Raw genomic sequence first — 55,248 nt, forward strand, 5'->3', positions numbered from 1 at the left:
TCGGGCGCCTTCGGCCCGTTCACCTTCGCGTTGAGGAATTCCGCGAGCGTCGCCGCGTATTCCGGTACGACGTCGATCTCGCCCTTCTCCAGGGAAGGTTCGTACAGCTCGCGATTCTTCACGGTGGTGACGCTCGCGGAGTATCCGGCGTCGTCCAGCACCTGGGCGTAGAGCTCGGCGAGCACCTTCGACTCGGTGAACGCGGCGGCGCCGACGACGAGCTGTCCCTTGCCGCTCCCGGCGTCCCCGCCGCCCGGCTTGGACTTCTCCAGGCTGTCTCCGCCACCGCACGCGGCGAGCGAGACGGCCAGCACCGCCGCGCCCACCACCGCTCCCGTGACACGCAACGCCCTGGTCACAAAGATCATCCCTTCAGTCGTCCGGCGCGGCCGAGGAGCCGGTCCGCGGCCACGAGCAGCGCCTCCACGAGGAGGGCGAGCAGGGCCACGAGCACGGCGCCCGCGACCACCTGCGGTGTGTTGTACGTGTTGAACCCTGCGGTGATGATCCGGCCGAGGCCGCCCTGGCCGACCATGGCGGCGATGGTCGCGGTCGCGACCACCTGCACGGCCGCCGAGCGCAGGCCGGTCATCAGCATCGGCCGGGCCAGGGGCAGTTCGACGCCGCGGAAGAGCTGGCCGCCGGACATGCCCATGCCCCGGGCGGCCTCGACGACCGCGCGGTCCACCTCCCGTACGCCCACGTAGGCGTGGGTGAGCAGCGGAGGTATCGCGAAGAGGACGAGCGCGACGACCGTCGGCACGTAACCGGCGTTGCGCAGCGGCGAGACCATGAACAGCGCGAGCACCGCGAAGACGGGCACGGCCCGGCCCGCGTTGGAGACGTTGACCGCGACCGTGCCGCCCTTGCCGAGATGGCCGAGCCACAGGCCGAGCGGCAGGGCGAGGGCACAGGCGAGGAGCAGGGCGGTCCCGCTCACGTACAGGTGCTCGGCGAGCCGGTGCCGGATGCCGCTCTCGCCGGACCAGTTGGCGCCGGTGGTGAGCCAGCTCCAGGCGTCCGCGACCACGCTCATCTCAGCCGCCTCCCGTCCGGGCCGAGCCGGCGCGCATCCGCGTCCAGGGCGTGAGGAGCCGCTGGAGCGCGAGGAGCAGCAGGTCGGCGGCGACCGCGAGCAGCACGCACAGCACGGAGGCGGCGAGCACCTGGGCCTTGAAGAAGGTGGGCAGGGCGTCCTCGATGAGATTGCCGAGGCCGCCGCGGCCGACGATGGAGCCGACCGTGGTGAGCGCGATCGTGGAGACGGTCGCCATCCGTATGCCGGCCATCAGCGCGGGCAGCGCGAGCGGGAGTTCGACCTCCCAGAGCAGCCGTCCCGCCCCGTATCCCATGCCCCTGGCGGCCTCCCGGGTCTCGGCGGGGACGGCCGCGAGGCCGGCCAGCACGCCGCGGACCAGGATCGTCAGCGAGTACAGCACGAGGCCGGTCACGACGAGCGCCGAGGACAGCCCGAGGAAGGGCAGAAGCAGCGAGAACATCGCGAGCGAGGGAATCGTGTAGAGCAGGGTGGTGAGCCCGAGGACCGGGCCCGCGAACTTCGGCCGGGCCCGTACGAGAAGGGCGAGCGGGAAGGCGACGACCAGGCCGAGCAGCACCGACACCACGGTGATTCCCACATGCTGGAGGGTGGCGTCGGTCAGCTCCTGGGAGCGGGTGCGCAGGTACTCGCCGCAGATCCAGTCGTTCGCCACCAGACAGTCGGCCGCGGCCATGTGCGTACACCCCCCGTCGCCACGCGCTCGCCGGTCCACCGGCCTTCCGGACGTCGGTCGACCGTCCGTGTGGCGACCCTAACCCCGCCCCATGACAATCACCGGCGAACGCCACAGTGTGGAAATACTTCCTTCACACAATGCGGGCCGCGAAGGGTCAGAATGGGGAACCATGATCCGGTTCGAGCAGGTCACCAAGCGGTACGCGGACGGCACGACCGCCGTCGACGAGCTGTCCTTCGAGGTCGCCGAGGGCGAACTGGTCACGCTCGTCGGCCCGTCCGGCTGCGGCAAGACCACCACCATGAAGATGGTGAACCGGCTCGTCGAGCCGACCTCGGGCCGGATCCTGCTCGGCGGCGAGGACATCGCGACCGTCGACCCGGTCCGGCTCCGCCGCACCATCGGCTACGTGATCCAGCAGGTCGGCCTCTTCCCGCACCGCACCGTCCTCGACAACACGGCCACCGTCCCGGCCCTGCTGGGCTGGAAGAAGGCGAGGGCCCGCGAGCGCGCCGCCGAACTCCTCGACCTGGTGGGCCTCGACCCCGGAACGTACGGCCACCGCTACCCCGAGCAGCTCTCCGGCGGCCAGCGCCAGCGGGTCGGCGTGGCCCGGGCGCTCGCCGCCGACCCGCCGGTGCTGCTCATGGACGAGCCGTTCGGCGCGGTCGACCCGGTGGTGCGCGAACGGCTGCAGAGCGAGTTCCTGAAGCTCCAGGCCACCGTCCGCAAGACGGTGCTGCTCGTCACCCACGACCTGGAGGAGGCGATCCGGCTCGGCGACCGCATCGCCGTCTACGGGCAGGGCCGCATCGAGCAGTTCGACACCCCGACCACCGTCCTCGGCGCTCCCGCCACCCCGTACGTCGCCGACTTCGTCGGCGCGGACCGCGGCCTCAAGCGCCTCGCGGTCACCCCGGTCACCGAGGCCGACCTGGAGGAGCCGGCGCCCGGCCGGGCCTCCGGCTCCCCGGGCACGGCCACCGGCACGGCGCCCGGCACGTCCTCCGGCCCCTCGGGCACGGCGCCCGGCCGGTCCTTGGGCGCGGCCACCGGGAAGGCCCTCGGCGCCGCCACCGGCGAGGCTCCCGCCGTCCCGCTCGGCGCGTCCCTGAAGGACGCCCTCGCCGTCCTCCTCCAGCACGACGCCGGACGGGTCGCCGTGCACGCCCCCGGCGAGCCCGGCCGGGTGCTCGGCTCGCTCACCACGGCGGGCGTCCACCGCGCCCTGCGCCGTACCGCCGCGGCGGAGGTCAGCTCGCGCTGAGCCGGCCGCTCATCCACACCAGGCCCGGCGGGATCTCCCGGTTCCAGGTGTTGAAGTTGTGGCCGCCGCTGTCGAGCATGATCGACGAGACCTTCGCCGGGGCCTTCACCTTCCTGATGAAGTCCTGCGTCCCCTTGAGGTTGCCCTCACCCTGCCGCGACGACGTCACCAGGAACGACGAGTTCCCCTGCGGCAGGTGGTCCAGGCTCCACAGCAGGTCCGCCCGGTTGCGCGCCGCCGCGTCGCCGTGGAACAGGTCGCCGGTCGTCACGTCGTCGGCCGCCTTGTAGTACGCGGAGAAGCCCGCGCCCGCCGCGAACCGGTCCGGGTGGTGCAGCGCGATCTTCAGGGCGCAGTAGCCGCCGGTCGAGTTCCCCATGAAGCCCCAGTTCCGCGCCTTGGTCCCGACCCGGTAGGTCTCCGAGATCGCCTTCGGCAGGTCCTCCGCGAAGAAGGTCTCGGTCTGCGGGCCGCCCGGCACGTTCACGCACTCGGTGTCCCGCGGCGGCGCCACGGTCGGCCGCAGCATCACGAGGATCATCGGCCGCATCTTCTTGTCCTTGGCCTGCTGGTAGGCCGTCTTCGGGTACTTCAGGCCCTTCAGCAGGTTCTCGGCCGTGCCCGGGTAGCCGGTCAGCACCACGGAGGCCGGGAACGTCGACTTCGCGTACCGGCCCTGGAAGTACTCCGGCGGCAGGTACACGTACGCCGGCGAGTCGATCTTCGACTTCTCGCCCGCTATGACCACCTTCTGTATCTGTCCGCCGACCGAGGGACGCCCGCCGCCCGGCACGTCCACCGCCTGGGTGCCGACGACCTTCACGTCCTTGGAGCCGGCCGAGTGGTCCACGACCACGCCCATGTCCTGCTCCTGGCCGAAGAGGTCCGCCCACGAGCCGTAGAAGAGGAAGGAGTTGTTCGCGGCCAGACCGACCGAGGCGAACAGCGTCAGCTGGGTGGCGAGCAGCAGCCCGATCCGTCCCAGGACGGACTTCCAGCCACCGCGCGCGAGCCGCGGCCAGAACCAGACCGTGGCGACGAACAGCACCACGGCCAGCACCACGGCCAGCGCGAGAACTTTGTTGCTGGTGAGACCCATGAGACGTCCGAGCTTTCTTCCTGAATTTTCCCTGAGATTTCCCTGACGGCGAGTGAACCCGCCACATCGCTACTCCGTCCTAGAAGGCGCAAACCTCCGGAACGGCCCGGCCCGACCAGCCCGGCCACCGGAGAGTCAACGATCTCTCGCGAAGCCACGGGAAGCACGGGAAGCGATGTCTGTCACGGTAGATGGGGACAAATCCGGATCGGTTCCGGATCGGGTACGCCGGATTCTGCGCGGCCCCCGACCGGAGAAGGTCCCGGCACTCGTCGGTACGGCCTGCACCCTGATCGGCCTGATCGACATCGCCGCGGGCGTCTTCCCGCGGTTCCGCGCCAGCCGCATGCACGCCGTCGCCGAGGTACTCCCCGGCACCCTCGGACCGCTCTCCGCGGCCCTCTCCCTCAGCGCCGGCGTCCTGCTCCTGCTGCTCGCCCACGGCCTCAAGCGCCACAAGCGCCGCGCCTGGCGGGCCGCCGTCGTCCTGCTGCCGCTCGGCGCCGTCGCCCAGTTCGTCTGGCGCCACTCGCTCACCGGCGCCCTGCTCTCCCTCGCGCTGCTCGCCCTCCTCGTCCGCCACCGCGCCCAGTTCGCCGCCCTGCCCGACCCCCGCAGCCGCTGGCGGGCCCTCGCCAACTTCGTCCTCATGGGCGCCGGATCCATCGCGCTCGGCCTCGTCATCGTCAGCGCCCACCCGCGCCGCGTCGTCGGCAGCCCCAGCCTCACCGACCGCCTCGAACACGTCCTCTACGGCCTGTTCGGCGTCGAAGGCCCCGTCGCCTACACCGGCAACGTCGACTGGACCGTCGGCTACTCCCTCGGCGCCCTCGGCATGCTCACCGCCCTCACCACCATCTACTTGGCCTTCCGGCCCGAACACCCCGCCGCCCGGCTCACCGAGGACGACGAGGCCAAGCTCCGCGCCCTCCTCGATAAGCACGGCGCCCGCGACTCCCTCGGCCACTTCGCCCTCCGCCGCGACAAGGGCGTCGTCTTCTCCCCCAGCGGCAAGGCCGCCGTCTGCTACCGCGTCGTCTCCGGCGTCATGCTCGCCAGCGGCGACCCCATCGGCGACGTCGAGGCCTGGCCCGGCGCCATCGAACGCTTCATGGACGAAGCCAAGGCCCACTCCTGGACCCCCGCCGTCATGGGCTGCTCCGAGACCGGCGGCCAGGTCTGGACCCGCGAGACCGGACTCGACGCCCTCGAACTCGGCGACGAGGCCGTCGTCGACGTCGCCGACTTCTCCCTCTCCGGCCGCGCCATGCGCAACGTCCGCCAGATGGTCAAGCGCATCGAACGCAACGGCTACACCACCAAGGTCCGCCGCGTCGCCGACCTCAGCGACGGCGAACTCGAACGCGTCCGCCGCGCCGCCGCCGACTGGCGCGGCACCGACACCGAGCGCGGCTTCTCCATGGCCCTCGGCCGCATCGGCGACCCCGGCGACGGCGAGGCGGTCATAGCAACCGCCCACAAAGAGGACCCCGAGGACACCGACTCCCCCTACGGCGACCTGAAGGCGATCATCCACTTCGTGCCCTGGGGCACCGACGGCATGTCCCTCGAACTCATGCGCCGCGACCGCAGCGCCGACCCCGGCATGAACGAGCTCCTCATCGTCGCCGCCCTCCAGGCCTCCCCCCGCCTCGGCATCCAGCGCGTCTCCCTCAACTTCGCCATGTTCCGCGCGGCCCTCGCCCGCGGCGAGAAGATCGGCGCCGGCCCCGTCCTGCGCCTCTGGCGCGGACTCCTCGTCTTCCTCTCCCGCTGGTTCCAGATCGAGTCCCTGTACAAGTTCAACGCCAAGTTCCAGCCGCGCTGGGAACCCCGCTTCGTCATCTACCGCAAGAGCCGCGACCTCCCCCGCATCGGCTTCGCCGCCATGCAAGCCGAAGGCTTCGTGAACGTCACCCTCCCCCGGCCCCTGCGCCGCCGCTCCCACACCCCCGCACCCCGCCCCTGCGCCCACATCGTCCCCAGCCAGGCCGAGCACGAGGTCCGCGCCGCCTGAACCCACCCCCGGGCCCTACGCTGGACGCATGAGTACGACGATCGACCGGGGCACGGCACTCGGCCTGCCGGAGTGGGACCGCTGCGCGGTCATGGGCGTAGTCAACGTGACCCCCGACTCCTTCTCCGACGGCGGCCGCTGGTTCGACACCACGGCCGCCGTCAAACACGGCCTCGACCTCGTCGCCGAAGGCGCCGACCTCGTCGACGTCGGCGGCGAATCCACCCGGCCCGGCGCCAGCCGCGTCGACGAGGACGAGGAACTCCGCCGCGTCATCCCCGTCGTCCGCGGCCTCGCCGCCGAAGGCGTCACCGTCTCCGTCGACACCATGCGCGCCACCGTCGCCGCCCGCGCCGTCGCCGCCGGCGCCACCCTCGTCAACGACGTCAGCGGTGGCCTCGCCGACCCCGGCATGGTCCCCGCCGTCGCCGCCGCCGAGGTCCCCTTCGTCGTCATGCACTGGCGCGGCTTCAGCGACAGCATGAACAGCCTCGCCGTCTACGACGACGTCGTCACCGAGGTCGTCACCGAACTCCGCACCCGCATGGAAGCCGTCGTCGACGGCGGCATCGCCCCCGAACGCATCGTCGTCGACCCCGGCCTCGGCTTCGCCAAGCTCGCCCCGCACGACCTCGCCCTCGTCGCCCACCTCTCCGAGCTGCGCACCTTCGGCCGCCCCCTGCTCGTGGCCGCCTCCCGCAAGCGCTTCCTCGGCCACGTACTCGCCCACGACGGCGCCGCCCCGCCGCCCGCCCGCGAACGCGACGCCGCCACCGCGGCCGTCTCCGCCATCGCCGCCCACGAAGGCGCCTGGGCCGTCCGCGTCCACGAGGTCCGCGCCACCGCCGACGCCGTACGGGTCGCCAGAGCCGTCGAGGGAGCCCGGTGAGCCGCACCCGCGAAGCCGACCGGGCCGCCGTCGAAGCCGCCAACACCGCCTTCTACGAAGCGATGGAACAGGGCGACTTCGACACCGTCACCGACCTGTGGCTGGACGACGGCGCCACCGAGATCTCCTGCGTCCACCCCGGCTGGCCCGTCCTCACCGGCCGCGGCGACGTCCTCCGCTCGTACGCGCTGATCATGGCGAACACCGACTACATCCAGTTCTTCCTCACCGACGTCGAGATCTCCCTCGCCGCCGACGTGGCGGTCGTCACGTGCACCGAGAACATCCTCAGCGGCGGACCCGCCGAGGACGGCGCCGAACTCGGCCCCCTCGTCGGCCAGCTCGTCGTCGCCACCAACGTGTTCCGCCGCACGTCGGAGGGGTGGAAGGTGTGGTCCCACCACGGCTCCCCGGTGATCCCCGAAAGCGACCCCGCCGACGGCGACGACACCGCCGAATAAACCCCCGACTGAGCCGCCGTTCAGGAGCCCCCGCTCCCGCTGTCGGTGCCCGCGGGTAGATTCGGTGGTGGACACCCGGCCGTCCGCACCCGGCTGCGTGCCCACCGGAACTACGACAGCAGGAGTGATTCGCGTGGATCGTGTCGCGCTGCGCGGCCTCAAGGCCCGAGGACACCACGGCGTCTTCCCCAAGGAGCGCGAGGAGGGGCAGACCTTCATCGTCGACCTCACCCTCGGCATCGACACCCGCGCCGCGGCCGCCGACGACGACCTGACGAAGACCGTCCACTACGGCGTGGTCGCCGAAGAGGTCGTCGACGTCGTCCAGGGCGAACCCGTGGACCTCATCGAGACGCTCGCCGAGCGCATCGCCCAGCAGTGCCTCAAGCACGCCGGCGTCCAGGAGGTCGAGGTCGTCGTCCACAAGCCGGACGCACCGATCACCGTCCCCTTCGACGACGTGACCATCACCATCACCCGGAGCCGCGCATGAAGCCCCAGCAGAGCGACCCCACCGTGCAGCCCGTCCCCGCGGCCGTCACCGCCGCCGTCGACGCGGCCGACCACACCCTCTCCAACCCCAAATGGGCCGTCCTCGCCCTCGGCGCCAACCTCGGCAACCGCCTGGAGACCCTCCAGGGCGCCGTCGACGCCCTCGAGGACACCCCCGGCCTGCGCGTCAAGGCCGTCTCCCCCGTCTACGAGACCGAGCCCTGGGGCGTCGAGCCCGGCACCCAGCCCTCGTACTTCAACGCCGTCCTCCTCGTGAAGACCACCCTGCCCCCCAGCTCCCTCCTGGAGCGGGCCCACGCCGTCGAGGAGGCCTTCCTCCGCGTCCGCGAGGAGCGCTGGGGCGCCCGCACCATCGACGTCGACATCATCACGTACGCCGACGTCGTCTCCGACGACCCGGTCCTCACCCTCCCCCACCCCCGCGCCCACCAGCGCGCCTTCGTCCTCGCCCCCTGGCACGACGTCGACCCCGAGGCTCAGCTCCCCGGCCGCGGCCCCGTCGCCGACCTCCTCGCCACCCTGGGTCACGACGGCGTCGCGGCACGGACCGACCTGGAACTCCGACTCCCCGAGTAGTCGTTAGGCTCCTCAGAGACACCAGACGGACAGGCACCCGGCCACACGCCCGGCACACACGAAGGACGACTCCCGGTGAAACAACTGCGGCTCAAGGTGCTCGCCGGACTGTTCCTCGCCGCCGGAATCCTCTCCTGGGGCGCCGCCCGCCTGTGGAACTCGGTCGGCACGCTGCCCAGCGTGCCGCTCGCCGCCCCCATCGTCCTCGCGGCGATCGCGGCGATCCTCTTCGCCACGGCCCTCTCGCTGCGCGCCCGCCTCAAGGCCCAGCGTGAGCGCCGCCCCGACGCCAAGGGCGTCGAACCCCTGATGGCCGCCCGCGCCGTCGTCTTCGGCCAGGCCAGCGCCCTCGTCGCCGCCCTCGTCGCCGGCATGTACGGCGGCACGGGCGTCGTCCTCCTCGACTCCCTCGACATCCCCGCCCGCCGCGACCAGGCCATCTACGCCGCCTTCGCGGTCCTGGCCGGCATCGCCGTCATCGCCGCGGCCCTCTTCCTGGAGCGCGTCTGCAAGCTCCCGGAGGACGAGGACCACAACGGCCCGGGCAAGGCCCGCGCCTGACCCTTCTCCGTTACCAGGGCTCGCGAACGAGGTGCCCGTTCACGAGGAACGTGGGGTGCGGGGACAGCTTGTAGCTGTAGAAGGTGAAGGGCTTGGCACCGAGGGCGGGACGGGGGCGGACTTCGCGGACCTGGACCCAGGAGGACTCCCGTAGCTGCAGGGGATGCTCCTCGGGTCGGAAGGTGTCACGGCTAGGCCAGCGGTCAGCGATGTATAGACGCGAGGCGCGCCCTGGTACGGCCTCCGGCGTGAACTGCGCTCCGATGATCGGTGCCCATTCCCGCAGAAACGGAACGTTGGCACTCACCACCACCCGACCCTCGTAGTTACCCCATGTAACCCGGCATCCGTCCCCGTCCACGTAGCCATCCATGAAGCCCCTGAACGTCTCCACGTCCCGCAGGACGACGCGGGGGAAGCGCTGGCGCATGTGGTGCGGATCCCCGCTCACGTACTGCCGCACGAGGTCGGAGAGGTACGAGGAGACCACGCGGACCCGGAAGCCAGCCACGTCCCGTTTCAGGTAACCGGAAGGCCGGCTCACTGCTTCCACCCTCGCAGCAAGCCCTGTGCAGGCCCTCAGGGCCGCCGCGTACCGGACTGCGAAGTCCTCCGCGTTGACGATCAGTGACACGTAGTTCTTGTGCACTGTCCCGTCGGCGCACGTGGCGCCCACGAAGTAGCCGAACTCGTACCCCGGGCGGATCGTCAGTCGTTCCCGGCACAGCTTCCGCGCCGGCGTCCATGCGACCCTCGCCCCCGCCGCGTCCCGCGCGTGCGTCCAGCCATCGGGCGTGGACAGCAGCAGATCCGGGCTCGCGGTGAACGTCATGTGGTCCGTGACCACATCGACGGCCTCACGCCCCTTGGCCGCCGCCACGTCCACGACCGTGGTCTGCACGGTCCGGTCGCCATCGAGCGTCCACATCGCGCTGCCAGGCGCCACGTTCTTCGCCTGGACGCAGCCGTCCACCAGGTTCACCAGCATCTTGCTGGAAAGCCCGTACCCCATACCGATCCCCCTTGATCAGCGGTCATCTCACTGATCAAGGACGGTATGGAGCAAGGCGGACAGCCCGCTACTAACGGGCCAATATCAGGGACATAGCCTCAGCTCGTGTAGTAGCGTCACGAAGTTGACCTCGGACCGCCGAGGTCGTCGTCTTCGCGCCAGGCTTGCGGACGCCGCGCAGTGCCATGCACATGTGCTCGGCCTCGATCACGACGATCGCGCCACGCGCGTCGAGGATCCTCATCAGCGAATCGGCGATCTGGGTCGTCAGGCGTTCCTGCACCTGCGGGCGGCGGGCGAAGACGTCGACAAGACGGGCCAGCTTCGACAATCCCGTGATTTTGCCCGATTCAGCCGGAATGTATCCAATGTGAGCTACGCCATGGAACGGCAACAAGTGATGTTCACATTGGGACACCAGTTCGATATCTTTCACGAGCACCATTTCGTCGTGCCCGAGGTCGAACGTCGTCGTCAGGACGTCCTCCGGCTTCTGCCAGAGCCCTGCGAACAGCTCCTTGTACGCCCGCGCCACGCGCGCCGGCGTCTCCCGGAGGCCCTCGCGGTCCGGGTCCTCGCCGACCGCGATCAGCAGCTCCCGTACGGCGTTCTCGGCGCGCTTCTCGTCGAACTCGCCGATCGTGCCCTCGCCGTCCAGCGTCACCGGGTCGGTCATCTGTGCCTCGTTCCGTCTGTCTGACTTGGCGCGAAAAAAGCCGCGCCCCCACAGGCTAGAACCTGTGGGGGCGCGGCTTCCATTCCGGGCCCGTGGAGCGGTTACGGCTCCGGGGTGTCCTCCGGGGCGATGTCGATCGACTTGGTGGTGTCGACCGGGGTGGTCGCCGCCGAGGAGCCGTTGGCGCTGTTGGTCAGGGCCAGCTCCTTCGGGGAGAGGACCGGCGGGCGGGTGGACGGCGTGCGGCGGGCCGAGCCGGTCCAGGCCGGGCGTGCCGGGCGCTTGACGATGGGGGCGAAGATCTCGGCGATCTCCTCCTTGCCCAGGGTCTCCTTCTCGAGCAGCGCGAGGACCAGGTTGTCGAGGACGTCGCGGTTCTCGACGAGGATCTCCCAGGCCTCGTTGTGCGCGGTCTCGATGAGCTTCTTGACCTCTTCGTCGACCAGTGCGGCGACCTCTTCCGAGTAGTCGCGCTGGTGCGCCATCTCACGGCCGAGGAAGGGCTCGGTGTTGTCGCCGCCGAACTTGATGGCGCCGAGCCGCTCGGTCATGCCGTACTGGGTGACCATCGCGCGGGCCGTGGCGGTGGCCTTCTCGATGTCGTTCGCGGCGCCGGTGGTCGGGTCGTGGAAGACCAGCTCCTCGGCGGCGCGCCCGCCCAGCATGTAGGCCAGCTGGTCGAGCATCTCGTTGCGCGTGGTGGAGTACTTGTCCTCGTCGGGCAGGACCATGGTGTAGCCCAGGGCCCGGCCGCGGGACAGGATGGTGATCTTGTGGACCGGGTCGGAGTTCGGCGAGGCCGCCGCGACCAGGGCGTGGCCGCCCTCGTGGTACGCGGTGATCTTCTTCTCCTTGTCCGACATGATGCGGGTCCGCTTCTGCGGGCCCGCGACCACGCGGTCGATCGCCTCGTCCAGTGCCTTGTTGTCGATCAGCTTCTTGTCCGAGCGGGCGGTCAGGAGGGCCGCTTCGTTCAGGACGTTGGAGAGGTCCGCGCCGGTGAAGCCGGGGGTGCGGCGGGCGACGGCGCCCAGGTCGACGTCCGGGGCGACCGGCTTGCCCTTCTGGTGGACCTTGAGGATCTCCAGACGGCCCTGCATGTCCGGGCGGTCGACGGCGATCTGCCGGTCGAAGCGGCCGGGGCGCAGGAGGGCCGGGTCGAGGATGTCGGGCCGGTTGGTGGCGGCGATCAGGATGACGCCGCCCTTCACGTCGAAGCCGTCCATCTCGACGAGCAGCTGGTTGAGGGTCTGCTCGCGCTCGTCGTGTCCGCCGCCGAGGCCGGCGCCGCGGTGGCGGCCGACCGCGTCGATCTCGTCGACGAAGACGATGGCCGGGGCGTTGGCCTTGGCCTGCTCGAAGAGGTCGCGGACGCGGCTGGCGCCGACGCCGACGAACATCTCGACGAAGTCGGAGCCGGAGATCGAGTAGAAGGGCACGCCGGCCTCGCCGGCGACGGCGCGCGCGAGGAGCGTCTTGCCGGTTCCGGGCGGGCCGTAGAGCAGTACGCCCTTGGGGATCTTGGCGCCGACGGCCTGGAACTTGGCCGGCTCCTGGAGGAATTCCTTGATCTCGTGGAGTTCCTCGACCGCCTCGTCGGAGCCCGCGACGTCCGCGAAGGTCGTCTTGGGCGTGTCCTTGGTGATGAGCTTGGCCTTGGACTTCCCGAAGTTCATGACGCGGGAGCCGCCGCCCTGCATCTGGTTCATCAGGAAGAGGAAGACGACCACGATGAGGACGAAGGGCAGCAGGGAGAACAGGACCGAGACGAACGGGGACTGCTTCTCCGGGGAGACGGTGTAGCCGTCCTTGATCTGCCCGGCCTCGAACTTCTCCTGGAGCTTGTCGGCCAGGTCGGCGCCCTGGGTGCCGATGTACGGGGCCTGGACCTTGCTGCTCTTGTCGATCTTCTGGCCGTCGACGAGCGTGATCTTGATGTTCTGCTCGTCACCGGTGGTGAGCCTTGCGGATTTGACCTGGTTCTTGTCGATCGCCTGGACGACCTTGCCGGTGTCCACCGTCTTGTAGCCCTCGGACGAGCCGACGACCTGCATCAGCACGACCACGGCGAGGACGGCCAGCACGATCCACATGACCGGCCCGCGGAAGTATCGCTTCACGTCCATCCATACGGGGCGCGCTCGGCGCCCCGTCCCTCCTGCCCGTAGGTGAATGCTGCTGAGTAGCTGCGGTTGTTTGGAGCTGCGGTATGAAAAAGCTGTTCTTCGGACGGTACCCCAGCATTGTCACCCGCGACCGTCTTCCCATGGTTCAACGGAGGGAAGACGGTGCGGGTTCCCGTGGGTCGTGGTCCTTCAGCCGCCGTAGACGTGCGGGGCGAGGGTGCCGACGAACGGGAGATTGCGGTACTTCTCGGCGTAGTCGAGGCCGTATCCGACGACGAACTCGTTCGGGATGTCGAAGCCGATCCACTTGACGTCGATCGCGACCTTGGCGGCGTCCGGCTTGCGCAGGAGGGTGCAGACCTCCAGCGAGGCCGGCTCGCGCGAGCCGAGGTTGGACAGGAGCCAGGACAGGGTCAGGCCCGAGTCGATGATGTCCTCGACGATCAGGACGTGCTTGCCCTTGATGTCGGTGTCGAGGTCCTTGAGGATCCGGACCACTCCGGAGGACTGGGTGCCGGCTCCGTAGGAGGAGACGGCCATCCAGTCCATGGTGACGGGGGTGGACAGGGCGCGTGCCAGGTCCGCCATCACCATCACGGCGCCCTTGAGGACGCCGACGATGAGCAGGTCCTTGCCCGCGTACTCCGTGTCGATCTTCGCGGCCAGCTCGGCCAGCTTCGCGTCGATCTCTTCCTTGGTGATGAGCACCGACTTGAGGTCGCCGCCCATGTCCTTCTCGTTCACCCGCGTCACTTTCGTTGCAGCCTTGCGTCAGCCTTGCCGAATGACCAGTCTGCCACCCTGTCGCAGTGCCTCGACGCGGCCGGGCAGGTTGATGGCTCCCTGGCCGCGCCATCCGGTGATGAGCCGGTCGATTTCCTCGATGTGGCGGGCGAAGAGGGAGCCGGCGGGCGCGCCTTCGGCGATCACGGCGCGGCGCAGGACGCGGCGGCGGACGGCGGGCGGCAGGCCGAAGAGTTTGGCGCATTCGAGGCGGCCGGCTTCGTCGCGTACGGAGGCCTCGGCGTCGGCGGCCCAGGAGTCGAGGGCGTCGGCGTCGTCGCGGGAGAGCTGGGCCGTTCGGGCGAGGGCTTCGACGACTCCCTTGCCGAGGGCCTTCTCGAGGGCGGGGAGGCCTTCGTGGCGGAGTCGGGAGCGGGTGTACGCGGGGTCGCTGTTGTGGGGGTCGTCCCAGACGGCGAGTTCCTGGGCGATGCAGGCCTTGCGTACGGTCTGCCGGTCGAGCTCCAGGAAGGGGCGGCGGTAGCGGCGGGCGGTGCCGGAGACGGCGGCCATGCCGGACAGGGAGCGGATGCCGGAGCCGCGGGCGAGGCCGAGGAGGACGGTTTCGGCCTGGTCGTCGCGGGTGTGTCCGAGCAGGATGGCGGTGGCGCCGTGGCGCTGTGCGGCGGCGTCGAGGGCGGCGTAGCGGGCGTCGCGGGCGGCGGCTTCGGGGCCTCCGTCGCGGCCGACGGTGACGGCGACGGCTTCGACGGGGTCGAGGCCGAGGGCGGTCATGCGGTCGGCGACTTCGCGGGCGCGCTGGCCGGAGCCGGTCTGGAGGCCGTGGTCGACGGTGATGCCGCCGGCGCGGAGGTCGAGCTTGCGGGCTTCGAAGGCGAGCGCGGAGGCGAGCGCCATGGAGTCGGCTCCTCCGGAGCAGGCCACGAGGACCAGGGGAGCGGGTCGGTCCGGGGTGGTGCCCAGCGGGGTGGGGCCGGGGGGCTGGGGGCCGGACGGCGTGTCGTGGTGCGGGGTGGAGTGCTCGGTGAGGACGTCGTGGAGTACGCGGCGGACCGCCAGGCGTATCGCCGCGACCGCAGGATGGGGACCCATTGTCCGGTGCCCTTCGTGGAGAGAGTGGGGTGCCTCGGTCGGAGTCTTAACGGTCGGAATAGGGGGTTCGGTCACTCAGAGTGCGTCGATGGTGACAGAACCTGGCCGTCAGCCGAGCATTGCACGCCTTACCCGCCGTCTAGGGTCCCTCGGATGGGTGATTGGTGCGGTGTCGTTCCGCCATCCGACGCACCCGTCTCACGAGTCTGCCTTACGGTGCACCCTCGCCACCCAGTCGGCGGGCTTGGCGATCTCGCTCTTGGTGGGGAGCGTGTTGGGCGAGGTCCATACGCGGTTGAAGCCTTCCATGCCGACCTGGTCGACGACGGCGCGGACGAAGCGTTCGCCGTCGCGGTACTGGCGGAGCTTGGCGTCGAGGCCGAGGAGCTTGCGCAGGGCGAGGTCGAGGCGGGAGGCGCCGCGGGCGCGGCGCTGCTGGAACTTCTCGCGGATCTCGGTGACGGAGGGGACGACTTCGGGTCCGACGCCGTCCATGACGTAGTCGGCGTGGCCTTCGAGCAGGGACATGACCGCGGTGAGGCGGCCGAGGATCTCGCGCTGTTCGGGGGTCTGGACGAGTTCGACGAGGGAGGGCGAGGGCTCGCCGTGCTCGCCTTCGGGGCGGCCGCCGGCGAGGGCCTGGGCGGCTTCGCGGAGGCGTTCGACGACGGTGCCGGGGTCGACGTCGGTGGCGGCGAGGAACGACTGGATCTCGCCCTGGAGGTGGTCGCGGAGCCAGGGGACGCCGGTGAACTGGGTGCGGTGGGTCTCCTCGTGGAGGCAGACCCAGAGCCGGAAGTCGTGCGGGTCGACGTCGAGTTCGCGCTCGACGTGGACGATGTTGGGGGCGACGAGCAGGAGGCGGCCGCCGCCGTCGGTGCCGGCGGGCAGTTCGCGGGTGGCGGGGGCGAAGGTCTCGTACTGGCCGAGGATGCGGGAGGCCAGGAAGGACAGCAGCATGCCGAGCTCGACGCCGGTGACCTTGCCGCCGACGGTGCTGAGGACGGTGCCGCCGGGGGTGGTGGAGCGGCGTTCCTTCATCTTGTCGAGGAGCGGGGAGAGCAGTTCGCGGAAGCCTGCGACGTTTGCCTTGATCCAGCCGACCCGGTCGACGACGAGGACGGGCGTGTCGTCGGGGGTGTGGCCGTCGGGGATCATGCGCGTGTAGCCGCGGACGTGTTCCTCGGCGGCCCGGGCGTGGCGGCGGAGTTCTGCGACGACCTCGCGCGCCTCCTCCCGGGTCACCTCCGGGCCCGGGCGCACCAGTCGGGTCGCCGTCGCGACGGCGAGATTCCAGTCGACCATCCCCGATGTGCCTGCACCACCGATGCTCGTCATGCGTCAACCGTACGTTCTCGGCGCCGGTCTGGTGAGGGTTCGGGTGTGTTCGGGGCGGGTCGGGCGGGGGTGGGCGGCGTGGGGCGGGTCGCGTGGGTCGCCGCGGGTCAGCGAGGTGGGGCGAGGGCGGCGGAGAGCCGGTCGAGGGCGGGCTGGGCGGTGTGGGGGGAGCTGGTGCGGCCGGCGAGGAAGGCGAAGGCGAGGAGCCGGCCGTCGGCGGTGACGACGGTGCCGGCGAGGGTGTTGACGCCGGTGAGGGTGCCGGTCTTGGCGCGGACGAGGCCGGCGCCGGAGGTGGCGGGGCCGGTGTCGAAGCGTCCGGCGAGGGTGCCGCTGAAGCCGCCGACGGGCAGTCCGGTGAGGACGGGCCGCAGGGCGGGGCGGGCTGGGTCGGCCGCTCGGGTGAGGATGCCGGTGAGCAGGGCGGCGGAGACGCGGTCGTTCCGGTCGAGTCCGCTGCCGTCGGCGAGGCGGGCTCCGGCGAGGGGGAGGCCGAGCCGGGCGAGTTCGTCGTGGACGGCCTTGCCGGCGCCGGCGAAGCTCGCGGGCTGCCTGCGGGCGAGGGCGGTCTGCCGGGCGAGGGCTTCGGCGAGGTCGTTGTCGCTGGTGGTGAGGGTGCGTTCGACGAGGTCGGCGAGGGGCGCGGATTCGGTGCGGGCGAGGACCGCGGCGGCCTTGGGCGCGGCGGTCCCTGTGGCCTTGTGGGTCCCGGTGCCGGTGGCCTTGTCGGTGCCGGTGGCGCCGGGGGTCTTGGCGGCCTTCGGGGCCTTGCCGGGGGCGGGGGTGCCCTGGACGGTGATGCCGGCGTCGTGCAGCAGGCCGGCGAAGGCGGTGGCGGTGTCGCCCGCCGGGTCGGCGGTGCGCGGCGCGGGGCCGCTGCGGCTGTCGTCGAGGCGGCCCTCGTCGGTCATGAGGGCGGTGACGGGGGCGAGGTTCTCGTTGGGGCCGATCGGGTGGTACGTGGGGCCCTTGTAGAGGCTCGTGTCGTACGTGAGGCGGACGGGCGTGGTGGTGCCGCGGGCCTTGAGGGCGCGGGCGGTGGCGTCGGCGAGGGCCTTCAGCCGGGTCCGGTCGAGGGTGGGGTCGCCGCCGCCGACGAGGGTGACGGTGCGGCCGTCGGGTGCGGCGACGGTCGTGGTGGCGATCCGGTGGTCGGGGCCGAGGGCGGAGAGCGCGGCGGCCGCGGTGGCGATCTTGACGGTGGACGCCGGGGTCATCGGGGTGGCGGCGCCTTCCCCGTACAGCTGCCTGCCGGTGGTGGTGTCGACGACGGAGGCGGTGCGCAGCGGTCCGAGGGCGGGGTCGGCGAGGAGGGGGACGAGGACGGCGGCGAGGTCGCCCGTCCGGGTGGTCTCCTTGGTGCCGCCGGGGGCGGCGGGGCGGACGCCGGCGTCGAGGGCGCGCAGTACGCCGGGGGCGCTGGGTGCGGGGGCGGGGCGGTGCGGGGCGGTGCCGGCGGGCGGGCCGGCGTGATGTGCGCCACCTCGGCCGTCGGCGAGGACCGCCCGGGCCCGCTCGGCCTTACGCTGGCCGGAGTCCCACGGGCCGGCCGCGCCGGCCGCGCCGGCGGCCAGGGCCAGACCGAGCACGGCGGAGCCCGCCGCGAGCTGCCAGGTTCTCGGCTCCGGCATGTGATGACCAGCCCCTTTCGCGATCAAGAGCGTGCGTGAGAGACACTTAACCACCGCGCGTCGTCGCGAGCATTGACATGTGTTGATTCAGGAGGAGATCCACCCGTGGAGTTCGACGTCACCATCGAGATCCCCAAGGGGTCGCGGAACAAGTACGAGGTCGACCACGAGACCGGTCGGATCCGCCTGGACCGCCGCCTCTTCACCTCGACCGCCTACCCGACGGACTACGGCTTCGTCGAGAACACCCTCGGTGAGGACGGCGACCCGCTGGACGCGCTCGTCATCCTCGACGAGCCGACCTTCCCGGGCTGCCTGATCAAGTGCCGCGCCATCGGCATGTTCCGCATGACGGACGAGGCCGGCGGCGACGACAAGCTGCTGTGCGTCCCGGCGACGGACCCGCGCATGGAGCACCTGCGCGACATCCACCACGTGCCGGAGTTCGACCGCCTCGAGATCCAGCACTTCTTCGAGGTCTACAAGGACCTGGAGCCGGGCAAGTCCGTCGAGGGCGCCGACTGGGTCGGCCGCGCCGAGGCCGAGGCCGAGATCGAGAAGTCGTACAAGCGCTTCAAGGAGTCGGGCGGCCACTGAGCCGGCTTGACCCGAGGTCGGCCTGATCCGATCTTGTGCGAGGGCGGTGCACCTGCTGAGGTGCGCCGCCCTTCGCGCGTTCATACTGGGCTTCAGCCGGCCCGTATGGGGTCCGGCGGTGCGGGTACCAGGCCGGAATGAGGGCGAGGAGAGTGGTGGCGAAGCCGGACGGGCCGGAGGAGGTCCCGGAGGACCGGAAGCCGCCTTCCGACGAGGCGCGCAGCGCGTTCATCCCGCCAGCCGGGGTGGAGCCGCCGGAGCCGCCCGAGGAGGAGCATCCGACCTCCGAGTTCGCCCTGCCGGAGGGCCTCGCGCCCGAGCCGCAGGCCGAGCAGGAAGGTTCCGCCTTCGCCCCGCCGTCGGCGTACTCGGCGGATTCGGCCCATCATCCCCCTCCGGCGTTCACGCCGGCGTACGGCATACCGCTGGCGAAGCTGCCGCAGGACGCACCGTGGCAGGACCGGATGCGGACGATGCTGCGGCTGCCGGTCGGCGAGCGGCCGGTGCCTGAGGCGCCGCGGAAGGCCGACGAGGCCGGGCCGCCGGTGCCGCGCGTGCTGGACCTGACCCTGCGCATCGGCGAGCTGCTGCTCGCGGGCGGTGAGGGCGCGGAGGACGTCGAGGCGGCCATGTTCGCGATCTGCCGCTCGTACGGGCTCGACCGCTGCGAGCCGACGGTGACGTTCACGCTGCTGTCGATCACGTACCAGCCCTCGCTGGTGGACGACCCGGTGACGGCGAACCGTACGGTACGGCGCAGGGGCACCGACTACACCCGGCTGGCGGCGGTCTACCTGCTGCTCGCCGACATCAACGACCCGGACCACGACGTGTCGCCGGAGGAGGCGTACCGGCGGCTCGCGGAGATCCGGCGCAACCGGCACCCGTACCCGGGCTGGGTGCTGACGGCGGCGGCCGGCGTCCTGGCGGGCGCGGCCTCGGTGCTGCTCGGCGGCGGGCCGACGGTGTTCTTCGTGGCGGCGCTGGGCGCGATGCTGGGCGACCGGCTCGCGTGGCTGTTCGCGGGGCGCGGGCTGCCGGAGTTCTACCAGTTCCTGGTGGCGGCGATGCCGCCGGCGGCGGTGGGTGTGGCGCTGACGCTGCTGCACGCCGATCTGCGGCCCTCGGCGGTGATCACGGGTGGGCTGTTCGCGCTGATCCCGGGGCGGGCGCTGGTGGCGGCCGTGCAGGACGGTCTCACCGGCTTCTACATCACGGCCTCGGCCCGGCTCCTGGAGGTCGGGTACTTCTTCGTGGCGATCGTGGTGGGCGTGCTGTCGGTGCTGTACCTGGCGGTGCAGTTCGACGCCGAGCTGAACCCGGAGGGCGCGCTGAGCCCGGTCGAGCGGCCGTGGGTGCAGATCGCGGCGTCGATGGTGCTGTGCGCGACCTTCGCGATCCTGCTGCAGCAGTCCCGGGCGACGGTGCTGTTCGCGACGCTGAACGGCGGGGTGGCCTGGGTGGTGTACGCGTCGATCGCGGTCACCGCGGACGGCTCCGCGGTGATGGCGACGGCGGTGGCGGCGGGTCTGGTGGGCCTTTTCGGCCAGCTGGCCGCCCGCTACCACCACACCTCGTCGCTGCCGTACGTGACGGCGGCGATCGGTCCGCTGCTGCCGGGTTCCGCGACGTACTTCGGGGTGCTCGCGATCGCGCAGAACAACCTGGACCAGGGCTTCGGCTCGCTGGCGAAGGCGGCGGCCCTGGCCCTGGCCATCGCGATCGGCGTGAACCTGGGAGGCGAGCTGGCGCGCCTCTTCATGCAGGCTCCGGGCGCGGCGGCGGCCCGCCGCGCGGCGAAGCGCACGAGGGGCTTCTGAGCCTTACGCGCGCTCGCGCGGCCGGGTCCGTGGGCCCCGGGTCAGCGCTTGGCGTGGCGGCCGCGCTCGGCCGGCGGGTTCGGGGTGCCGGGGCCGTCGTGGTCGCCGTTCGCGCCGTTGTCGGCGGCGTTCTTCTTGGACTGGGAGCGGGCCCGCAGGTACTCGATCACGATCGGGACCACCGAGATCAGCACGATGCCGATGAGGATCATCTCGATGTGCTTGTGCACGAAGTCGATCTTGCCGAGGGAGGCGCCGAGCAGCGTCACGCCCGCGCCCCACAGCACGCCGCCGATGACGTTGAACGTGATGAAGGAGCGGTAGTTCATCCGGCTGACGCCGGCGATGATCGGCGTGAAGGTCCGCACGATCGGCACGAAGCGGGCCAGGATCAGCGACTTCGGGCCGTGCTTCTCGAAGAACTCGTGGGCCTTCTCGACGTTCTCCTGCTTGAAGAGCTTGGAGTCCGGGCGCTTGAAGAGCGCCGGGCCGACCTTGCGGCCGAAGAGGTAGCCCACCTGGTCGCCGATGATCGCCGCGGCGACGACCAGCGTGCACACCACCCACAAGGGGGTTTCGAGCTTCCCGGTGGTGACGAGGAGGCCGGTGGTGAAGAGCAGCGAGTCACCCGGCAGGAAGAAGCCGATGAGGAGTCCGGACTCGGCGAAGACGATGACGAGGACACCGATCAGACCGAAGGTCTGGATCAGATAGTCCGGGTCCAGCCAGCTCGGTCCGAGGGCAAGCGTGTTCACGGGTTCCGGGCTCCTGCGGTCGGTGGGGGCGAGAAGGGTGTGAAGGGGGATTGTCGTACAGGACTGCAGCCCCAAGCTACCAACGCGAAGTGAACCCCCCGGGTTCCACCCGCGTCCACCCGCGTCCACCCGCGTCCTGCCGCGGGTGGCCCGGCGACTCCCCGTGCCCGCCCGGCTCCGCACCGGATGCGGGCGCGCCGGGCCGCCGCCAGGCTGTGGGCCAGGAGGTGGATGCGGATGAGCATCGACGAGTACGGCGGCGGGCAGTCCACGCAGGCAGATGTGCTGGTCGTGACGACGAACGACGTGCCCGGCTACCGGGTGCGGCAGGTGATCGGCGAGGTCTTCGGCCTGACGGTGCGCTCACGGCACCTGGGCAGCCAGATCGGCGCGGGCCTGAAGTCGATGATCGGCGGCGAGCTGAAGGGCCTGACGAAGACGCTGGTACAGACCCGCAACCAGGCGATGGAACGCCTGGTGGAGCAGGCGAGCGCGCGCGGCGCGAACGCGGTCCTGATGTTCCGCTTCGACGTCACGGAGGCCGCGGACGTGGGCACGGAGGTGTGCGCCTACGGCACCGCCGTGGTGATCGAGCCGCTCGGCTGACCCTCCCCCGGCCCTGACGGGATGTGAGCTGAAGGGCCGAATCTCGGGATGTTATGCGGCATTTGCTCCCTTATGGTGGGGCGGTGGCCACCGAGACCCCCGCGAGACGCGCGCCCGAGGCACCCCTGAGGGTCCTGCTGCCCCAGATCCTGCCCGCACTCGTGGTCGGGGTGGGCTCCGGGCTGCTCTTCCTCGGGGTCAGCGAGCTGGCCGACCAGCTCCAGGAACTGATGTGGAACGACCTTCCGGACGCGCTCGGCATCGGCCACTACTCCGCGCTCTGGATGATCGTGATGCTCACCGCGACCGGCATCGCGGTCGGCCTGGTCGTCTGGAAGGCGCCCGGGCACGCCGGGCACGACCCGGCCATGGAAGGGCTCGGCGGCCCGCCGCTGCCGCCCACCGTGGTGCCCGGCCTGCTCCTCGCCAGCACCCTCGCCCTCGCCGGCGGCGTCAGCCTCGGACCGGAGAGCCCGACGATCGGCAGCGCCATCGCCCTCGCCTACTGGCTCGGCCACCGCGCCTTCCCGGCCGTGCCCGGCGCCTTCTGGGTGTCCCTGGGCATCGCCGGCACCCTCGGCGCCCTGTTCGGCACCCCGGTCGCCGCCGCCCTCGTCATCTCCGAGGCCCTGGCGTCGACGCCGAGCCGCGGGTCCCTCTGGGACCAGCTCTTCGCCCCGCTGCTGGCCGCCGGCGCCGGGTCCATGACCACCCAGCTGGCCTCCAGCCCCAGCTTCGACATGGGGCTGCCCCCGCTGACCACCCCCGGCTACGAGGACCTGCTCGCCGCCCTCGTCCTCGCCACCCTGGCCGCCGCCTTCGGCCTCCTCGCCTGCTACGCCTACCCCCACGTCCACCGGGCCTTCACCCGTCTGGGCCATCCCATGCTGACCCTGCCCGTCGGCGGACTCGTCCTCGGTCTCCTCGCCACCGTCGGCGGACATCTGACGCTGTTCAAGGGGCTCCACGAGACCCAGGAGATCGTCCAGGACATCGGCTCCCTCAGCTCGGGCGACCTGGCCAAGCTCGCCGTCGTGAAACTGGCCGCCCTGCTCGTCGCCGGCTCCTGCGGCTTCCGCGGCGGCCGGGTCTTCCCCGCCGTCTTCGTCGGCGCCGCGTTCGGGCTCTGCGCCCAGGCGCTCGTCACCGAGATCAACCCCACCGTCGCCGTCTCCGCCGGCGTCCTCGGCGTCCTGCTCGCCACCACGCGGCAGGGCTGGGTGAGCCTCTTCGTCGCCGCCGTGATCGCCGCCTCCCCGGCCATGGTCGCCCTGCTCTGCCTCGCGTCCCTGCCCGCCTGGCTGGTCGTCACCGGCCGCCCCTTCCTGCAACTCGACGAACAAGGCAAGTCCCTGCGCTGAGCCCGCACCCCCGGCCTGCCCCCGGAGGAGCCGGCCGCCCCAGAGGGAGGAGATCCCGTGCCGCTGCACAAGGGACCCGACGAGCACGACACCGCACACTTCCGCCGCCTGTCCTTCAACCCCTTCCTCGGCGAGGCCAACCCGGTCGGCGGCATGACCGAGGCCCCGCCGCGCCACCGCCTGCCCGACGGGCCGCTGCCGCCCATGAGCGCCTACCAGCTCGTCCACGACGAGCTGATGCTCGACGGCAACTCCCGCCTCAACCTCGCCACGTTCGTCACCACCTGGATGGAGCCCCAGGCCGGCGTGCTCATGAGCGAGTGCCGCGACAAGAACATGATCGACAAGGACGAGTACCCGCGCACCGCCGAACTCGAGCGCCGCTGCGTCGCCATGCTCGCCGACCTCTGGCACGCGCCCGATCCCTCCACCGCCGTCGGCTGTTCCACCACCGGCTCCAGCGAGGCCTGCATGCTCGCCGGCCTGGCCCTCAAGCGCCGCTGGACGAAACGCAACGCCGACCGCTACCCCGCCGCCCGGCCCAACCTGGTCATGGGCGTCAACGTCCAGGTCTGCTGGGACAAGTTCTGCAACTTCTGGGAGGTCGAACCCCGTCTCGTGCCCATGGAGGGCGACCGCTTCCACCTCGACGCGGCCTCCGCCGCCGCACTCTGCGACGAGAACACCATCGGCGTCGTCGCCGTCCTCGGCTCCACCTTCGACGGCTCCTACGAACCCGTCGCCGACATCTGCGCCGCCCTCGACGAGCTCCAGGCCCGCACCGGCCTCGACATCCCCGTCCACGTGGACGGCGCCTCCGGCGCCATGGTCGCCCCCTTCCTCGACGAGGAAACGGTCTGGGACTTCCGGCTCCCGCGCGTCTCCTCGATCAACACCTCCGGCCACAAATACGGTCTCGTCTACCCGGGCGTCGGCTGGGCCCTGTGGCGCTCCGCCGCCGAACTGCCCGAGGAACTCGTCTTCCGGGTCAACTACCTGGGCGGCGACATGCCGACCTTCGCCCTCAACTTCTCCCGGCCCGGAGCCCAGGTCGTCGCCCAGTACTACACGTTCCTCAGACTCGGCCGCGAGGGCTACCGGACCGTCCAGCAGACCAGCCGCGACGTCGCCCGGAGCCTGGCCGGGAAGATCGAGGACCTCGGCGACTTCCGCCTCCTCACCCGCGGCGACCAACTGCCCGTCTTCGCCTTCACCACCGCCCCCGACGTCACCTCCTTCGACGTCTTCGACGTCTCCCGACGGCTGCGCGAAAGCGGCTGGCTCGTCCCCGCCTACACCTTCCCGGCCCACCGCGAGGACCTGTCGGTCCTGCGCATCGTGTGCCGCAACGGCTTCTCCGCCGACCTCGCGCACCTCCTCCTGGAGGACCTCGGCCGCCTCCTTCCCGAACTACGGCGCCAGTCCCGCCCGTTCACCCACGACAAGGACGCCGCGACCTCCTTCCACCACTGAGCACCGCCGCCCGCGCCCACCACCGGCCGCCGTAGGCCCCTACCAGCCGCCACCGGCCGCCGTAGGCCCCACCTGCCGCCGCAGGCCCCCACCTGCCCCCACTGCCGCCGTAGGCCTCCACCAGGCGCCGTAATCCGCCGCCGGTCCGTCAGTCGTCCTCGCAGGCCAGCAGGAACTCCGACCAGCGCACCCCGTCCCTGCTCGACCGGAACTGACAGCGGTCCGCCTCCCGCAGCAGGCCGATCCCGGTACGCCGCACCCAGGACGTGCCGTCACCGGTCTCGCGGAAGCTCCGGCCACCGTCCGTGCTCTCGTACGCCGCGAGCTCGGCCGGCACCGTCACCCGGCCGCCCGGGCCGGGCACCGGCAGGCCCTGGAGCGTGCGCGGCTCCCGGTCGGGGCCGGTGGTCCACATCCGGGTCCAGGTGCGGCCACCGTCGAGGGAGCGGTGCAGGGCCCTCATCGGGTTCTTCACCGGCTCTCCGCCGTCCAGTTCGCCCAGCTCGGCCGCGTAGACCGCGTCCGGGCCGACCGCGACCGTGACGTGCAGGCCGGGAGCCCCGCCGCCGGGGCTCGGCAGCGGACTGACGGCCCAACTCCGCCCCCCGTCACGGGAGACGGCGACCGCGGCCCGCCCCGAGGCCGGCTCGACGCCGGACACCCACCACGAACCGTCCGGCTCCACCACGGGCGCCGGGCGCGGGTGGGCCCCGAGCTGCGGCACCCGGGCGAGCGCCCGGCGCCGCCCGTCCTCCGGCGAGATCACCACCAGCCGCTCACGGGTGCACTCGTCCGGGCCGGCCCCCGCGGGCGCCGCGCACGCCGTGGCCAGGACTGCGCCGCCGGGTATCAGCGGCGTCCTGCCGACCGTCCGCCGGTCGACCGCCCGCCAGTTCCGGCCGCCGTCCCGGGTGAACCAGGTCCGCTCCGGCTCCTCGCCGCCGCCGTCCTCGATCAGCGCCCGCCCGGGACCGAGCACCGTGAGCCCGGCCGAGACGCCCCCCGTCGCCGGTATCTCGGGCAGCGGGGTCGACCGGAGCGCCCAGGACCGCGCGCCCCTGTCGAGCACGGCGACCTGCTGACGGCAGAAGCCGTTCGCCGGCCGGGCCTCGTCCGTGACGCACTGCACCAGCAGCACGAACCCGCTGCCGTCGGCGGCGAAGCCCGCACTGTGTGCCCAGCCGGGCAGCCCCGGCGCGGACGGTATCCGCGCCGGAGCCCCGAACCGCCCGTCCACCGCCGGCGTCCTCGGCACCGATGTCTTCGGCACCGGCGTTCCCGGCGGCGGTGCCGTGGGCGCCGGCGACCCCGTGCAGGCCGCGAGCACCAGCAGAAGCAGAGCGGCACAGGCCGCCCTCCACGAACGCGCCCGGGAAGAACCCGTCCGGGCAGTCGTCCAAGAAGCCGTACACGCCGTACCAGCCGTATAAGCCGTGCAAGCCGTGCAAGCCGTGCAAGCCGAGCAAGAAGCAGCCGTCCAGGAACCTCGCATCGCACTCCCCCTGTTCTCCGTCTGCTTCTGTTACACCGCTCACCGCCTCCGGGTTCCCACCTCCCGCGCTATTTCCCCAGCCGCCCGAACTTCCGTACCGCCAGCGGGAAGAAGACCGCTACGAGCGCCAGCGGCCACACCACCGCCGCGCCCACCCAGCCCGGTTCGCCGCCCGGGCCGCCGAGCAGGTCCCGCACCGCCGTCGCGGTCGCCGACATCGGGTTCCACTCCACGGCCGCGCCCAGCCAGTCCGGCATCGCCTCGGGCGAGGCGAACGCGTTCGAGAGGAAGCCGACCGGCCAGACCAGGATCTGCACCGCCTGCACCAGCTCCGTGCGCCCCGCGACCAGGCCCAGGAAGATCCCCGCCCACAGCATCGCGAACCGCAGCAGGAGCAGCAGCCCGACGGCGCCGGCGAAGGCCCCGAGCCCGCCGTGCGCCCGCCAGCCCAACGCGTGACCGACGCCGACCATCAGGAGCAGCCCCACCGTGGACTGGAGCATGTCGGCCGCCGCGCGCCCCACCAGCACCGCGCCGTCGGTCATCGGCATGGCGCGGAAGCGGTCGATCACGCCCTTGTTCAGGTCCTGGGTGACCGCCGTCATCGTGCCTTCGAGCCCGAAGACCATGGTCAGGGTCAGCATCCCCGGCACGAGGAAGTCGACGTACTCGCCCTCGACCGCCCGGCCGCCGCCGACCAGATAGCCGAACATCAGCAGCATCATGACCGGGAAGACCAGCCCGACCACCACCTGCACCGGCTGCCGCGCCCAGTGCGCCAGCTCCCGCCGGGTCATGGTCCAGCAGTCGCCCACCACGTACGCCGCGCTCATGCGGCCACCTCCGTCCGCTCCTGCGCACCGGTCAGGTGCAGGAACACCTCGTCGAGCGTCGGGCGCCGCAGCGCGATGTCCTCCGCCTCGATGCCCGCCTCCTCCAGGGCCCGTACGGTCAGGGCCAGCGAGGCCATCCGGTCCTCGACGGGCGCGCTGATCCGCCGCCGGTCACGGTCCACGTCCGCCCCGTCCGGACCGGCCGGCCCGAACGGCAGCACCGCCACCGCCTCGTCCAGCCGGGCGCCGTCCCGTACCACCACGTCGATCCGGTCCCGGCCGGCGCGGCTCTTCAGTTCGTCGGGCGTGCCGTCGGCCACCACCCGGCCCCGGTCGACGACCGAGATCCGGTCGGCCAGCTGGTCGGCCTCCTCCAGGTACTGGGTGGTCAGCAGCACCGTCGTGCCGCCGCCGACCAGGGAGCGCACGGCCTCCCACACCTCGCCGCGCCCCCGCGGGTCGAGCCCGGTGGTCGGCTCGTCGAGGAAGAGCACCTCGGGATCGGTGATCAGCGAGGCGGCCAGGTCGAGCCGCCGTCGCATGCCGCCGCTGAACCGCCGTACCGGCTTGCGGCCGGTGTCCGCGAGCCCGAACCGCTCCAGGAGCTCGTCCGCGCGCCGCCCCGCGCGCCGCGCGCCCAGGTGGTACAGCCGCCCGAACATCTCCAGGTTCTGCCGGCCGGACAGCTCCTCGTCGAGCGCCGCGTGCTGGCCGAGCAGCCCGATCCGCCGCCGCACGTCGGCGGCCTGCCGCCGTACGTCGTACCCGGCCACCCTCGCCACGCCCTCGTCGTGGCGGAGCAGCGTGGCGAGGACGCGTACGGTCGTGGTCTTCCCGGCGCCGTTGGGGCCGAGCAGGCCGTGCACCGTCCCGCGCGCGACGGCGAGGTCCAGGCCGTTCAGGGCGGGCTCGCCCCCGTAGCTCTTCCGTGCGCCGTCCATGAGGATCGCGTCTGATGACATCCGTTTCCTCCGCTTTCTCCGCAAAGCGCCGTAGTCAAATTTGACCACCATCGCGACGGGGGAGGCTATGCCCTCCCGGGCGCCTAGTCAAACTTGATTAGCTCATCTTCTCGTCGTCGGGGTGCGGACCCGTCGCGTACGGGTTCTCCTGCCCCTCCGCGAGCACGCCCACGAAGGGCTCGCCCTCGCCCGCGAACACGTACGCCCCGCCCTCGATGCGCTCGATCAGCCCCAGGGTCCACTCCCGGCCCGCGTCGGCCGAGTGCACCCAGAGGTGCATGATCTCCCCGATGTGGCCGAGCTGCCCGGGGCCGCCCTCCGGCGTGTAGTACTCGGTGACCGCCGCCCGCCACTCGTCCAGGCCGCGCACCCGGGCCCGCAGCAGCTCCACGGCCTCCGCGCGCGGCAGGTCCACGATGAAGCCGACGGCCGAGGACAGCACGTCCATCTGCTGGTCGTACGTCGCCAGCGCCTCGCGCAGCAGCCGGAAGTACTCCTCCCGGCCCGCGTCCGTGATCTCGTACTCGACCCGCGGCGGACCGCCCGCCGTGCTCGGCGCGATCTCGTCGGCGGCCAGCAGTCCCTGCTTCGCCATCTGCTTGAGCGCGTGGTAGATCGAGCCGGGCTTGGCGTTGGACCACTCGTGCGCGCCCCAGTACTCCAGGTCGTTGCGCACCTGGTAGCCGTGGGCGCGGCCGTGCATCCTGACCGCACCCAGGACGAGAAGACGGATCGCTGACATGCCCCGAGTCTAGTGACGGAGTGGTCAACCTTGACTAGGAGACCGTCCCCGGGCCTTCCGCCGCGGCCCCGGCCTGCTCCAGCCCGATCAGCTCGAAGGAGCCCTTGCCGTCGAGCGACTCGCGGATGATGTCCGCGTGCCCCGCGTGCCGGCCGATCTCCTGGACCAGGTGCAGCAGCATCCACCGGACCGAGACCCGGCCGTCCTTCGGGAACCAGGGCGCCGGCGGCAGCGGGAAGGTGTCGTCCAGGCTCGGCACGCCCAGGACGAACTCCTCCGTCTCCTTCGCGACGCCCTGCCAGAAGGCCACCGTCTCCGGCACGGACTCGCCGTCCAGGAGCCGGAAGGCCTCGTCCCAGGTCTCCTGGGTCCGCTGCCGCTCGTTCGGCCGCTGCTGGGCGAGCCGCAGCCAGTTGAGCTCGACCTCCGCGACGTGCTTGATCAGGCCGGAGAGGCTGAGCTCGCTGGCGCTCGGGCGGCTCGCCGCCTGCTCCTCGGTGAGCCCGAGGGACGCCCGGACGACCGCGGCGCGCTGGGCCTCGATGAAGTTGAGGAACGCTCCGCGCTCGTCGCCGGGCTTCTCCGCGGGAACAAGAGCAACCATGACTGCCGCCTCCCATAGCGTCCGGGGCACCGGACGGGTTTCCTTCTCGACACCGACCACGCTACGGACCCTTGCGGACAGCTACGGTCCTCAATGCCGAAGCGGATCCGATCCCTCGGATCACCCGGGCGACGTCCCACGGCCAACGCCAAGCAGGCCCTGGAGACAGTCGGCTGACCGCCGGCCGTCCGGGAGCTAGAACGGGAAGCGGCTGCGCCCGTGCTGGATCGAGATCCACTTCTGCGTCGTGAACGCCTCGATCATCGCCTCGCCGTTGAGCCGGCCGACGCCCGACTGCTTCTCGCCGCCGAACGGCACGATCGGCTCGTCGTGCACGGTGCCGTCGTTGATGTGGATCATGCCGGTGTGGATGCGCTTGGCGATCCGCACGCCCCGCTCGATGTCGCCGGTGTGGACGGCGCCGCTCAGGCCGTACGGGGTGTCGTTGGCGATCCGTACGGCCTCGTCCTCGCCGTCGAACGGCACGATCAGGGCCACCGGGCCGAAGATCTCCTGGGAGAGGACGGGCGCGTCGGCGGCGATGCCGGTGAGGACGGTCGGGGCGACCAGGCTGCCCTCGACCGAGCCGCGCAGCAGGGCGGTCGCGCCGCCCGCCACCGTCTGCTCGACGACCGCCGAGACGGCCTCCGCCTGCTGGGAGTTGATGAGCGGGCCGATGTGGGTGGCCGGGTCGGCCGGGTCGCCGACCCGCAGCGTCTTCACCTTGGCGACGAACTTCTCGGTGAACTCCGCCTCCAGGGTGCGGTCCACCAGGATCCGGTTGGCGGCCATGCAGACCTGCCCCTGGTGCACGAACCGGCTGAAGACGGCCGCGTCCACCGCGTAGTCGACGTCGGCGTCGTCGAGGACGATCAGGGCGCTGTTGCCGCCGAGTTCGAGCACGGCGTGCTTGAAGTGCTCGGCACAGACGGTGGCGACGTGGCGGCCGGTCCGGTCGGAGCCGGTGAAGGAGATCACCTTGGGCACCGGGTGGGTGAGGAGCGTGTCGCCGATCTCGGCGATGTCGGTGACGACGACGTTGAGCAGACCGGCCGGGAGCCCGGCGTCCTCCAGGACCTTGGCGACCAGGGTGCCGCCGCAGACCGGGGTGTTCTGGTGCGGCTTGAGCACGACGGCGTTGCCGAGGGCGAGCGCCGGGGCCACCGACTTGATCGAGAGGAGGAAGGGGAAGTTGAAGGGCGAGATGACGCCGACGACGCCGACCGGCAGGCGGTAGACCCGGTTCTCCTTGCCGTCCACCGGCGAGGGCAGGATGCTGCCCTCGGGGCGCAGCGCCAGCTGGATCGCCTCGCGCAGGAACTCCTTGGCCAGGTGCAGCTCGAACCCCGCCTTGAGGCGGGTGCCGCCGAGCTCGGCGACGATCGCCTCGGCGATCTCCTCCTCGCGCTCCTCGACGATCCGCAGCGCACGCTCGAAGACGAGCCGGCGGCTGTACGGGTTGGTCTCGGCCCACGCGGCCTGGGCGCGCTCGGCGGCCCGGTAGGCGCGGTCCACCTCGGCGGCGGTGGCGACCGTGATGGCCGCCAGCTTCTCCCCGGTGTACGGGTTGAAGTCGATGATGTCCCACGAGCCGCTGCCGGGCTTCCACTCGCCGTCGATGTACTGGTGCGCCAGTTCGGTGAAGTAGTCCGAAGACGAGGACGCCGAAGACGAGGACGCCGAGGACGACGAAGACGAGGAAGCCATGGACGAGACCCCTTACCCGCGGTGGCGGACGTCGGCACGGACAGCTGCCGCGTCACAGCCGTCTCACTGATGTCCCGTCATCGTACTGACGTATCAGGAGAGTTGAAGGAGTCCTCGAAGAAGATCACGGCTTTCCGCGGGATCGGGGCTGTCCTTCTGGAGCCTTTCCATCACGCGCACGTACTGGCCGACCTCCTCGCGCTTGTCGAGGTAGAGGGCGCCGGTCAGCTGCTCCAGATAGACGATGTCGGAGAGGTCGTCGTCGGGGAAGCTCAGCATGGAGAAGGCGCCGCTCTCGCCCGCGTGGCCGCCGAAGCTGAACGGCATCACCTGCAGCGTGATGTTGGGGTGCTCGGAGACCTCGATGAGGTGCCTCAACTGCCCCTGCATGACGGCCCGGTCGCCGTACGGACGGCGCAGCGCGGCCTCGTCGAGGACGGCGTGGACGTGCGGGGCGTTCTCCGAGACGAGGACCTTCTGGCGCTCCAGGCGGAGCGCGACCCGGCGCTCGATCTCGGCGTGCGGGGCGCCGGGCATGCCGCGGGTGACGACCGCGTGGGCGTAGGCCTCGGTCTGCAACAGGCCGTGGACGAACTGGACCTCGTAGATGCGGATGAGCGAGGCGGCACCCTCGAGACCGATGTACGTCTGGAACCAGCCCGGCAGCACGTCGCCGTAACTGTGCCACCAGCCCGCGAGGTTGGCCTCGCGGACCAGACGGAGCAGCGAGCCGCGCTCGGCCTCGTCGTTGACGCCGTAGAGCGTGAGCAGGTCCTCGACGTCCCTGGCCTTGAAGCTCACCCTTCCCAACTCCATACGGCTGATCTTGGATTCGGACGCCCGGATCGAATAACCGGCGGCTTCCCGGGTGATGCCACGCGATTCGCGCAGTCGCCTCAACTGGGAGCCCAGCAGGATGCGGCGCACCACGCTCCCGCTCGCCCCGCTCGATTCGCCTGCCGTCACGGCTCCAGCCTCCCCTTCACGGTGCTGCTCTCGCTGTCGAGCCCCCGTCGAGCCCCGGATTCTGCCACTAAACGCTTCAGCGCGTACACATTCGATTACGGATAGAGGGCGGGTTCCGGGCACCTTCCACACGACCGGTGGACGACTTATGCACAGATTCGGGTCGGGGACGGACAGGTCCGGCGCGTGCACGTGCATCTGCCCTTGCATCCCTCGGTTGCATTCGGAACCATGGTGCCCGCACAGCCGCGTACTCTCGCGTGCTGCCGCGCCGTTGTCGCACCGCCTTTGTCGCACCACCGCCGCGATTCCCGGGAGTGCCTCGCATGGGACCGAATGGATCGACCATGCTCGAGCCGTTACGGCAGGGGCTTCCGCCGATCGATCCCGCGACGGTGTCCAACTCGGCCTCCTGCGCCCTGCCGCCCCGCTACGAAGCGGTGCGCGGCGCACGGAAGTTCACCAGTCAGACGCTCAGCAACTGGGATCTCGCGGACCGCTTCGACGACGTCGCGCTCGTCGTGTCCGAACTCGTGACGAACGCCCTGCGGCACGCGGTGCCGGCGGGTACGGATCCGGCCGCGGCGTCGGAGCACGAGGAAGGCCTGAATCCGCCCGTCCGGCTGCACCTCATGCGCTGGGCCTCGCGCCTGGTGTGCGCCGTGCGCGACCCCAGCCAGGCCAGCCCGGAAGCACGCAAGGACGACGAGGACTTCGCCGCGGAGTCGGGCCGGGGTCTGTTCCTGGTGGAGTCGTTCAGCGACGGCTGGGGCTGGCACCCGCTCGCCGGCACGCTCCAGGGCAAGGTGGTGTGGGCGCTGTTCCGGCTGGGGCCGGAATAGCACGCGGTGACATACGGGAACGGGAAGGGCCCCGGTGGCGACGGCCATCGGGGCCCTTCCCGTTCCGCGGCACGCCTCCGCGCGCCGTCCCGCTGCGGTTCACGTCCGCGTTCACGTCCGCGGAATGCATCTGCCATTCGCATCTGCCGTGCGCGTCTGCCGCATGCATCTGCCACTCACGGCCCGCGGTTCACACCAGGTGGTCGAACTCCCCATCCTTGATCCCCAGGAGCATGGCCTCGATCTCGGCGGGCGTGTAGACGAGCGCGGGGCCGTCGGGGTGGCGCGAGTTGCGCACGGCGACGTTCCCTCCGGGCAGCTTCGCGAACTCCACACAGGCACCCTGGGAGTTGCTGTGCCGGCTCTTCTGCCACACGACACCACGAAGCTCCGTGGCCGCCATGCCGTTGTACGCGTGATCCGCGTGATGCACTGGGAGCTCCCCGAGATGATTGATGCACGTGTCAACTTCCTCGGATCATAGCCGTGTTCACATGCGCCTGCATGAGCAGATGCACGTGCACGAGGGGTGGCGTAGTGACTACGCGACTGAGCGTCTACTCGCCGGTAGGGCGAAGGGCCGACCCCTGAGCTCTGACGGTACGTGAGGGCCTATCGGTTGCCATGGGTGCCGGGGAGATCGGCGAGCCGCCTGCCCGAGCGGTCGTACAGATACAGGTCCGCGGTCCCCGGATCCTGGGCGCCTGGGGCTGCGGTGACCGGCGTGTACGCGTACCAGACGCCCCAGCCCGGGCGGCCCGGCAGCTCCAGGAGCGTCGCGAGGACCGCCGGCCCGTCCGCCCCGCGCAGCTCCACCCGGCCCACGGAGCGCGTGCCGTAGTAGAGCCCCGAGTGGAAGACGCCCTTGCCGTCGCCCTCGCTCTGGTACGAGACGCCCGGCGCGGCGGTGTCGACGTTGCCGTCCGTCACGCTGCGGGAGTTCTCGTAGCCGTCCGGCCCCGTCCAGTGCTTGCCCCCGGCGGTCAGCCACACCGTCCAGCCCTTCCCCGCGTCCACCCGCTCCCCCGACCGCACCACGCGGACCTCGGTCACCTGAGGAGCGTCGGCCCGGCCCGGGGCCGCGGCGGCCGGGGTACGGGGCGAGGGCGGGAGCGACGCGGGCGGCGTACGCGGTACGGGCGGGGCCAGGGTCACCGCGTGGTCGGCGGGCAGCGACAGCCGGGCCACCGTCGCCGCGCCGGACACCGAGAGCACCGCCAGGGCCGCGAAGGCCACCGCCCGGCGGCGCCGGTGCGCCCGGCCCTGGCGGCGGACGGCCGCCAGCGGCACCGGGTTCGGCGTGATGTCGTGCGCGGCCTCGGCGAACGCGGCGCGCAGACGCCCGTCGACCTCAGGATCGAGGTCGGGACCGACATCGGCATGGGTACGGGCGGCGGCCCGGGCATCGGTGTGGACGTCGGCCTGGACGGTGGAACGGACATCGGCGTCGCGTTCCGCTTCGGCGCCGGGACCGGAGCCCTGGACCGCGGCGCGTTCGGAGACGGCGCGTTCGGAGACGGCCCGTTCGGAGACCGCGCGTTCGGAGACGGCCCGTTCGGAGACCGCGCGTTCGGAGACGGCCCGTTCGGAGACCGCCCGTTCGGAGACGGCCCGTTCGGAGACCGCGCGTTCGGAGACGGCGCGTTCGGAGTCCGGCTCGGAAGTGGGTTCGGAGTCTGATGCGGGGGTCATCGTCGGGCTCCGGCGGAGGTCGTGGGGGTGGTGGGGCGGGAGGGCCCGGAGGTGGGCGCGGGACCAGGCAGGGCGAGGCCGGGATGGGAGCGCAGCGCGGCGAGACCGCGCCGGGCGTGCGTCTTGACCGTACCGATCGAGCAGTCGAGCACCGCGGCGATCTCCGACTCGCTCAGGTCCTCCCAGTACCGCAGCACCATCACGGCGCGCTGGCGGGCCGGCAGGTCGGCGAGGGCCGCGAGCAGCGCGGTGCGCTGCTCGACCGCCTCCGCGTGCCCCGCGGACGCGTGCCGTAACGACTCCGGGAGCACCGGGGTCAGCAGGTGGACCACGCGCTTGCGGCGCAGCCGGCTGAGGTTGTTGTTGATCAGCGCGCGGCGCACGTACAGGTCGATCTCCTGGCGCGGGACCCGGCGCCAGCGGCCGTACACCTTGGCGAGGGTCGTCTGCACCAGGTCCTCGGCCTCGTGGAAGTCGCCGGTGAGGAGCTGGGCCGTGCGGACCAGGCGCGGCCAGGCACCGACGGCGAACGCGGCGAACCCGTCGTCTTCTCCGACGGACTCCTGCGGCTCGGCGGGCTCGTACGACGACACGGTGACCGACCTCGGGCTCACGGAGGGAGAGGTGCAGGGCCCGCCCCGTGCCGGGCCCTGCAAAGGAACACGCACGACGAGGGGTCAGGCGTTCCAGCCCGGGAGCTCGGCCAGCAGCCTCCCGTTGCGGTCGTAGAGCGCGACGGCGGCTCCGCCGTCGTTCTCCGGCCCGGTGTGCGCGTACCAGACGCCCCAGCCGGGACGGCCGGGCAGTTCGAGCAGGGCCGCCGTCGTCTTCGTGCCGTCGGTGCCGGTCAGGACCACCTGCCCGGCCTTCTTGGTGCCGTAGAAGAGGCCGGAGTGGAACACGCCGGCCTCGGAGCCCTCCGACTGGTGACTGACGCCCGGCCGGGACAGGTCGACGTTGCCGTCGACGACGCTGCGGAAGTTCTCGTAACCGTCGGGGCCCGACCAGTGCTTGCCCTCCTCGGTCAGCCACACCGTCCAGCCGCCGCCGGCGTCCACGCGCTCGCCGGAGGCGACGACGCGGACGGGGGACGGGGACGGGGCGACCGTGCTCGCGGAGGGAACGGGTGCGGCGGCTGTGGCGGCGGCCGGGGTCGCGGACGCGGCCGCGAGCACGGCCACGACGGCGGCCGCGGCCGGCAGGTACTTCTTCATACGGTTGCTCCTGGTTTCCGGTGAGCGGTCCTCACCCCTTCCAACTCCGTTCCGCCGCAGGGTGGATGACATGGCGACGGAAAATCTCAGCGCGCGAGAACCGCCGACAGCTCGTCGAGGGCCGCCAGGAGCAGCACGGCGCCCTTGCGCAGCAGGAAGTGGTCCGGCGCCCCCTCGCCCCGCTCCCAGGCCTCGACGGTCTCGCGCAGCTCCTCCCAGCGCGGCGTCCTCCGTTCCCGTACGGCCTTCGCGCCCCGCTCCGTCGCCCGGCGCAGCGCCTCCGCGAGCGCCGCGGCCTCCGGTACGGGCGGGGCGCCGCGCTCCGGAAGGTGCGCTTCCAGGAGCATCGCGACCCGCCCGCACTGGGCCAGCGCGTCCTCGGCCTCTCCGGCCGCCGCGCGGGACATGCCCCGGTGCCGCACCGGCTCGTGGGTGGCCCGGGCGACGCCCTCCTGCCACGCGATCCTGGCCGCCCGGTTGGCGAGCAGGGCCTCGCGGACGTCCGGGCAGACGGGGCCCGCCGGTTCCGCGTAGTGGGCGACGACGGTCGCCGCGTAACGCCCGTCCGCCGTGAGCCAGTCGGCGAGCCGGCCGCGCAGCCGCGGCGTCTCCCAGGCCGGGTAGACGGCGTACGACAGCATCGCGAGCAGCCCGCCGAGCAGGGTCAGGAGCACCCGGTCGCGCACGGTCTGGGTGACGCCCACTCCCTCCATGCCGAGCAGGAAGACGACGTACGCGGCGACGAAGACCTGGCTCGCCGCGTAGCCCGTGCGCATCAGCAGGTACATCCCGAACGCGCAGAACACGGCCAGGCCGGCCGAGAGCCAGGTGCCCGGGTGGGCCGTCTGCACGATGCCCGTCGCCAGGGCCACGCCCACGAGCGTGCCGCCGAAGCGGGCGACGGAACGGGCGTACGTCTGCGAGAAGTCCGGGCGCATCACCATCACCGAGGCCATCGGCGCCCAGTAGCCGTGGCCGAGGGGGAGCGCGGTGCCGAGGAGGTAGCCGGCGGTCGCGACGGCGGTGACGCGGACGGCGTGGCGCAGGACCGGCGAGTCGTGCCGCAGCTCGGCGCGCATCCGGCCGAGCGCGACCGGGAGGAGTCGCAGCAGCGTCGGACGGCTGCGCGCCCCGGCCGCCGTCTCCGTGCGCGGCTCCGCCGTCTCCACGACGTCGCCGAGCAGCGCGGCGAGCCGGGTCGCGGCCCGGCGGGGCGCGCCGGACAGGATCGCGCCGGTGTCGGGCGTGCGGAGCGCGGCGACGGCGGCCGGGGGCAGCTCGACCGGCTCGCCGTGCCGGATGGCGTGCGCGCAGGCGTCCAGGACCTCGCCGGCCGCGCCGAGCAGCTCCCGTACCCGGTCCCGTTGCGGCCCTTCGGCGGGCGCGCCGACCGCCGGGTCAGCGAGGGAGGCGAGCACCGGCCGGATCCGCTCGGCGAGGCCGCGGGCGCCGTGCAGTTCGGCGGGCCGGCGGCGGGCCTGGCGCGGGGTGACGGCGGCGGCACTGCGGGCGGTCATCAGCGGTACGGGGTCGAAGGACGCGGTCGGGTCGTGCCGCAGCCGGCGGGCGTAGTCCGCCTCCGCGGCGAGCGCGTCGGCGAGCGCGTCGCGCTGGGCGCCCCAGCGGCGCACCGGCATCAGGACGATGAGGACCGCCTGGACCAGGCCGCCGACGGCGATCATCGCGGCGTGGCCGGCGGCGGTGGCCACGGAGGTGGGGAGGGTGACGGTGACCAGCATGATCGCCACGTTGGAGGAGGCGATGATCCCGGCGGTGGGGCCGACGGCCCAGGCGAGGCCGGCGACGAAGGTCCACACGGCGAGCAGGAGCAGGAAGAGGACGAGGTGGGCGCCGGTCAGATAGCCGAGGAAGGTGGACACGGCGAGGCTCGCGCCGGAAGCGAGGGCGAGGGTGGGGCGGGGGCGGTACGAGCGCTGGAAGGTCGCGATCGCGGCCTGGAACGCACCGAACGCGGACGAGGCCGCCACCGCGGGCCCGAACAGCGCGAGCGACACCCCGACGACCAGCGCCAGCCCGAGCGCCCCCCGTCCGGCCACGGCGGGCTCCAACCGCCGCCGCTCGACCGAGAGCCCGGAGCGCGCGGTCTCCTTCAGCGCGCGGAGCCAGCTCATGGGCCGAGCCTAGCGGCACAAAGGGGCGAAACGGTCATATGGGTGGTGTGGTGTGAGGCTCGCCAGGGGGAGCGAGCCTCCGCCGAGCGTGAGGCTTCGCCGGGTGCGGCGTGAGGCTTCGCCGGGTGCGGCGTGAGGCTTCGCCGGCGGGGTGTCGGCAGGGTGCCGCGCCCTGGTGGGGCGGGCAGGCGCAGGGCGCGAAGGCGCCGCGACGGGCGCCGTCCCGTGCGCCCACCCGTCCGACCCAGCGGGACGCATGCCCACACGGGGGGCGACCGGGCCGGCGGGACGGGCCTGCGGGCCTCGCGCCGTGCCGGGCGCCGTCCCGGGCGGGCCGATGGACGCGTCGGTGGCGACGGGAAGGGCCGGACGGGCTCGGGCCGGCGTCGTGCCGGGCGGGCCGATGGACGCGTCGGTGGCGACGGGAAGGGCCGGACGGGCTCGGGCCGGCGTCGTGCCGGGTGGGCCGATGGCCGGGCGGAGGGGGCGGGTGGCCGTTCAGTCTCGGATCTCGCCCCTCGGGTGGGGGCCCAGGCCCGCCCGGTTGGCGGCCGAGGTGCCGTGGGTCCAGCCCTCCTCGTCCCAGGCGGCACGGACGCGCGTGGTGCGGGTTTCCGGGAAGAGTTCGTCGGTGCGGGCGGTGACCGCCACCTCGCGGGAGGCGAGGGCCGGGAGCAGGGTCGGGGTCTCGGCGGCGACGCGGCGGGTGGTCGCCGAGAGCCGGGCGCCGAGGCGGTTCGCGTAGGCGAGCAGGAAGGACTGCCGGAAGGACTTGGTGCGCTTGCGGCCGCCCGCCCGCTGCTCGGCCTCCGCGCGGGTCATCGCCGCGGTGCCCTGCACGAGCAGCGAGGTGTAGAGCAGTTCGACCGGGTCGAGGTCCGCCTCGAAGCCGACCACCGTGGAGAAGCCGTAGGCCTCGTTCCACACCGCCCGGCAGTGGTTCGCGGTCGCCACCGCGTCCAGCAGGATCGCCTTCGCCTGCTCGTACGGCGGGTCCACGCCGATCCGGACCGCGCCCGGCGTCTCCGGCGCCGGCGCGCCCGCCGCGAGGCTCGCCTCGTCGAGGCTGTGCCGGGCCATCAGCTCCTGCGCCTTCGCGGTCAGGGCCTCGGCCTCCTCCGCGTACGTCGTCGCCTCGGCCTTCGCGAGGAGCGCCCTGATCCGGGTGAGCAACTTGGGCTCGCCCGCGATGGCGGGCGGCAGCGCCTCGCCGGGCACGGCGCCGACGGCGTCGAGGCGGGGCAGCCGTACGAGCAGCCGGTAGAGCTCCAGGACGGCCGTGGCGTACGAGAAGCGGTCGGGCGCCGTCCACCCGTCGGCGTCCAGCGCGTCGAGCTGGGCCTGCCAGCGGTGCGGAAGGCGTTCGTACCCCGCGGTCTCCGACCTGATCAGGGCGGTCAGCAGCCGCACGTGCTCGTCGGCGAGTTCGCGCCGGGCCATGCGCACGAGGTCGGCCGGCTGCCAGCCGCGCGTCCACAGGGTGCGGACGAACTCCTCGCCGCGGCGGGTCAGTTCCGCGTCGGCGGCGGGATCGGCGGCGAGGCGGGAGGCGGCGGCGTCGAGCCCGTGGTCAGCGTCCCCGCGCCGGCGCCCTCCGCTCTTGGCGCTCTTGCCGCTCTTGGTGCTCTTGGTGCTCCCGCCGCCTCTGCCGCCCTCGGCGTCCTCGCCCTCCGCGTGGGACGTGCCGTACAGCGCCTTGAGCGCCTCCGTCACCGTGCCCGCCGGGTCCGTGGCGCTCATGCGGGGTGCCTCGCGTCCCACTCCTCGCGGGAGCGGGTGATGGCGGCGCGATGGTCGAGGGACCAGTCGACCAGCTGCTTGATCAGGTGGGTCATGCTGTGCCCGGTCTCGGTGAGCGAGTACTCGACCTGCGGCGGCGTGGTCGGGAAGACCTCCCGCCTGACGAGCCCGTCGCGTTCCAGGCGGCGCAGCGTGAAGGTCAGCATGCGCTGCGAGACGCCGTCGACGAGGCGCTGCAGCTCCTTGAACCGCCGTGGTCCCGCCGCCAGTTCGACGACCACGTGGACCGTCCACCGGTCGCCGAGCCGGTCCTGGACGTCCCGTACGCCGCAGTCCTCGGCGCAGCTGACGAGCGGTTCCGCCGGGGCGGTGGCGGTTACACCGGTGTGCCCCTCCGACATCAATGTGCCTCCTTCCATGATCGCGCCCGCACCGACACGATGGTCCCGGGCACCTCGCCTGCATCCACCCATTCTCGGTTCTCAGGGGGAATCCATGCTGCTCGTCACCGGAGTATCCGGCGCCCTCGGCTCGCTCGTCGCGGAGCGGGTCGCCGGCCGCGACGACGTCGTCCTCGGCACCCGGGCCGGGCTGCAGGGCACCCGGCTCGTCGACTTCGACGACCCGTCGACGCTGCCCGGGGCCTTCGCCGGCATCGACACGCTGCTGCTGATCTCGGCCGGTTACGGGGAGGACGACGTCGTCGTCGCCCGCCACGAGGCCGCGATATCCGCCGCCGAGGCGGCCGGCGTCGGCCACGTCGTCTACACGAGCCTCTCCGGCGACGGCGACCACGTCACCTACGCGCTGGCGCACCGCTGGACCGAGCGGCGGCTGCGGCGGTCCACGCTGAACTGGACGGTCCTTCGCAACGGCCTCTACGCCGAGTTCCTGACCTGGATCGCCACCCCCGACGCCGGCAACCGGATCACCGGACCGCTCGGCGAGGGCTCGCTCGCCGTCGTCGCCCGCGCCGACCTGGCCGACATCGCGGTCTCCGTCGCCACCGACCCGGCGCCGCACGCGGGCCGCGTCTACGAGCTCGTCGGCGAACGCGCGCTGGGCGGTGCCGAACTGGCGGAGGCGCTGGGCGCCACGTACGAGCCGGTGACGCTCGCGGAGGCCCGGACCGCCCTCGCGGCGTCGGGAGCGCAGCCCTTCCAGGTGCCGATGCTGGCGAGCACGTACTCGGCGATCGCGTTCGGCTTCATGGACGGCAGCGGTGTGAAGAGCGACCTGCGCGCACTGCTCGGGCGCGACCCGCTGGACCCGCTGGACGTGTTCGTGGCGGCGGTGCGGGGCGCGGAGGCGTAGAGGCCTGGTCGGCGCGGGGCCGGCCGTACGAGGACCCAGGGGAAGGGCGGGGAAGGGTAGGGCTGGCACTACCTCGTGGACGCCCGCTGGTGGTCGTGATCGGGGCGGGCGGAAACGGTTCGCTGGAGGCATGACCTCCACGAACTCGACTTCGGCTCCGTCCTCGGCGTCGGGCCCGGTGCCGGTTCCGGGCCCCGGCAGGGACCCGGGCCCCGGTACGGGCCCGGTCGCGGTGCCGCCGCCGGGCCCCGTCTCCGGCCCTGGCCCCGTCTCGGGCCCCACATCCGGCCTCGTATCGGACCCCCGCTCCGCCAGTGGCGCCGCACCCGTCGGGGGCGCCGCGCCCGCCAGTGGCGCCTCACGTGTCGGGGGCGCCGCGGCGCCCGTCGCCGTGCGGCTGCGCGGGCTGCGGCGGTTCCACTGGGACGTCCGTGCCCTCGACGGCGTCGACCTCGACCTGCCCGCCGGGACCTTCACCGCCGTCATGGGCCCGTCCGGCTCGGGGAAGTCCACGCTGCTCCAGTGCGCGGCCGGCCTCGACCGGCCGACGGCGGGCGACGTGGAGATCGACGGCATCCCGTTGGCGGGCCTGAGCGAGCGGCGGCTGACGCTGCTGCGGCGGGACCGGATCGGTTTCGTCTTCCAGTCGTTCAACCTGCTGCCCTCCCTCACCGCCGCCCAGAACGTGGCCCTTCCCCTCCGGCTCGCGGGCCGCCGCCCGTCCCGGGCGCAGGTGCGGGAGGCCCTCGCCCGGGTGGGCCTCGCGGGCCGGGAGCGGCACCGGCCGGGCGAGCTGTCCGGAGGCCAGCAGCAGCGCGTGGCGCTCGCCCGCGCGTTGATCACCCGGCCCGCCGTCCTCTTCGGCGACGAACCGACCGGCGCCCTCGACTCCACCACCGGCCGCGCGGTCCTGGACCTGCTGCGCGAACTCGTCGACCGGGACGGCCAGACGATCGTCATGGTCACCCACGACCCGGTCGCGGCGGCCCGCGCCGACCGCGTGGTGTTCCTGGTCGACGGACGGATCCACGGCGAACTGCCCGCGCCGACGGTCGAAGCGGTGGCGGCCCGGATGGCCGGCCTGGAGACCACCGGACCGGCCCCGTCCGCCCCGTCGGACCTGTCAGTCCCTTCGACCCCATGGGCCACGTCGCCCTCACCGGCCCCGTCGATCCTGTCGGCCCCATCGGCCCCGTCGGCCCCGTCGGCGTCTGCTGCCCTGAAGGGCGGTGGCCCGTGCTGACCGTCGTCCTCGCCGGGCTGCGTACCCGCTGGGCCTCCTTCCTCGGCGGTTTCACCGCCCTCGCCCTCGGTGTGGGGCTCCTGACCGTCATGGGTCTCGGCCTCTCCGCCACCGTCGGCGCGCCGGAGCGCGCGCCGGAGCGATTCGCTTCCTCGCCCGTCGTCGTGCAGGGTCAGGACCGGCTGTCCGTGGAGGTGCGCCGCGGACCGGAGGCGGCCGTCGTGACCGCGCCGCTCGACCGTCCACAGCCTGTGGACACCGAACTGCTGCGCGAGCTGCGCGCCCGCTGGACCGTCACCTCCTCCGGCGGCCCCGACGCCGTCGGGGTCGACGGGCCCGCCGACGAGGTGCGGGCCGTCGTCCGCGCGACCGTCGGCGACCGGACGGCCCGGGTGCTCACCGGGGCGGAGCGCCGGGCCGTCGACCCCGACGCCGCCCGCGACGCCCGCGCCCTCGTCACCCTCAACGCCCTGCTCGGCACGGCGGGCGGCGTCACCGCCTTCGTCTCCGTCTTCGTCGTCGCCTCCACCTTCGCCTTCGCCGTGGCCCTGCGGCGCCGGGAGTACGGCCTGCTGCGCACGGCCGGGGCCACGCCCGGCCAGGTGCGGCGGCTGCTGCTCGCCGAGGCCGCGGCCGTCGGCGTGCTCGCCTCGGCCGCGGGCTGTCTGCTCGGCGCGTGGGGCGCGCCACGGCTCGCCCGGGCGCTGGTGGACGGCGAGGTGGCGCCGTCGTGGTTCACGATCGGCGCCTCCGCCGTCTCGTGGCCGTACCACGCGGCGTTCTGGACCGGCGTGACCGTCGCCGTGGCGGGCGCCCTCGCCGCCTCGCGGCGCGCCGGGCGGGTCGGGCCGACGGCAGCGCTGCGCGAGGCGGACGTCGACACCGACGCGCTGCCGCTCGGCCGGGCGCTGTGCGGCGGGGCGCTGCTGCTCACGGGCCTCGCGCTGCTGGCCTGGACGTACGCGACGGACCCCTCCGCCCTGCTGAAGCGCAAGACGTACACGACCCAGCCGATGCTCCTGATCACGGGCGTCGCCCTGCTGGCCCCGGCGCTGGTGCGCCCGCTGGCACGGGTGGTGCGGCTCCCCGGCGCGTCGGCGACGGCGATGCTGGTGCGCGAGAACAGCGCGGCCGCCGTACGCCGTACCGCCGCCGTCGCCGCCCCCGTCCTGGTGACCGTCGCCCTGGCGGGCACGCTGCTCGGCTCGGCCGCCTCGGTGGGCGCCGCGCGGGCGACGGAGACGGGCCGGCAGACGGGCAGCGCGGAGACCTCGGTGTTCGTACGGGACGGGGCGGAGGCCCTGGTCAAGTACCGGGCCCGGGCGGTCCCGGACCCGGGCCGCTGGGCGGCGGAGGCCCGCCTCCCGGTCGTCGCGGGCGACCTGCGGGACCTGGACGACCGGTCGATCGTCGTGAACGAGGAGTTCGAGCGGCACGCGGTCGGCGACCGGGTCGACGTCTGGCTCGCCGACGGCCGGGGTCCCGTCCGCCTGCGCGTCGCCGCGGTCCTCGCCCTGGGTGCGGGCGGCAACGAGCCGTACGTGACCCGGGCGAACGCGCCGGGGACGCTCGCGGAGGAGGCGGGATCCCCGGGCACCGGCAGCGGCAGGGGCGCGGGTGCGGGCGCCGGTGCCGACACCGGGACGGGCGCGAGCGCCGGCGCCGGCGGTGGCGCGGGTACGGGTGCGGGTGCGGCGAACACCGTGACCGCCGCCCCGAGTGCCGAGATCTGGGCCGCAGGGTCGCCGCAGACGCGGCTCGGACTGGTGCTCGTGCTCGGCATCGCGCTCGTCTACACGGTCATCGCACTCGCCAACACCCTCCTCATGGCCACCTCGGTGCGCGGCCCCGAACTGGTCTCGCTCCGGCTGGCCGGTGCCACCCGGGCACAGATCCTCCGCGTGGTCGCGGGCGAGTCGCTGCTGGCGGTGGGGATCGGCACGGTCCTGGGGCTTGGCGTCGCGGCCCTGTGCCTGGGCGGCCTCGCCGCGGCGCTCGCCTCGCTTGCCGCCCCCGTCTCGCTGACCGTTCCGTGGGCCACGGTGGCCGCGGCGGCGGGCACGTGCGCGGCGGTCGCGGCGGGGGCCGCCGTGCTCCCCGCGTGGCGGCTGACGCGCTGAGGGGTGAGGCTGGGAAATCGGGACGGGACGGGGACTGGGGTCGGAGCCGGGTCCTCGTCCCGTCCCGCCTGCCGTACGCGCGGCCCGTCGACAGCCCGCCGCGGCCCGGGCGGGCCCGCCCGGGCCGCGGCGGGCTGTCAGTGGCGGCGGATAACGTGCCGGCACAGGCATGGACGGACTAAGGGGGGCCGGCGTGCATCTGCATCTGCGTGCCGCGGCGGGGACGGACATCCGGGACGACCACGCGTGGCTGACCACGTTCATGGGCGTGGCCTGGGACCACCACGAGGTCGAGTACGCGGCGGGCATCGCCGACTCGATCGAGAAGGACCACCACCTGCTCCACCAGGTGTACGCCGAGAGCCCCGACGCCGACGCCTGGCTCCCGGTCTTCGGCGGCCGTCAGCCCGCGGACCCGCCGGACGAAGGGCTCCCGCACCCGCCCCTGATGCTGATGGACCCGGCCGAGGTCGGCCGGGCCGCGGCCTTCCTCGCCGCCGTCCCGTTCGACGACCTCTGGTCCCGGGCGGGCGAGCGGATCGTGCACTCCCTCGGCCCCGGATGGTCCGCCGACCTGGTACGCGGGATCTTCCTGGGCCACCACCAGGACCTGCGGGCCTTCTATGCCCGGGCCGCGGCGGCGGGCCACGTCGTCGTCAAGGCCGGCTGGTTCTAGCTCGGCCCGGTCCCGGCCTCCAGCTCCGGCCCCGGCCCCGGCCCCGGCTCCAGCCCCGGCCCCGGCCCCGGCTCCGGCCGGTCCCACGCCGGGCTCACCCCGGGGCTTGCGCGGGGCTCACGCCGGACTCACGCCGCGTTCCACGTGTCCGTCGTGCAGCCCGTCTCCCAGTGCCACCAGCCGTCCTCCGTACCCCGTACGAGGAGCGCCTTGATCTCCGCCATCGGAGCGTCGGCCGGGACCGTCAGGGCCACCAGCGGGAGCGCCGCGCTGAAGGACTCGCCGCCGAGGCCGAAGCGGGCGAACCTCTCGTGCACCGCGCGGGCGTCGGCGCCGAGCGGACCGGAACGCTCGGGCAGGACGCGGATCGTGACGTTGCCGGAGGCCTCCGCGCGGCCCGTGGCCCAGTGCATGCCCTCCGCGTCCGTCGTGTACCGCACGACGTCGCCCTCGGCCACGCCGTCCTGCAGGAAGGGCACGTTGGCCACCCGGGCGGTGCCCGCACCCACCGGGACGGCCCACAGCCCCTCGGTGTCCTGCGGGAGCCAGCCCTCGCGGGGAACGAAGCGGAACCAGATCTTGATGCGGTCGGCGGTGATGTCGCCCGTGTCCGTGTCGGCGTGGGCATTGGCGCTGGCCGGTGTGTCGCTCACTCCGCGAGGTTAGCCCTCGCCTCGGCACGCCGCCTCCGCAGGCCTCTCCCCGGCCCCCGCCCTCGCCCTCGCCCGTCGCCCTCGCCCTCGCCCGTCGCCCTCGCCCGCCCGGAGACCCCCGTACTCCGGGCGGGGCCGTGCGCCGCCCGCCGCCCGCCACCGGCCACCGGCCACCGGCCACCGGCCACCGGCCACCGGCCACCGGCCGACCGTCGAGTGCCCAAGCCGAGCGCACCGCCTACGGCAGCAGCACCAGCTTTCCCCGCACGTGGCCCGCCTCGCTCAGTTCCTGAGCCCGGACGGCCTCCTTCAGGGGCAGCACCTCGGCGATGTCCAGGCGCAGCCGGCCCTCGACGACCAGGTCGGCCAGTTCGGTCAGCCAGCGGCGGGCGAGGGACGCCTCGACGGTGACGCCGGAGAAGACGATGCCGTGCTCGGCCGCGTCCGGGGCGGCGATGGTGACGATCCTTGAGGTCTCCCCGCCGAGCAGCTCGATCGAGAGCGGCAGGGTGTCGCGTCCCGCCGCGTCGAAGACCGCGTCGACGCCCTGCGGGGCCGCCGCGCGGACCCGGTCGCCGAGCCCGTCCCCGTACGTCACCGGGTGTACGCCGAGGCCGCGCAGGAAGTCGTGGTTGCGCTCCGACGCCGTGCCCACCACCGTCACGCCGACCGCGACGGCCAGCTGCGCGGCGACCGCGCCCACGGCACCGGCGGCGCCGTGCAGGAGCAGGGTCTCGCCCTCGCGGACGCCCACCAAGTCGAGCACGCGGCGGGCCGTCTCGCCCGCGACCACGAGGCTCGCGGCCTGCTCCCAGGCGAGAGCGGCGGGCTTGGGGACGACGGCGGAGGCGTCGGAGAGGGCGTACTCGGCGTACGCGCCGGCCTTCGTCCAGCCGAACACCTCGTCGCCGACGGCGAGTTCGGTGACGCCCTCGCCGAGCGCGTCGACCGTTCCCGCGAACTCCAGGCCCGGGACGGCCGGGAAGGTGGTCGGGTAGAACTCCTCCAGCCAGCCGTAACGGCGCTTCCAGTCCACCGGGTTGACTCCGACGGCCGCCACCTTCACCCGCACTTCGCCCGGGCCGGGCTCCGGCACCGCGACGCCCGCCTCGTGGCGCAGCACCTCGGCGCCGCCGAACTCCTCGTACACGATCGCTTCCATGGTTCCGCTCCCCCAGGAGTCGTGACCGGTCGTCCCGGTCGGCGACCGGCCGTTCCGGTCGATCACCAGCCTCCGCCCGGCACCCCCCTCTCCCCGCCGGTCGAACGGCCAGTCGCACCTGGCCGAAAGGACGGGCACCCCGGCGCCCGCGTCCGTAGGCTTGACGACCATGGAACTCACCGCGACCGGCGCCCTGTTGGCCGCCCACGACATCATCCGGCAGCCGCTGGGCGCGATCCTCCCCCGCCTCTCCGAGGTGCTCGACGAGCTGATCCCGCACCAGGTCGCCGCCGAACTGTCCACGCACTGCGCCCACTCGCCCTTCAAGCGGACCGACGCCGACGCGCCCGTTCTGCCGCTCACCGCCGCCGAGCTGGCCCCGCTGCTCGCCGAGGGCGTGCCCGGCCGGCCCTGGCAGGGGCGGGCCGTCGTCGGCGGAGCGGCGCGGGAGGTGGTCGCGGTGCGGAGTGACGCCACGGCCCGCGGCTCGGTGCTCGTCCTCGTACGGGAGGAGGGCGCCGCGCCGGCGGGCGAGCCGGAGCTGGCCGTCGCTCAGCTCCTGTGGGACCTGGTGACCAGCCACTTCGACCGGTTCGCACGCGAGGCGCTGCCGGGCGCGCTGGCGCGTTCGCGGGCGGCGGCGGACACCCGGGCGCGGGTCACGGCCGAGCTGAGCACGGTGCACGCGGCCGCCCTTTCCGGGGTGCTCGGGGTGCTGCGCAGCCGTTCCCTGGACGACACCGCCGCGCGGGCGACGGCGACCGAGCTCGCGGTGTCGGCGCTGATCGAGCTGCGGGCCTCGTCGGACCGGGACAGGTCGATCGCCGAGGAGCCGGCCTTCGAGGCCTTCGCCCGGCTCGCGGACGGGCTGCGGCCGATGCTGCGGCACAGCCCCGTAAGGCTCGAACTCGGCGCGCCGGAGGGCCCGGACGCCACCCGCGGCCTTCCCGGCGACGTGGCGCACGGCGCCCGGGCGATCGTCCGGGCGCTGCTCCTGGTGATGCTGGAGCAGGAGTCGGTCACCCGCGTCCACGTCGGCTGGCGGCTGACCGAGCACGAGCTGCGCGCCTCGGTCCGCGACGACGGCCCGGGCCTGCTCGACGCCTGCCCGCTGGGCGCGGGCAGCGTCACCGACCGCCTCGAGGTGCTGGGCGGCCACCTGGAGTTGGACGCGGTGCCGGGCTGGGGCACGACGATGACGGCGGTCGTCCCGCTCGCCACGCCGGAGGCCCCGGTCGCCGCGATGGACCCGCTGAGCGGTCTCGGGGAGCGCGAGGTGGAGGTCCTGACGCACCTGGCGCTCGGCCACCGCAACCGGCAGATCGCGCAGGAGCTGCACATCAGCGAGTCCACGGTGAAGTTCCACGTCGCCAACATCCTGAACAAGCTCGGGGTGGGGTCACGGGGCGAGGCGGCGGCGCTGTTCCACAAGGCGGCCTAGGCGGGCGGGGCGGGGCCGGCGGCCGCCTGCCCCGGCGGCGGCTGCGGCCCCCGCCAACGACGGGCGCCGGCCGTGCGCGGGCGGGGGCCGCACGAGGACCGGCACGGGCGGGGGCCGGGCCGCACGAGCAGGCACGGGCGGCACGGGACCGGCTGGGGGGCACAGGGCCCGCACGGACGGCACGGGACCGGCGCCGGGCCGGCACGGGCGGGACAGACCGCCCGCGGGCGGCAGGGCCGCCGCCCGACCTGCACGGAACGGCACCGGACCGCCCGTGTGCGGCACGGAAAGGGCTGGGGCGGCATCGGACCGGCCCTCGACCGATGTCGGTATAGCCGACATAACGGGCCAATCACCCGATTGTCAGTGGCGGGTGCCAGACTCGCACCCGTGAACGAATGCCATGGCCGGTGGGCACTCGCGCCCGAGCCGGGCGCGGAGGGGGCGCTGCTCGTCCCCCTCGGCTCCGACGGGCTGCCCGCCGGCGAGGTGCGGCGGGAGCCGGACCTGGTGGCGGCGGTCCGCTCGCGCCCGGACGTCGACCGCTGGGTGTGGCGGTCGACCGCCGAGGTGTATCCGCGGCTGCTCGCCGCCGGGGTGCGCGTCGAGCGCTGTTACGACGTGGAGGACGCCGAGCAGCTCCTCCTCGGCCACGAGGGGCGGCTCGGCGAGCCCCGCTCGGCCGCGGCCGCCTGGGCCCGGCTGCGGAACGCGCCCGTGCCGCCCGACCCGCCGCTCAGAGCCGCCGAGCCGACCGCGCAGGACTCCCTCTTCGAACCGGCGGCCACCACCACCGCCGCGCCGCCCTTCGACGCCCTGCTCCAGGTGTACGCGGAGCAGCAGCGCCGGCACGAGCGGGCCCTGCATCCGGGCCGGATGCGGCTGCTCACCGCGGCCGAGTCGGCGGGCATGCTGGTCGCCGCCGAGATGCACAGGGCCGGACTTCCCTGGCGGGCGGACGTGCACCGGGAACTGCTGCGGGAGCTCCTGGGCGAGCGGTACGCGGGCGGTGGCGAGCCGCGCCGGCTCGCGGAGCTGGCGGACGAGGTGTCGGCGGCGTTCGGCCGCCGGGTGCGCCCCGACCTGCCCGCCGACGTGCTGAAGGCCTTCGCGCAGGCGGGGATCCGGGTGCGGTCGACCCGCCGCTGGGAGCTGGAGGAGATCGACCACCCGGCGGTCGCGCCGCTCGTCGAGTACAAGAAGCTCTACCGGATCTGGACCGCGCACGGCTGGTCCTGGCTGGCCGACTGGGTACGCGACGGCCGCTTCCGCCCCGAGTACCTGCCGGGAGGCACGGTCAGCGGCCGCTGGACGACCAACGGCGGTGGGGCGCTGCAGATCCCGAAGGTCATACGGCAGGCCGTGGTCGCCGACGAGGGCTGGCGCCTCGTCGTGGCCGACGCCGACCAGATGGAGCCGCGGGTGCTCGCCGCCATCTCCCGCGACCCGGGCCTGATGGAGGTCGCCGGGCACCCCGACGACCTCTACACCCGGCTGTCCGACCGGGCCTTCTCCGGCGACCGTGCCCACGCCAAACTGGCGCTGCTGGGCGCGATCTACGGGCAGACCAGCGGCGACGGCCTGAAGAACCTGGCCGCCCTGCGCCGCCGCTTCCCGCGGGCGGTGGCGTACGTGGACGAGGCGGCGAAGGCGGGCGAGGAGGGCCGGCTGGTCCGCACCTGGCTCGGCCGGACCAGCCCGCGCGCGGTGGGGGCGGACGAGGACGGGGAGGCGGGCATTCCGCAGGACGGCCTCCCCGGTGCGGGAAGCCCGGGAGGAGGCCCGGAGGGCTCCGAGGGTTACGTCCCGGGGTACGCGTCGAGCGACGCCCGCGCCCGGGGCCGGTTCACCCGTAACTTCGTCGTCCAGGGCAGCGCCGCCGACTGGGCGCTGCTGATGCTGGCGGCGCTGCGGCGCGCCACCGCCGGGATGCGGGCCGAGCTGGTGTTCTTCCAGCACGACGAGGTGATCGTGCACTGCCCGGCGGAGGAGGCAGAGGCGGTCACGGAGGCGATCAGGGCGGCGGGCGACGAGGCGGGACGGATCGCGTTCGGGGACACGCCGGTGCGGTTCCCGTTCACGACCGCGACGGTGGAGCGGTACGCCGACGCGAAATAGCAAGGCGGCCGAACGGCGCGCCCCGGCGCGACGGCGAGACGGCAAGACGGCAAGACGCGAGGCAGCGGAATGGCTCGACGGCGGAACGGCGAGCCGGTGGTACGGAGCAACAGAGCAGCAGCGCACCAGCGCGCCAGGGGCCAGGGGGCCAAGGGGGGAAGTGACGGGCCCGGCCTCCGCCGAGGCCCGGCCCGTCACGCCGTGGTCGCGCTGATCTGCCGTCAGCCCGCGTTCCCGGCCGCCTTCTCGCTCAGCTGCCGCCACTTCGGGCTGAGCGCGATCGTCTTCAACTGCTCGGTCGTCAGCGCCGGTTCGGCGCGCGTGGCGGCCTCGTGCTGGGCGGCGGAGTTGAAGGCGGAGACGACGACCCGGAAGCCGTCCACGGCCAGCGTGTCGGCGCTCCACCAGACGACGCCCGCGCCGCCCTTCTCGCCGGGCTGCTTCGTCAGCTTCACGCGCGTGCCGTCGGCCGTGGAGGTGACGTCGCCGCCGCTGAAGAGCTCGGCGCGGATGTCGTCCATGCGCGGCTGGACGTTGATCCCGACGAGGCTCCTGCCCTTGCCGTCGTCGACGACGAGGTAGCCGCCGCCACTGCCCTGGCCACCCTTGCCGACGACCTTCAGGCCCTGCCCCTTCGGCAGCAGCGACGTGAGCGTGGCCTGGATCTGGTCGGCGCTCGGCTCCGGCGGCAGGGCGGCGTGGGAGCCGCCGGGCTTGGTCTTCGCGGGCTGGGGCTCGGGGACCTGCCGGAGCAACGGGCGCCAGCCCTCGGCCGTGACCAGGGCCTTCAGCTGCGCCGGGTCGAACGGCGGGTTCTCGCGGCTGATCGCGGAGTCCTTCTCGCTCGGCGCGTTGTACTCGCTCGCGTCGATGAGGAAGCCGTCCTTGGTGAGCAGCACGGCGCGCCAGTTCTTGGTCTCGACGCGCTTGTCCGGGTACTCGTAGCCCTGGATGACCATGAGCCGCCCGCCGCCCGGCAGCCGCTCGCTGGTGCAGTCGTCGTACGGGACGACCGCCTCGTCCGGGCAGGTGACCTGGCCGACGCCGGTCTCGTTCGTCTTGCCGGCGCGGTAGAGGCCGACGGAGACGGCCGCCTTGCCCTTGCCGTCGTCGTAGACGCCGAGGACGGAGTGTCCGACGCCGTCGGGGTTGTCGATCCGCCACTCGCCGGCCGGCGTGTTGGCCTTGAGGACGGCGGCGAGGTCGGCGACCGGGATCTGCGCCGGCTCCCCCTGCCGGGGCAGCGGCTTGGGTCCGGCGGCCGAGACCTGCTCGGCGCCGCCGGACGAGCCGAGCAGCGAGCCGCCGTACACGCCGCCCACGCCGATCACGGCGAGCGCGAGGGCGCCGCCGACGGTGGCGACGCGACGGCGCACCAGCCGGCGGCGGCCGCGGACGAGGCCGCCGTGGACGAGCTCGCGGCGGTCGTCGACGGCGAAACTCTCACCGGTGCGGCGCAGGGCCGCGCCCAGTTCCTCCTCGAATCGTCCGTTCGTCGGGTCGTGCTCTCCGTGCTGAGGCATGGCGGGATCACCGTTCCGGGTCAGTGAGTCGAAAGACAGGTGGTGGGCCCCGGGTCCGGGGCCGGGGATCAGCGGGCCGCGAACTCGGCGATGCTGCCGCCGAGCCGCTTCCGCAGCGCGGCCAGCGCCCGCGTGCTGCGGGTGCGCACGGCGGCGGAGCTGGTGTTCATCACGTCGGCGGTCTCCTCGATGCTGCGGTCCTCCCAGTACCGCAGCACCACCACGGCCCGGTCCTTGGGCGCGAGCCCGGCCAGGGCGTCGAGGAGGGCGATGCGCAGGGCCGGGTCCTCGCCGGTGTCGGGGGCGTGGTCGGGCAGCTCGCCGAGGGGGCGCTCGGTGGCCGAGCGGCGTCTCTGATGGCTGAGGAAGGTCCGTACGAGCACGGACTGGGCGTAGCCGGCCGGGTTGCCGACCCGGGCCATACGGCCCCACACGGCGTACATCCGTCCCAGCGTCTCCTGCACCAGGTCCTCGGCGAGGTGGGTGTCGCCGCTGGTCAGCAGGCATGCCGAGCGGAACAGATGCCCCGATCTCGCCGAGGCGAACTCCAGGAACTCGTCCGCGCGGGACGTTCTCATGTCCCTCCCCTCCGTCGCTGTCACGAGCCGTCTGCTCGGTACACCTCAATGACGCGGCACCCTCGGGGAAATGTTTCAGACCCGCTCGGGCAGGCGGGGAGAACGGCCGGACGAAAGAAGAGGAACAATTCCGGCGAAACGGGGTAATCCTTGAGTATGAACACTTTCCTCGTGGAGTCGGCCCAGGTCACCACGGCGGCCGGTGTCTGGCAGTCGGGACTGGCCCAGGTGCTCGGCGGTCTGATCGTGGTGGCCGTCCTCATCGGCGCCTTCATGTACGGGATCCGGGTCAGGAACAAGGAGCTCCCGCCTCCGGAACCCGAGGAGCAGCCGCACCGGCCCGAGACCGACGCGCTGCCAGGTGAGGTGTCCGAGTACCGTCGGCCGGCCGAGATGCCGCAGACCGACGGCGAGCACCGGCTGATGCCGTACCAGCTGAAGAACGGCGGCACGTCCGGGAGCGAGACCTCGCCCGACCCGCCGAGCGAGGAGAAGCGCAAGTGGGGCGGCATCTCCAGCGGCGGCTTCGGCAGCGGCGGGCCGGGCCACGGCGACTGAGCCGGTGCGCACACCGGTGACCGACCACACCGAGACGGATCCCGCGCCGGGCCGCGCGGGATCCGGCGCGGCCGGTGGTGCGCCCATGCGGGCCGTCGCGCTGCGCCTGCTCGGCTCCCCCGAGGCCGCGGAGGAGGTGCTGCGGACGGCGGCGGACCCGGGACGGCTGAGCGAGGTCGCCGGGCTCTGCCTGGACCGGCTGCGCTCGCGCGAGTCCCGGCGCCCGGCGGTCCGTGACCCCCTGGACGCCCCCGGCGCCTCGGGCGACGACGTTTTGGACACCCTCACGCCCTCCGAGCGGATCGCCTTCGTCCTGCACGAGGACTTCGGCGTCCCGTACGACGACATCGGGCCGGTCGTCGAGCGGACGCCCGCGGCCGCCCGGCAGCTGGCGGCCCGGGCCCGGCGCCGCGTCGAGGGCACGGAGGAGATGCCCGAGCCCGATCCGGAGCGCCAGCGGCAGGTCGTGACGGCGTTCCTGGCCGCCGCCCGGGCCGACGACGTCGAGGCGCTGGTCGCGCTGCTCGACCCGGACGCGGTGCTACGGGCCGACGCCGAGGCCGAACGGAACGGGGCGGCGCCCGCACACGGCGCGGGAGCGGTCGCGCACCGCGTCGCCGGACGGGCACAGGAGGCCCGCCCGGCGCTGGTGGACGGAGCCGCGGGACTGATGTGGGCCGCGGCGGACGGGAAACCGAAGGCGGTGCTCCGGTTCACCGTCCTGGAGGGCCGCGTCACGGCCGTCGACGCCCTGGCCGACGGCCCTCACCTCGACCGTCTGGAACTGGGCCCGCTGGAATCCTCGTGAACCGCGCAGGCCTCCCGCCCCTATGCCACGCCGGCCGGCCGCGTCGGCCCCCGGAGGCCCGCGCAGGCCTCCGGTCCGCTCCTCGTGATGACTGACGGAAGGCTTCTCCCCCAGGCATCACCCGCGGCGGCCCGTTCCCGCGACCGTTGCGCCCCGCTGTTGCCCGCTGTTGCGCCGTACGGGCGAGCCTCGGCTCCCGGGCTTCAGCTCCCGCGGTGCCCGCCGAGCACCCGCCCGGCCCGCCCGGCGATGTGCGCGGGCGGCTCGGTCCCGGCCGGCAGCAGCGGGTCGGCCTCCGGCTCGCCGAACCGCGTGACGACCGGCAGCACTCCGGCCCACAGCCCCAGCTCGGCGTCCGGGCTCTCGCCGTCGTCCGGCGGCCCGCTCGCGATCTTCACGGACGCCTCGGTCAGTTCGAGCGCCACGAGCGCCGTCGCCGCGAGCTCCTTGCGGCTGGGCTGCCGCACGTACTCCCACTGCCCCGGGGCGGACTGCTCGGTCAGCGCCCGCAGCCCGCGCAGCTTCTCCTCCGGGTCCGTCACCGTCCGCGGCACGCCGTAGACCATGGCACTGCGGTAGTTCACGCCGTGCTCGAACACCGAGCGCGCGAGGACGAGACCGTCGACGTGCGTCACGCTCACGCACACCACGCCGTCGGGAGCCTGGACGAGGCTGCGGCTCGCGACGGATCCGTGGACGTACAGGGTGTCGCCGTCGACTCCGTACACGGTCGGCACGACCATCGGCACGCCGTCGACGACGACGCCGAGATGGCAGAGGAAACCCGCCCCGAGGACGGCGTCGAGATCCGCCCGCCGGTGGCTCCCCTTGTGCCGCATCCGCCGCAACCGCGTCCGCTCCGTGACCTCGAGCTCGTCGGCCGTCCCACTCATCCCGTGCGCCCCTCCCCGTTCACCCGTTCACCGCGCGCAGGCAGCGCGCGGACGGACGGACGCATCCTAGGCAACGCCCGTCCCACCCGGCCCGGCACGCTCGGTCCACGCGCAGGCGACCGGCACCGGCTGCCGGTCGCGAGGAGCGTGCCAGCGGACCCGCCGCCAGGTGCCCGCGCGCTGCCCGAGGGCCACCGGCACGGTCCAGGGGCGGGCGGAGAAACCGGCGCCGACGGCCTTCACGCACGCCTCCTGGGCGGTGAAGATCCAGGCGAACTCCCGGCGGCGCCGGTCCTCGGCCATGGCGGCCAGCGCGTCGGCGTCGGCGGGCGCACAGCAGAACCGCAGCAGCCGCCGGCCGACGGCGGCCGGGACCTGCACGTCGACACCGACGTCGCGGTTCCTGCCGACGGCCGCGGCGACCCAGCCGGAGGAGTGCGAGAGGCTCACGCCCAGATCGGGCCGGCCGGGCAGGTACGGCCGCCCGCCGGGGCGTGCGGCGACCGGCCCGCCGTGGAAGTCCTCGGCGAAGCCTCCGGCAACGGCGGAGGTGATGCCCTCAGCGGCGTCACCGGTGAAGCCATCGGCAACGTCCTCGGCGAAGCCCTCGGCGAAGCCATCGGCGGCGGCTGAGCCAACGGCGTCGTCGGCGAAGCCCTCGGCGGCGGCCAAGCCATCGGCGGCGGCGAAGCCCTCGCCGAGGTCGTCGGTGAGGGCTTCGCCGAGCTCCCGCAGCAGGGCGCGCAGCAGGGTCCGCGAGGCGGTGTGTTCCACCGCTCGCCAGGGCGGCAGCTCCGAGGCGGCCGCCCGGTCCGCCGCCGCGACGGGCAGCGCGCCCAGGACCTCCTCGCTCCGGGCGACCGCGTAGTACACGCCGTCGGCCGC

At 73.2% G+C, this 55,248-nt stretch carries 53 protein-coding genes (2 of these 53 only partly in view); 21 read left to right on the plus strand and 32 right to left on the minus strand.

Annotated features, from left to right (window positions below; genetic code table 11):
- The 3 genes in view from ACFY8W_RS17235 to ACFY8W_RS17245 are tightly spaced (at most 5 nt apart) and all read right to left on the minus strand, a layout consistent with a single transcriptional unit that may run on beyond the window.
- Window positions 1–359, minus strand: partial view of a glycine betaine ABC transporter substrate-binding protein gene (locus ACFY8W_RS17235; RefSeq protein ID WP_391105675.1) — the 5' portion only. 616 nt of this gene lie to the left of the window's left edge; 359 of the gene's 975 nt are visible here — the first part of the coding sequence; its start codon is at window positions 357–359; its stop codon lies beyond the left edge, outside the window.
- 5 nt (window positions 360–364) lie between these two features.
- Window positions 365–1,036 (minus strand): ABC transporter permease subunit, encoded by a 672-nt coding sequence (locus tag ACFY8W_RS17240; protein ID WP_391105677.1) that lies wholly within the window; start codon window positions 1,034–1,036, stop codon window positions 365–367.
- A 1-nt stretch (window position 1,037) separates the two neighbouring features.
- Window positions 1,038–1,733 carry an ABC transporter permease subunit gene (locus tag ACFY8W_RS17245; RefSeq protein WP_391105679.1) on the minus strand — a complete coding sequence of 232 codons (696 nt, stop codon included), beginning with the start codon at window positions 1,731–1,733 and terminating at the stop codon, window positions 1,038–1,040.
- A 172-nt stretch (window positions 1,734–1,905) separates the two neighbouring features.
- Here ACFY8W_RS17245 and ACFY8W_RS17250 point away from each other — a divergent pair, with 172 nt between their 5' ends.
- On the plus strand, window positions 1,906–3,003 hold the full coding sequence (locus tag ACFY8W_RS17250; protein WP_391105681.1) for an ATP-binding cassette domain-containing protein: 1,098 nt from the start codon (window positions 1,906–1,908) through the stop codon (window positions 3,001–3,003).
- Here the strand turns inward: ACFY8W_RS17250 and ACFY8W_RS17255 are convergent.
- The gene (locus ACFY8W_RS17255; protein ID WP_391105683.1) at window positions 2,990–4,102 is read right to left on the minus strand and encodes an alpha/beta hydrolase-fold protein; all 1,113 of its coding nucleotides are present in this window, start codon (window positions 4,100–4,102) and stop codon (window positions 2,990–2,992) included. The two genes, ACFY8W_RS17250 and ACFY8W_RS17255, sit on opposite strands and share 14 nt — an antisense overlap.
- 175 nt (window positions 4,103–4,277) lie before the next feature.
- Between ACFY8W_RS17255 and ACFY8W_RS17260 the strand changes: the two genes are divergently transcribed.
- From ACFY8W_RS17260 to ACFY8W_RS17285, 6 genes are all read left to right on the plus strand, one after another.
- On the plus strand, window positions 4,278–6,119 hold the full coding sequence (locus ACFY8W_RS17260; RefSeq protein WP_391105684.1) for a phosphatidylglycerol lysyltransferase domain-containing protein: 1,842 nt from the start codon (window positions 4,278–4,280) through the stop codon (window positions 6,117–6,119).
- Window positions 6,120–6,147: 28 nt separating this feature from the next.
- Window positions 6,148–7,008 (plus strand): dihydropteroate synthase, encoded by an 861-nt coding sequence (folP, locus tag ACFY8W_RS17265; RefSeq protein WP_391105685.1) that lies wholly within the window; start codon window positions 6,148–6,150, stop codon window positions 7,006–7,008.
- A gap of 62 nt (window positions 7,009–7,070) precedes the next feature.
- On the plus strand, window positions 7,071–7,469 hold the full coding sequence (locus ACFY8W_RS17270; protein WP_391106816.1) for a nuclear transport factor 2 family protein: 399 nt from the start codon (window positions 7,071–7,073) through the stop codon (window positions 7,467–7,469).
- A 133-nt stretch (window positions 7,470–7,602) separates the two neighbouring features.
- On the plus strand, window positions 7,603–7,962 hold the full coding sequence (folB, locus tag ACFY8W_RS17275; RefSeq protein WP_384408479.1) for a dihydroneopterin aldolase: 360 nt from the start codon (window positions 7,603–7,605) through the stop codon (window positions 7,960–7,962).
- Window positions 7,959–8,558, plus strand: coding sequence for a 2-amino-4-hydroxy-6-hydroxymethyldihydropteridine diphosphokinase (folK, locus tag ACFY8W_RS17280; protein ID WP_391105686.1), 600 nt, complete (start codon window positions 7,959–7,961; stop codon window positions 8,556–8,558). The genes folB and folK overlap by 4 nt, the downstream gene beginning before the upstream one ends.
- A gap of 75 nt (window positions 8,559–8,633) precedes the next feature.
- A complete protein-coding gene (locus tag ACFY8W_RS17285; protein WP_391105688.1) occupies window positions 8,634–9,119 on the plus strand; it encodes a DUF3180 family protein in 486 nt (161 codons plus the stop codon).
- A gap of 10 nt (window positions 9,120–9,129) precedes the next feature.
- On the opposite strand, the gene ACFY8W_RS17290 is transcribed toward ACFY8W_RS17285, so the two are convergent.
- The 7 genes from ACFY8W_RS17290 to dacB all read right to left on the minus strand — a co-directional run bounded on the left by ACFY8W_RS17290 (window position 9,130) and on the right by dacB (window position 17,738).
- Window positions 9,130–10,131, minus strand: coding sequence for a hypothetical protein (locus tag ACFY8W_RS17290; RefSeq protein WP_391105690.1), 1,002 nt, complete (start codon window positions 10,129–10,131; stop codon window positions 9,130–9,132).
- Between the two features lie 70 nt (window positions 10,132–10,201).
- Window positions 10,202–10,807 carry a GTP cyclohydrolase I FolE gene (folE, locus tag ACFY8W_RS17295; protein ID WP_391105691.1) on the minus strand — a complete coding sequence of 202 codons (606 nt, stop codon included), beginning with the start codon at window positions 10,805–10,807 and terminating at the stop codon, window positions 10,202–10,204.
- Window positions 10,808–10,908: 101 nt separating this feature from the next.
- Window positions 10,909–12,933 (minus strand): ATP-dependent zinc metalloprotease FtsH, encoded by a 2,025-nt coding sequence (gene ftsH, locus ACFY8W_RS17300; RefSeq protein ID WP_384408489.1) that lies wholly within the window; start codon window positions 12,931–12,933, stop codon window positions 10,909–10,911.
- Between the two features lie 189 nt (window positions 12,934–13,122).
- The gene (gene hpt / locus ACFY8W_RS17305) at window positions 13,123–13,662 is read right to left on the minus strand and encodes a hypoxanthine phosphoribosyltransferase (RefSeq protein ID WP_384408871.1); all 540 of its coding nucleotides are present in this window, start codon (window positions 13,660–13,662) and stop codon (window positions 13,123–13,125) included.
- 42 nt (window positions 13,663–13,704) lie between these two features.
- Window positions 13,705–14,769: a tRNA lysidine(34) synthetase TilS gene (gene tilS / locus ACFY8W_RS17310; RefSeq protein ID WP_391105694.1), complete on the minus strand. Its 1,065-nt coding sequence runs from the start codon at window positions 14,767–14,769 to the stop codon at window positions 13,705–13,707.
- Window positions 14,770–14,967: 198 nt separating this feature from the next.
- Window positions 14,968–16,107 (minus strand): zinc-dependent metalloprotease, encoded by a 1,140-nt coding sequence (locus tag ACFY8W_RS17315; protein ID WP_391105696.1) that lies wholly within the window; start codon window positions 16,105–16,107, stop codon window positions 14,968–14,970.
- A 107-nt stretch (window positions 16,108–16,214) separates the two neighbouring features.
- Window positions 16,215–17,738 (minus strand): D-alanyl-D-alanine carboxypeptidase/D-alanyl-D-alanine-endopeptidase, encoded by a 1,524-nt coding sequence (dacB, locus tag ACFY8W_RS17320; protein ID WP_391105698.1) that lies wholly within the window; start codon window positions 17,736–17,738, stop codon window positions 16,215–16,217.
- 105 nt (window positions 17,739–17,843) lie between these two features.
- Here dacB and ACFY8W_RS17325 point away from each other — a divergent pair, with 105 nt between their 5' ends.
- Together ACFY8W_RS17325 and ACFY8W_RS17330 are read left to right on the plus strand one after the other, a co-directional pair.
- The gene (locus ACFY8W_RS17325) at window positions 17,844–18,335 is read left to right on the plus strand and encodes an inorganic diphosphatase (RefSeq protein ID WP_384408496.1); all 492 of its coding nucleotides are present in this window, start codon (window positions 17,844–17,846) and stop codon (window positions 18,333–18,335) included.
- Between the two features lie 152 nt (window positions 18,336–18,487).
- Window positions 18,488–20,155 (plus strand): threonine/serine exporter family protein, encoded by a 1,668-nt coding sequence (locus ACFY8W_RS17330; RefSeq protein WP_391106820.1) that lies wholly within the window; start codon window positions 18,488–18,490, stop codon window positions 20,153–20,155.
- Between the two features lie 41 nt (window positions 20,156–20,196).
- Here the strand turns inward: ACFY8W_RS17330 and ACFY8W_RS17335 are convergent, their stop codons facing one another.
- The gene (locus tag ACFY8W_RS17335; protein ID WP_391105701.1) at window positions 20,197–20,910 is read right to left on the minus strand and encodes a VTT domain-containing protein; all 714 of its coding nucleotides are present in this window, start codon (window positions 20,908–20,910) and stop codon (window positions 20,197–20,199) included.
- A gap of 237 nt (window positions 20,911–21,147) precedes the next feature.
- Here ACFY8W_RS17335 and ACFY8W_RS17340 point away from each other — a divergent pair, with 237 nt between their 5' ends.
- From ACFY8W_RS17340 to ACFY8W_RS17350, 3 genes are read left to right on the plus strand one after another with little or no spacing between them, the layout of a single operon-like run.
- Window positions 21,148–21,516, plus strand: a complete 369-nt coding sequence (locus ACFY8W_RS17340; protein WP_391105703.1) for a heavy metal-binding domain-containing protein — start codon at window positions 21,148–21,150, stop codon at window positions 21,514–21,516.
- Between the two features lie 53 nt (window positions 21,517–21,569).
- Window positions 21,570–22,877 (plus strand): ion channel protein, encoded by a 1,308-nt coding sequence (locus ACFY8W_RS17345; RefSeq protein WP_391105705.1) that lies wholly within the window; start codon window positions 21,570–21,572, stop codon window positions 22,875–22,877.
- Window positions 22,878–22,934: 57 nt separating this feature from the next.
- Window positions 22,935–24,350, plus strand: coding sequence for a glutamate decarboxylase (locus tag ACFY8W_RS17350; RefSeq protein ID WP_391105707.1), 1,416 nt, complete (start codon window positions 22,935–22,937; stop codon window positions 24,348–24,350).
- A gap of 148 nt (window positions 24,351–24,498) precedes the next feature.
- Here ACFY8W_RS17350 and ACFY8W_RS17355 read toward each other — a convergent pair whose 3' ends face one another.
- The 7 genes from ACFY8W_RS17355 to ACFY8W_RS17385 form a co-directional block, all read right to left on the minus strand.
- The gene (locus ACFY8W_RS17355; protein WP_391105709.1) at window positions 24,499–25,620 is read right to left on the minus strand and encodes a WD40/YVTN/BNR-like repeat-containing protein; all 1,122 of its coding nucleotides are present in this window, start codon (window positions 25,618–25,620) and stop codon (window positions 24,499–24,501) included.
- Between the two features lie 290 nt (window positions 25,621–25,910).
- Window positions 25,911–26,675 (minus strand): ABC transporter permease, encoded by a 765-nt coding sequence (locus ACFY8W_RS17360; RefSeq protein ID WP_391105711.1) that lies wholly within the window; start codon window positions 26,673–26,675, stop codon window positions 25,911–25,913.
- Window positions 26,672–27,637, minus strand: a complete 966-nt coding sequence (locus ACFY8W_RS17365) for an ATP-binding cassette domain-containing protein (RefSeq protein WP_391105713.1) — start codon at window positions 27,635–27,637, stop codon at window positions 26,672–26,674. Before ACFY8W_RS17365 ends, ACFY8W_RS17360 begins: the two co-directional genes overlap by 4 nt.
- Window positions 27,638–27,734: 97 nt before the next feature.
- Window positions 27,735–28,379 carry a helix-turn-helix transcriptional regulator gene (locus ACFY8W_RS17370; RefSeq protein WP_391105715.1) on the minus strand — a complete coding sequence of 215 codons (645 nt, stop codon included), beginning with the start codon at window positions 28,377–28,379 and terminating at the stop codon, window positions 27,735–27,737.
- Between the two features lie 34 nt (window positions 28,380–28,413).
- Window positions 28,414–28,983 (minus strand): DUF664 domain-containing protein, encoded by a 570-nt coding sequence (locus ACFY8W_RS17375; protein ID WP_391105717.1) that lies wholly within the window; start codon window positions 28,981–28,983, stop codon window positions 28,414–28,416.
- Window positions 28,984–29,178: 195 nt separating this feature from the next.
- A complete protein-coding gene (locus ACFY8W_RS17380; RefSeq protein WP_391105719.1) occupies window positions 29,179–30,690 on the minus strand; it encodes an aldehyde dehydrogenase family protein in 1,512 nt (503 codons plus the stop codon).
- Between the two features lie 93 nt (window positions 30,691–30,783).
- A complete protein-coding gene (locus ACFY8W_RS17385) occupies window positions 30,784–31,656 on the minus strand; it encodes a Scr1 family TA system antitoxin-like transcriptional regulator (RefSeq protein WP_391105721.1) in 873 nt (290 codons plus the stop codon).
- 326 nt (window positions 31,657–31,982) lie between these two features.
- Here ACFY8W_RS17385 and ACFY8W_RS17390 point away from each other — a divergent pair, with 326 nt between their 5' ends.
- Entirely contained in the window at window positions 31,983–32,498 is a 516-nt protein-coding gene (locus tag ACFY8W_RS17390; protein WP_391105723.1) for an ATP-binding protein, read from the plus strand.
- A 190-nt stretch (window positions 32,499–32,688) separates the two neighbouring features.
- Here ACFY8W_RS17390 and ACFY8W_RS17395 read toward each other — a convergent pair whose 3' ends face one another.
- The 7 genes from ACFY8W_RS17395 to ACFY8W_RS17425 all read right to left on the minus strand — a co-directional run bounded on the left by ACFY8W_RS17395 (window position 32,689) and on the right by ACFY8W_RS17425 (window position 39,677).
- Complete coding sequence (locus ACFY8W_RS17395) at window positions 32,689–32,901, minus strand: DUF397 domain-containing protein (RefSeq protein ID WP_164986359.1); 213 nt, start codon at window positions 32,899–32,901, stop codon at window positions 32,689–32,691.
- A 209-nt stretch (window positions 32,902–33,110) separates the two neighbouring features.
- A complete protein-coding gene (locus tag ACFY8W_RS17400) occupies window positions 33,111–34,190 on the minus strand; it encodes a hypothetical protein (RefSeq protein ID WP_391105725.1) in 1,080 nt (359 codons plus the stop codon).
- A complete protein-coding gene (locus tag ACFY8W_RS17405; RefSeq protein ID WP_391105727.1) occupies window positions 34,187–34,783 on the minus strand; it encodes a SigE family RNA polymerase sigma factor in 597 nt (198 codons plus the stop codon). Before ACFY8W_RS17405 ends, ACFY8W_RS17400 begins: the two co-directional genes overlap by 4 nt.
- Before the next feature lie 84 nt (window positions 34,784–34,867).
- The gene (locus tag ACFY8W_RS17410; RefSeq protein ID WP_391105729.1) at window positions 34,868–35,404 is read right to left on the minus strand and encodes a hypothetical protein; all 537 of its coding nucleotides are present in this window, start codon (window positions 35,402–35,404) and stop codon (window positions 34,868–34,870) included.
- An 86-nt stretch (window positions 35,405–35,490) separates the two neighbouring features.
- Window positions 35,491–37,536: an FUSC family protein gene (locus ACFY8W_RS17415; protein WP_391105730.1), complete on the minus strand. Its 2,046-nt coding sequence runs from the start codon at window positions 37,534–37,536 to the stop codon at window positions 35,491–35,493.
- A 498-nt stretch (window positions 37,537–38,034) separates the two neighbouring features.
- Window positions 38,035–39,276 (minus strand): DUF2786 domain-containing protein, encoded by a 1,242-nt coding sequence (locus ACFY8W_RS17420; RefSeq protein ID WP_391105732.1) that lies wholly within the window; start codon window positions 39,274–39,276, stop codon window positions 38,035–38,037.
- Window positions 39,273–39,677 carry a winged helix-turn-helix transcriptional regulator gene (locus ACFY8W_RS17425; RefSeq protein WP_391105734.1) on the minus strand — a complete coding sequence of 135 codons (405 nt, stop codon included), beginning with the start codon at window positions 39,675–39,677 and terminating at the stop codon, window positions 39,273–39,275. Before ACFY8W_RS17425 ends, ACFY8W_RS17420 begins: the two co-directional genes overlap by 4 nt.
- Before the next feature lie 94 nt (window positions 39,678–39,771).
- Here ACFY8W_RS17425 and ACFY8W_RS17430 point away from each other — a divergent pair, with 94 nt between their 5' ends.
- The 4 genes from ACFY8W_RS17430 (at window position 39,772) to ACFY8W_RS17445 (ending at window position 44,629) form a co-directional block, all read left to right on the plus strand.
- Window positions 39,772–40,590 carry an NAD(P)H-binding protein gene (locus ACFY8W_RS17430; protein WP_391105736.1) on the plus strand — a complete coding sequence of 273 codons (819 nt, stop codon included), beginning with the start codon at window positions 39,772–39,774 and terminating at the stop codon, window positions 40,588–40,590.
- A 391-nt stretch (window positions 40,591–40,981) separates the two neighbouring features.
- Window positions 40,982–41,833, plus strand: coding sequence for an ATP-binding cassette domain-containing protein (locus ACFY8W_RS17435; RefSeq protein WP_391105738.1), 852 nt, complete (start codon window positions 40,982–40,984; stop codon window positions 41,831–41,833).
- Window positions 41,827–43,953 carry an FtsX-like permease family protein gene (locus ACFY8W_RS17440; protein WP_391105740.1) on the plus strand — a complete coding sequence of 709 codons (2,127 nt, stop codon included), beginning with the start codon at window positions 41,827–41,829 and terminating at the stop codon, window positions 43,951–43,953. Before ACFY8W_RS17435 ends, ACFY8W_RS17440 begins: the two co-directional genes overlap by 7 nt.
- 193 nt (window positions 43,954–44,146) lie before the next feature.
- The gene (locus tag ACFY8W_RS17445; protein ID WP_391105742.1) at window positions 44,147–44,629 is read left to right on the plus strand and encodes a DUF1877 family protein; all 483 of its coding nucleotides are present in this window, start codon (window positions 44,147–44,149) and stop codon (window positions 44,627–44,629) included.
- Window positions 44,630–44,757: 128 nt separating this feature from the next.
- Here the strand turns inward: ACFY8W_RS17445 and ACFY8W_RS17450 are convergent, their stop codons facing one another.
- Window positions 44,758–45,228, minus strand: coding sequence for a DUF4265 domain-containing protein (locus ACFY8W_RS17450; RefSeq protein ID WP_391106823.1), 471 nt, complete (start codon window positions 45,226–45,228; stop codon window positions 44,758–44,760).
- A 292-nt stretch (window positions 45,229–45,520) separates the two neighbouring features.
- A complete protein-coding gene (locus tag ACFY8W_RS17455) occupies window positions 45,521–46,444 on the minus strand; it encodes an alcohol dehydrogenase catalytic domain-containing protein (protein ID WP_391105744.1) in 924 nt (307 codons plus the stop codon).
- Between the two features lie 169 nt (window positions 46,445–46,613).
- Here ACFY8W_RS17455 and ACFY8W_RS17460 point away from each other — a divergent pair, with 169 nt between their 5' ends.
- Complete coding sequence (locus ACFY8W_RS17460; RefSeq protein WP_391105746.1) at window positions 46,614–47,885, plus strand: LuxR C-terminal-related transcriptional regulator; 1,272 nt, start codon at window positions 46,614–46,616, stop codon at window positions 47,883–47,885.
- A gap of 390 nt (window positions 47,886–48,275) precedes the next feature.
- Window positions 48,276–50,003 carry a bifunctional 3'-5' exonuclease/DNA polymerase gene (locus tag ACFY8W_RS17465; protein WP_391105748.1) on the plus strand — a complete coding sequence of 576 codons (1,728 nt, stop codon included), beginning with the start codon at window positions 48,276–48,278 and terminating at the stop codon, window positions 50,001–50,003.
- A gap of 221 nt (window positions 50,004–50,224) precedes the next feature.
- On the opposite strand, the gene ACFY8W_RS17470 is transcribed toward ACFY8W_RS17465, so the two are convergent.
- Together ACFY8W_RS17470 and ACFY8W_RS17475 are read right to left on the minus strand one after the other, a co-directional pair.
- A complete protein-coding gene (locus ACFY8W_RS17470; protein WP_391105749.1) occupies window positions 50,225–51,526 on the minus strand; it encodes a hypothetical protein in 1,302 nt (433 codons plus the stop codon).
- A 68-nt stretch (window positions 51,527–51,594) separates the two neighbouring features.
- A complete protein-coding gene (locus ACFY8W_RS17475) occupies window positions 51,595–52,104 on the minus strand; it encodes a SigE family RNA polymerase sigma factor (RefSeq protein WP_391105751.1) in 510 nt (169 codons plus the stop codon).
- A 156-nt stretch (window positions 52,105–52,260) separates the two neighbouring features.
- Here ACFY8W_RS17475 and ACFY8W_RS17480 point away from each other — a divergent pair, with 156 nt between their 5' ends.
- Complete coding sequence (locus ACFY8W_RS17480; RefSeq protein WP_391105753.1) at window positions 52,261–52,662, plus strand: DUF6479 family protein; 402 nt, start codon at window positions 52,261–52,263, stop codon at window positions 52,660–52,662.
- Window positions 52,663–52,678: 16 nt separating this feature from the next.
- Window positions 52,679–53,470, plus strand: coding sequence for a sigma factor-like helix-turn-helix DNA-binding protein (locus tag ACFY8W_RS17485; RefSeq protein ID WP_391105755.1), 792 nt, complete (start codon window positions 52,679–52,681; stop codon window positions 53,468–53,470).
- A 203-nt stretch (window positions 53,471–53,673) separates the two neighbouring features.
- On the opposite strand, the gene ACFY8W_RS17490 is transcribed toward ACFY8W_RS17485, so the two are convergent.
- Together ACFY8W_RS17490 and ACFY8W_RS17495 are read right to left on the minus strand one after the other, a co-directional pair.
- Entirely contained in the window at window positions 53,674–54,363 is a 690-nt protein-coding gene (locus ACFY8W_RS17490; RefSeq protein WP_391105757.1) for a pyridoxamine 5'-phosphate oxidase family protein, read from the minus strand.
- 66 nt (window positions 54,364–54,429) lie between these two features.
- Window positions 54,430–55,248, minus strand: the 3' portion of a protein-coding gene (locus ACFY8W_RS17495) for a 4'-phosphopantetheinyl transferase superfamily protein (protein ID WP_391105759.1). The gene runs 45 nt beyond the window's last position; only the last 819 of its 864 coding nucleotides appear in the window; the start codon falls outside the window, past its right edge — the gene reads right to left on this strand; it ends in the stop codon at window positions 54,430–54,432.

This window comes from Streptomyces sp. NPDC012637, from assembly GCF_042954805.1.
Lineage (GTDB): Bacteria > Actinomycetota > Actinomycetes > Streptomycetales > Streptomycetaceae > Streptomyces.

Excerpts from the sequence above, each read along its gene's own strand:
- ACFY8W_RS17460 (WP_391105746.1), top strand. The coding sequence starts at position 46,614 with ATGGAACTCACCGCGACCGGCGCCCTGTTGGCCGCCCACGACATCATC.
- ftsH (WP_384408489.1), bottom strand. The coding sequence starts at position 12,933 with ATGGACGTGAAGCGATACTTCCGCGGGCCGGTCATGTGGATCGTGCTG.
- folE (WP_391105691.1), bottom strand. The coding sequence starts at position 10,807 with ATGACCGACCCGGTGACGCTGGACGGCGAGGGCACGATCGGCGAGTTC.
- ACFY8W_RS17360 (WP_391105711.1), bottom strand. The coding sequence starts at position 26,675 with ATGAGCGCGGCGTACGTGGTGGGCGACTGCTGGACCATGACCCGGCGG.
- ACFY8W_RS17480 (WP_391105753.1), top strand. The coding sequence starts at position 52,261 with ATGAACACTTTCCTCGTGGAGTCGGCCCAGGTCACCACGGCGGCCGGT.
- ACFY8W_RS17475 (WP_391105751.1), bottom strand. The coding sequence starts at position 52,104 with ATGAGAACGTCCCGCGCGGACGAGTTCCTGGAGTTCGCCTCGGCGAGA.
- ACFY8W_RS17470 (WP_391105749.1), bottom strand. The coding sequence starts at position 51,526 with ATGCCTCAGCACGGAGAGCACGACCCGACGAACGGACGATTCGAGGAG.
- ACFY8W_RS17455 (WP_391105744.1), bottom strand. The coding sequence starts at position 46,444 with ATGGAAGCGATCGTGTACGAGGAGTTCGGCGGCGCCGAGGTGCTGCGC.
- ACFY8W_RS17490 (WP_391105757.1), bottom strand. The coding sequence starts at position 54,363 with ATGAGTGGGACGGCCGACGAGCTCGAGGTCACGGAGCGGACGCGGTTG.
- ACFY8W_RS17260 (WP_391105684.1), top strand. The coding sequence starts at position 4,278 with ATGTCTGTCACGGTAGATGGGGACAAATCCGGATCGGTTCCGGATCGG.
- ACFY8W_RS17380 (WP_391105719.1), bottom strand. The coding sequence starts at position 30,690 with ATGGCTTCCTCGTCTTCGTCGTCCTCGGCGTCCTCGTCTTCGGCGTCC.
- ACFY8W_RS17420 (WP_391105732.1), bottom strand. The coding sequence starts at position 39,276 with ATGAGCGCCACGGACCCGGCGGGCACGGTGACGGAGGCGCTCAAGGCG.
- ACFY8W_RS17400 (WP_391105725.1), bottom strand. The coding sequence starts at position 34,190 with ATGACCCCCGCATCAGACTCCGAACCCACTTCCGAGCCGGACTCCGAA.
- ACFY8W_RS17410 (WP_391105729.1), bottom strand. The coding sequence starts at position 35,404 with ATGAAGAAGTACCTGCCGGCCGCGGCCGCCGTCGTGGCCGTGCTCGCG.
- ACFY8W_RS17245 (WP_391105679.1), bottom strand. The coding sequence starts at position 1,733 with ATGGCCGCGGCCGACTGTCTGGTGGCGAACGACTGGATCTGCGGCGAG.
- ACFY8W_RS17365 (WP_391105713.1), bottom strand. The coding sequence starts at position 27,637 with ATGTCATCAGACGCGATCCTCATGGACGGCGCACGGAAGAGCTACGGG.
- ACFY8W_RS17250 (WP_391105681.1), top strand. The coding sequence starts at position 1,906 with ATGATCCGGTTCGAGCAGGTCACCAAGCGGTACGCGGACGGCACGACC.
- ACFY8W_RS17240 (WP_391105677.1), bottom strand. The coding sequence starts at position 1,036 with ATGAGCGTGGTCGCGGACGCCTGGAGCTGGCTCACCACCGGCGCCAAC.
- hpt (WP_384408871.1), bottom strand. The coding sequence starts at position 13,662 with ATGGGCGGCGACCTCAAGTCGGTGCTCATCACCAAGGAAGAGATCGAC.
- ACFY8W_RS17425 (WP_391105734.1), bottom strand. The coding sequence starts at position 39,677 with ATGTCGGAGGGGCACACCGGTGTAACCGCCACCGCCCCGGCGGAACCG.
- ACFY8W_RS17430 (WP_391105736.1), top strand. The coding sequence starts at position 39,772 with ATGCTGCTCGTCACCGGAGTATCCGGCGCCCTCGGCTCGCTCGTCGCG.
- tilS (WP_391105694.1), bottom strand. The coding sequence starts at position 14,769 with ATGGGTCCCCATCCTGCGGTCGCGGCGATACGCCTGGCGGTCCGCCGC.
- ACFY8W_RS17415 (WP_391105730.1), bottom strand. The coding sequence starts at position 37,536 with ATGAGCTGGCTCCGCGCGCTGAAGGAGACCGCGCGCTCCGGGCTCTCG.
- ACFY8W_RS17390 (WP_391105723.1), top strand. The coding sequence starts at position 31,983 with ATGGGACCGAATGGATCGACCATGCTCGAGCCGTTACGGCAGGGGCTT.
- ACFY8W_RS17270 (WP_391106816.1), top strand. The coding sequence starts at position 7,071 with ATGGAACAGGGCGACTTCGACACCGTCACCGACCTGTGGCTGGACGAC.
- ACFY8W_RS17290 (WP_391105690.1), bottom strand. The coding sequence starts at position 10,131 with ATGGGGTACGGGCTTTCCAGCAAGATGCTGGTGAACCTGGTGGACGGC.
- ACFY8W_RS17340 (WP_391105703.1), top strand. The coding sequence starts at position 21,148 with ATGAGCATCGACGAGTACGGCGGCGGGCAGTCCACGCAGGCAGATGTG.
- ACFY8W_RS17315 (WP_391105696.1), bottom strand. The coding sequence starts at position 16,107 with ATGACGAGCATCGGTGGTGCAGGCACATCGGGGATGGTCGACTGGAAT.
- folP (WP_391105685.1), top strand. The coding sequence starts at position 6,148 with ATGAGTACGACGATCGACCGGGGCACGGCACTCGGCCTGCCGGAGTGG.
- ACFY8W_RS17375 (WP_391105717.1), bottom strand. The coding sequence starts at position 28,983 with ATGGTTGCTCTTGTTCCCGCGGAGAAGCCCGGCGACGAGCGCGGAGCG.
- ACFY8W_RS17395 (WP_164986359.1), bottom strand. The coding sequence starts at position 32,901 with ATGGCGGCCACGGAGCTTCGTGGTGTCGTGTGGCAGAAGAGCCGGCAC.
- ACFY8W_RS17255 (WP_391105683.1), bottom strand. The coding sequence starts at position 4,102 with ATGGGTCTCACCAGCAACAAAGTTCTCGCGCTGGCCGTGGTGCTGGCC.
- ACFY8W_RS17370 (WP_391105715.1), bottom strand. The coding sequence starts at position 28,379 with ATGTCAGCGATCCGTCTTCTCGTCCTGGGTGCGGTCAGGATGCACGGC.
- dacB (WP_391105698.1), bottom strand. The coding sequence starts at position 17,738 with ATGCCGGAGCCGAGAACCTGGCAGCTCGCGGCGGGCTCCGCCGTGCTC.
- ACFY8W_RS17345 (WP_391105705.1), top strand. The coding sequence starts at position 21,570 with ATGCGGCATTTGCTCCCTTATGGTGGGGCGGTGGCCACCGAGACCCCC.
- folK (WP_391105686.1), top strand. The coding sequence starts at position 7,959 with ATGAAGCCCCAGCAGAGCGACCCCACCGTGCAGCCCGTCCCCGCGGCC.